Genomic DNA, 56,248 nt, shown 5'->3' with positions numbered 1-56,248 from the left:
AATTGCAGATTGAAGGTGCGCGGAAAGTCCGACTCGCTGCCGGGCAGACGGTTGCCCAGATAGTTGGCAATGGCGCCATCGTAGCCAGCAGTGTGTTCAAATGCCTTCACTGCGAGATCAAACCGGGTGGCTTGGCTGATGCCGCCGGCGCTGATTTCTTGCAGTACGCGGTCGTAGTCTGATGCGTTGACCACGATGCTGGTGTAGGCGTGATTCTTAGCGCAGGCACGCACCATGGTCGGTCCGCCGATGTCGATATTCTCGATGGCGTCTTCCAGGCTGCAGTCAGGGCGCGCCACGGTGGCGGCAAAGGGGTAGAGGTTGACCACCACCATGTCGATGGGCGCAATATTGTGGGCCGCCATCACCGCGTCGTCCTGACCGCGACGGCCAAGAATGCCGCCATGGATCTTGGGGTGCAGGGTCTTGACCCGGCCATCCATGATTTCGGGAAAACCGGTGTGCTCGGAGACCTCGGTGACGGCGATGTTGTTGTCCTGCAGCAGGCGGAAAGTACCGCCGGTGGACAGCAGCTCGATGCCCTGTTGCTGGAGTCCGCGGGCGAAGTCGACGATGCCAGTCTTGTCTGAAACGCTGATCAGGGCACGGCGCGGGACGATGGTGTTAGCCATGAAATTCACTCTGTTGGGGTGCACAGGGCTGCAGCTGACTGCACAGCCCGATAAAGAAAGACATACTCGCAGACAGATCGTCAGATCAGGCCGTAATGCTTGAGTTTCTTGCGCAGGGTGCCGCGATTCAGGCCCAGTACTTCGGCAGCGCGGGTCTGGTTGCCCTGCACGTACTCAAGCACGCTGGCCAGCAGTGGCGCCTCGACCTCGGCCATGACCATGGCATGGAGGTCGCTGACGTCGCCTCCGTCCAGGTGAGCGAAATAGCGCTTCATAGAGGCTTCTACGCTTTCGCGCAGCGGCACTGCTTGCGTAGCTTGCGGTTTGGCATCGCTACTCTGCGTGAGGGCTGGGCTGGTGTCGTTTTCGCCTGAGCCTGAGAGTAGCTGAGAGGTGTCCACAACGGGTCGACTCATCATGCGGCACGGTTTCCGTCGGCAGCCAAGGCCTGACAGACTTCCTGAGGAGTGGTGTCAGGGCCGTGGCGAAAAAGTTCATCAATAAACTGGTAGTGGCTGGCTGGTGTTTCCAAGCGATTGAAGGTGGCGCGTAGCTGACGACGACCATGATCGTCGAAGCGGTTGTCGCAAGCCAAATACCAGCCCACGTGTTTGCGTGCGATGCGAACGCCCATGTAGTCACCATAAAAAGCGTGCAGGGCGCTCAGGTGTTCCTTGAGCACTTGATGGCGTTCGCCACCATCAGGCGCAGGCAGCTCGCTGCCGTGGTCCAAAAAGTGATTGATTTCGTGGAAAATCCACGGATTTCCCTGGGCGCCCCGGCCAATCATTACCGCATCGGCTCCAGTGTAATCGATTATCTGCTTGGCTTTTGTGGCACTGGTCACATCGCCATTAGCAAAAACGGGTATCGAGACGTGTTGTTTGACCGCTGCAATGGTGTCGTACTCGGCCTCGCCATTGAAGCGCTGCTGGCGATGGCGGCCATGCACGGCCAGCGCCTGGATGCCGGAGTTCTCAGCCAGCCGAGCGATACGCACGGCGTTGTTGCTTGTCGCGCACCAGCCGGTGCGAATCTTCAGGGTTACCGGTATGTCCACGGCGGCAACTACGGCTTCCAGAATGCTGGCAACCAGGGCCTCATCACGCAGCAGGGCGGAGCCGGCTGCCTTGTTGCAGACCTTCTTTGCCGGACAGCCCATGTTGATGTCGATGATTTCGGCACCCATATCGGCATTCAGCCGCGCCGCGATGGCCAGCATTTCGGCGTCGCCACCGGCCACTTGAACGGCTCGAGGTCCCGGTTCGCCCTGGTGATCCATCCGCAGGCGGGATTTGCGTGTATGCCATAGGGCTGGATCTGCGGTCAGCATCTCGCCCACCACCAGGCCAGCTCCCAGTCGGCGGCACAGCGCACGAAAGGGGCGGTCGGTGACCCCGGCCATCGGTGCCAGCACTGTCCGGTTGGGCAGCGTGTGGGGGCCGATGCTGGGTAGTGGGAGAGGTAGGCTCATCAGGGATATCAGTGGCTCAAAGGGGCGACTATCATACGCTGCAAGACGCCATGGGTGAAGGTGACGATTGTCGCATTGGTTTACGCTGGGCGATGGCCGGTCAGCCTGATCCAGCCTTCCCGAACCTCGGGCTCATCCATGACCATCCCCTGTTCCTGATAGGCGTCAAGCACTTCATTAGCCTGGTTCTCGAGGATTCCCGACAGTGCCAGATGTCCGCCAGGAGCCACGCGGGAGGCGATCTCATCGGCCAGTTCAACCAGCGGTCCGGCCAGGATGTTGGCGATGACCAATGGGAACTGCCGTCTGGCATCCAACTGTTCGGGGTAGCACAGCTGCAGGCGGTGTTCAGCAATGGCGTTACGCTCAGCGTTGTCGCGACTGGCGCTGAGTGCCTGGGGGTCGATATCGGTACCGGTGGCGCGGTTCGCGCCCAGTTTGAGTGCAGCAATGGCCAGGATGCCGGAGCCGCACCCCACATCGAGCACCTCCAGGCCATCCAGATTGCCAGCGACAGCGAGCCCGTCCAGCCAGGCAAGGCACAGCGCCGTAGTGGCATGCGTGCCGGTGCCAAACGCCAGCCCCGGGTCGAGGCGCAGGTTAACTGCCTCAGGATTGGGCGGCTCGTGCCAGCTGGGGACGATCCATAGGCGCTCGCCCATCTGCAGCGGGGTGAAATCCTGCATCCACTCGCGCTCCCAGTCACGGTCTTCAAGCAGCTCATGTTCGATAACCGGGCAGCTCTCGCTGGGCTCGGATTCGGCCCAGGCAGCAGCCAGACGCTCAAGCATGTCCGGCAGGCCTTCCAGGTCATCATACAGCCCGGTTAGCACGGTCTCTTCCCATAGCGGCGTGGTACCGCGCTCGGGCTCGAAAACAGGGTCGTCTTGGGCATCCTGAAGAGTGATCGCTGTGGCACCCTCGGCCAGCAGGAGTTCTTCAAGCAGTTCGGCCTGTTCCGGCGCAATACGGGCCTTGAGTTGCAGCCAGGGCATGTCGGTCTCCAGGAGCTTTAAGAAATGCGGGGTAATAAAACACGAGGGCGGCTGTTGCCGCCCTCGGTTGCGCTGTTGTTGGAGTCTTGGTAGGAATCAGAGCCCGAGTTTTTTCTCGAGATAGTGGATGTTGACTCCACCCTGTTGGAAGTAGCCATCGCGGACCAGTTCCTTGTGCAGGTCCACGTTGGTATTGATGCCTTCCACCAGCAGTTCGTCCAGCGCATTGCGCATGCGGATAAGAGCCGTTTCGCGGTCGACTCCCCAGGTGATCAGCTTGCCGATCAGCGAGTCGTAGTGGGGCGGAACCGTGTAGCCGGTATAGATGTGCGAGTCCATGCGCACCCCCAGCCCACCGGGTGGGTGATAGAGGGAGACTTTGCCGGGTGACGGCATGAAAGTCCTGGCATCTTCGGCGTTGATGCGGCACTCGAAGGCGTGGCCGCTGACCATGATCTGTTCCTGACGCACCGACAATGGACGGCCAGAAGCGATCAACAGCTGTTCACGAACGATATCGACGCCGGTCACCATTTCGGTGATCGGGTGCTCAACCTGAACGCGGGTGTTCATCTCAATGAAAAAGAATTCGCCGTCCTCATAGAGGAATTCGAAGGTGCCGGCGCCACGGTAACCGATGGTGATACAGGCCTGACGGCAGGCTTCATGCACCGCCTCCCGGGCCTCCGGGTCCAGTCCCGGAGCCGGCGCCTCCTCGAGTACCTTCTGGTGGCGGCGCTGCAGTGAGCAGTCGCGGTCATACAGGTGAACGGCGTTGCCTTGGCCGTCGGCCAGTACCTGGATCTCGATATGACGCGGGTTCTCGAGAAACTTCTCCATGTACACGGTGCCGTCACCAAAGGCCGCGCTGGCTTCGGTACGGGTCACTGTGATGGCCGATAGCAGGTGAGCTTCGGTATGCACGACACGCATGCCGCGACCGCCACCGCCAGAGGACGCTTTAATGATGACCGGATAGCCAATGCGTCGGGCAGTGGCGAGGTTTTCCTGCTCATCATCGCCCAGCGGCCCGTCAGAGCCAGGCACGGTTGGTACGCCGGCCTTCTTCATGGCCTCGATAGCGCTGACTTTGTCGCCCATCAAACGGATGGTTTCTGCGGTTGGGCCAATGAACGTAAAGCCGGAGCGCTCCACCTGTTCGGCAAAGTCGGCATTCTCTGCAAGGAAGCCGTAGCCCGGGTGAATGGCCACAGAGTCGGTGACTTCGGCAGCGCTGATCAGCGCAGGAATGTTCAGGTATGACTGGGTCGAGGAAGCCGGCCCGATACACACGGCCTCGTCGGCCAGTCGTACATGCATCAGTTCGCGGTCAACTGATGAGTGGACAGCGACCGTGCGGATGCCCAGCTCTTTGCAGGCGCGCAGGATGCGCAGGGCGATTTCGCCACGATTGGCAATGAGTACCTTGTCCAGCATGATGGAGTCCGCCAGATGAGTGAATGGGTTAGGCGATGACGATCATCGGCTGATCGAACTCGACGGGCTCGCCATCATCGACAAGGATGGCTTCAATTACGCCATCACGGTCGGCCTCGATCTGGTTCATCATCTTCATGGCTTCGATGATGCATACGGGGTCACCTTTCTTGACTGCTTGGCCAACGTCGGCGAATGCCTTGGCCCCTGGTGCCGGCGAGCGGTAGAAAGTACCGACCATTGGTGACAGCAACGCGTGACCGCGGAAGCTGGGCTCCTGTTCGCCGGCAGGCTCCTGGGCAGAAGCGGGAGCCTGGGCAGCGGGCGGCTCAGCGACTGGAGCCGTTTGCCAGTTCATGGTTGGGGCCATCTGGGGGTAGGCAGCGCCATTGGGGTGACGGCTGATGCGGACGGATTCCTCTCCCTCCTGAATCTCGATCTCGCTGATGTTCGATTCTTCCAGGAGCTCGATCAGCTTCTTGACCTTGCGGATATCCATAACGTTATCTCGATCAGTTGGGTGCGGCTGGCAGCACGGTGCTGTCAACCTGAGCAGTTTTCTAATAGATCGCAGCAGATTGATACGTCTTGCTGCGTCTATATGCCTTAAAATAATAGTGCAGCGGATTTTGCCGAAAACTGCTGCGCTTGTCCAGAATACATCGAACAGCGTTCGAGATTGCCCTGGCGGTTTGGCTGAAGCTGGTGCACAGGGCGTGGGGACCTTCGTGCGGTCTGGCAAAGCGCTGGCGCAGATGACATGGTTGGAAACCCGCGCTAGGGTTGCATGATAGCGGCAGGGCTTGTGACGTTGTTTGACACCAAAGCTTGGTATCAAAGCAAGTCACGGCTGAACACTGGCCGATTGATACAGCGTAGCGCTGTTGGGCTACGATTTCCCGGATATCACCATCAGATCAGGAAGGGCACACCATGGCGTTGAACAGAAAACGCAACGAGCGGCGTCGCGATAAAGTCGAAGTGCTTGAGCGTCCCCGGTACGACTGGATCTGGAAGCCGCTGATGATACTGGTGGCCGTGTATTTGCTGGTCGTCATTGGTCTTGGCATCTGGTGGAGCCGTACGCCTGAGCCGCTGGTGATAGAGGAATCTGTGGTGGTGCATCGTGGCACGGGCGTGGCTGCAAGAGGGGCTGTCACAACTGTCGGCTTGATGGCGGTAGTTAATACGCTGCTTAACAAGCCCGGTGGCTATCTGCGCAATGATATGGCTCCACCGGGGGTATGGCTCGACAATATGCCGGCCTGGGAGCTGGGTGTGCTGCAACAGGCCCGGCAGCTGGCGCTTGCCATGCCGGGGATGAGTACCGAGCCGCTGCCTGATATCGAGCAGGCCAGCGAGGCGCTGTTAGGCAATAGTCGTGATTGGTTTTATCCCTCCACCGAGCATCGTTTGAATCAGGCAGGTGAAGCTTTTGGCAGCTATCTGCAGCGTCTTGAAGAGCCTGGGGCGCAAGGACTGGCGGCCGGCGGTCAGGGCCTGTCACCCTGGCTATACAGCGTGGCCGATAGCCTGGATAGCTTGAGCTATCGCTTGTCTGCCAGCTTGGGGAATCCTGAGGCATTGGCCGACCTGAATGTTGACGTGGAACGGGTTCCCGGCAAGACCCCATGGTACGAGATAGACAATGTGTTTTTCGAAGCCCGGGGGCAGGCTTGGGCACTTCTTAGCTTACTCAAAGCGGTGCGTCATGATCAGGCCGATGTATTGGCCGCTCATGAGTTGACTGATCACTGGGACGCCTTGATTGCAGAGCTGCAGGCCAGCCAGCGTCGTCTTTGGAGCCCAGTAGTACTCAACGGCAGTGGTTTTGGTATGTTCGCTAACCACTCACTGGTAATGGCCAACCATCTGCTGGGTGCGCGCGATCGTGCTCGGAAGCTGGCTGATACGCTGGGACGCGTTACTCAGGCCCAGGCGGTGGTTGGGGGAGAGCGAGTAACGTTACCGGTGGCGGCAGAGCCGGTACCCACTTCTGGAGCCTCAGTAGCAACTCCTGAAACCCCGGTATCCACTCCTGAAGGTAGTGATGACAGCGGGGAGGGCAACAGCGCAGCAGGTCAAGGGAAAGCACCTGATCCAGTGGCCTCTGAGACTAAGTCAGGGACAGACAAGACTGTTGGTGAAGCGGATAACGCAGCGTCTGATGAGGCGGCGCCTGAAAGCCAGTAGTCTGCTGGTAAGCCGTAAATGTTACCATCGGCCACAAACACATCGGGCCGCCCCTTAAGGGGCGGCCCGACTGTTTTCATTACCGATAAACCGTGGCTAATAAATTACGCCTTTGAGAAAGCTGTGATGCACTTCTCGATGGTTTTGTGCGCAACTTCCACGCCTTCCCAGGACTCCACCTTAACCCACTTGCCCTTTTCGAGATCTTTGTAGTTCTCGAAGAAGTGAGCGATTTGCTGACGCAGCAGCTCGGGCAGATCAGTCACTTCCTGAATGTCGTCATACAGGCTACTGAGTTTGGGGTGTGGAACGCAGATCAGCTTGGCATCTTCGCCAGCTTCGTCGGTCATGTTGAGCATGCCGACCGGGCGGGCACGGATGACGCTCCCCGGCTCGACGGGATACGGAGTGACAACAAGGGCGTCCAGAGCGTCGCCGTCGTCGGCCAGAGTGTGGGGAATGAAGCCGTAGTTGGCAGGGTAGAACATTGGCGTGGCCATGAAGCGATCGACCAGCAGCGCGTCCATTTCTTTATCGACCTCGTACTTGACCGGAGAATGGTTCGCTGGGATCTCGATGATGACGTAAATATCGTTGGGGAGATCCTTGCCGGCCGGAATGTTGTCGAAGTTCATGTTGAATCCTTGATTTACAATGAGCGATGTCTGGCATGCGAGAAAATTTGCTGAATTATACGGATACAGCGCATTGAATACCAATTAGACCATCGCAAATGGCTATCAGAGGCGCGACCTTTGGGGGACGGTCAGCGGCGGGCCGACAATGTATCATCGCTTTCATCAAGGGGACTTGCGCGAGTGGTCCTTTTTTCATGAATGGAGGTGAGCTGTGTCAGCCCCATCGACATTGCTGAGTTTTGGCCAGGCGTTTGTGGCGCCAGATCGCCGTTGCCACCGGAGCTCCATGTCAGTCACGGTGCCCGATGCCGAGCTGCTGGCAACTCGCGGCGCCTGCGCGCTGATCAGCGACTCCACGCGACGGAATGCGCCCACGCAGTCGGGGGATGTCACTGTGCGCGGTTTCCTGGCGGATTACTTTGCAACACCTGATCGTTGGGATATCCAGCAAGCGGCCAGCCGGGTGCTGCATGCACTCAATAACTGGTGTTTCTGGCAGCGCCGCCAGGTCGGTGATGGCGGTTATCTCAGCTCGGTATCGGCCATGATCTACTCTGGGCGTGAGGCGCATCTCTTCCATGTGGGAGACACCCGGGTGTTTCGGCTGCGGGGAGCCGAGTTCGAGCAGCTTACCGACGATCATGCACTGGATATTGGTGGCTATCGCTATCCCGCCAGAGCGCTGGGCATGAACAGCGAACTGGAAATTGACTATGCCTGTATCGCACTGAACCAAGGAGATATTTTTCTGTTTACCACTCAGGCTGTTGAGGGCACGCTGATGCCGTCGGATTATGTCAGCCTGATTCGTCAGGGCGCCAGCGACCTGGATGCCGCCTGTGAGCGGCTGGCTGAAACGGCGCGCCAGCGCGCTCAGGAGCGAGGCTACGGTGGCGATCAGTTCTGCTTTCAGCTGGTGCGCATCGATGGTATGTCAGAGCCTGCGGATACCCAGGGGCCAGCGCGGCTCGGTGATGAGCGGCCTGTGCCGCCGGAGCTTAATGTTGGCGATGTCATGGAAGGCTTGGAAGTCCGCGAAGTGCTCTCGCGAACCCAGTATTCCCGTGTTTACCGGGTGTGGGATTCGCTGGGCGAGCGTGAGCTGGTGATGAAGGCACCAAGTCCGGAGCGTCTGAGCACTAGCGCCCAGGTTGAAGACTTCCTGCTTCAGCAGTCGATTATCAGAGCCGTTCGTTCGCCTTTTGTGGTTGCTTCGGTGAAGCCGTCATCCCCCAGAAAACACCTGTACTATCTGATGAAATACGTGCGGGGTATGTCGCTGTCGCAATGGCGAGAGCACAACCCTGGCGCCAGCGTGGCACAGTGCCTGAGCATCGGCCATGCCTTAGGAAAAGGTTTGCAGGCGCTTGGCCGGCGCGACTTGGTGCACCAGCAGGTTTATCCGGAAAGCGTCATCGTCGAGCCGGAAGGTAGGGCAGTGCTGATTGACTTCAGCGCCTGCCATCCGCGTGAGCCTGAGCGCGAGCAGCAGCTGTCGGAACTACTGCGCCAGGTCGGCATGAACGAGCACAGCGCTCCTGAATACGCTTTGGGCGGCGAGGTGGGACGGCGCAGTGATCAGTACTCCTTGGCTTCAACATTGTACTGGCTGCTGACTGGTAGCCTGCCTTATGCACTGTCAGTGCGCGAGCTAGTCAGCCATACCGATCTTGAGCAGCTGACCTACCGAAGTGCCTGTCTGGCCAATGCCGAGGTGCCGGTGTGGCTTGATGAAGCCCTGCAGCGAGCGCTGTCACCCAGGCGCGAGCAGCGTTATCGTCGGCTGTCGGATTTCCTTGGCGCACTGAATGGTGATGGCCCGTCGCTGGGTAAGGCGCGGCGCTGGTATGGCGCGGGTTGGCTGTGGCAGGGCGTAACGGTCAGCCTGCTGGCGTTGAGCAGTGCTGTCTGGCTAATTCGCTAGGCTGTCTGCGTTGAGTCAGTAGCCCGCCCTCTGGTCTTCTGTCGTCAGGACATAGCCAGAGGGCGGGCATTGATTGCTGGCAGAGCGGCTCGGTATGCTGGGCTGAGTTACAGTTTGAATTCAGGCAGTTTGCGCGGTACCCGCTGCAGCTTCAGCTTGGCCACCATGGGCAGACCGTTTTCAAAAGGCGGGAAGTCTTCGCCCTGGATCAGCGGCGACAGGTAGCGGCGGCAGGCGTCGGTGATACCGAAGCCGTCTTCGCTGATGTAATCCCGAGGCATGAATTTTTCCTGGTTGGCGATTTCGGCCAGTGGTGCGGCTTCGATGGTCCAGGTATAGGGGTCGTTGCTGGTGCGGATGATTGCCGGCATGCGGGCGTTCTGCCCGTCCAGCGCCAGCTCGACGGCGCGCGCACCGACTGCGTAGGCTTGTTCAACATCGGTACGCGAGGCCAGGTGGCGGGCTGAGCGCTGTAAATAGTCGGCCACTGCCCAGTGGTATTTGTAGCCTAGGTCCTCCCTGACCATGCCGGCCAAGGTCGGCGCCACACCGCCCAGTTGGCGATGGCCGAAGGCATCGGTATTGCCAGAGTCGGCGAGGAAAGTGCCGTCCTCGTAGCGCGCGCCTTCGGAAACCACGATCACGCAGTAGCCGTATTTCTTGACGGCTTCATCAACCCGCGCCATCACCGCTTCGCGGTTGAAAGTAATCTCGGGGAAAATGATCATGTGCGGGGCTTCGCTCTCGTCCTTGCCCGCCAGGCCGCCGGCAGCAGCAATCCAGCCTGCATGGCGGCCCATCACTTCTAGCACGAATACCTTGGTTGAGGTAGCACACATGGAGGCCACGTCCAACGAGGCTTCAAGTGTAGAGGTGGCGATGTACTTGGCCACGCTGCCAAATCCTGGGGAGTTGTCGGAAATTGGCAGGTCGTTGTCGACGGTCTTCGGCACATGGATTGCGGTCAGCGGATAGCCCATGGTCTCGGACAGCTGCGAGACCTTGAGGCAGGTGTCGGCGCTGTCGCCTCCACCGTTATAGAAGAAGTAGCGGATATTATGGGCGCGGAACACCTCGATCAACCGCTCATACTGGGCGCGATGGGTCTCGATGTCCTTGAGTTTGTAGCGACAGGAGCCAAAGGCACCGCCGGGGGTGTGGCGAAGCGCGGCAACTGCCTCGTCGCTCTCGGCGTTGACGTCGATCAGGTCCTCAGTCAGCGCGCCGATGATGCCGTTGTGGCCGGCGTAGACCTTGCCGATACGGTCGGGGTGGCGACGGCAGGTCTCGATGACACCGCAGGCGCTGGTATTGATCACGGCGGTGACGCCGCCGGACTGGGCATAAAAGGCATTGTACTGAGCCATTGGCTTTCCTGTTGCTGGTCGCAGGGTAAGACAGCAAGCGTGCTTTGACGGCGCCGTCTTCCGGGAATCGGGTTGCTTGAGTGCGGGTTGCTTGAGTGCAGGACGGGGATTCTAGCGTATCGGCATGATAGCTGCATCTCACGGCCGGGCAGGGTTGTGTTCAGTGGTATGGGGTCGCAGCTGTTTTGCAGTAGGGCACAGCTGGAGGAGGGTGGCAGCAGCGTGCTAGGCTGCCGTTTTTGGCGGCATCGGGCCAGTTCCGGTCCCGGTAACGGACTCTTCAGTGGAGTAAACATGCACCTTCATATACTCGGTATCTGCGGTACCTTCATGGGTAGCCTTGCACTGCTGGCCACTGAGCTTGGTCATCGTGTCAGCGGCTCGGATGCCAATGTCTATCCGCCGATGAGCACCCAGCTGGCCGAGGCAGGCATTGTTTTAATGGATGGCTATCGCGCCGAGAACCTTGAGCCGCGCCCGGATCTGGTGGTCGTCGGCAATGCACTGAGCCGTGGCAACCCGGAAGTTGAGGCGCTGCTCGATTCAGGTATTTCCTATATTTCCGGGCCGCAGTGGCTGGCTGAGCACGTGCTGCCCGGACGGCAGGTCATCGCGGTAGCCGGCACCCATGGCAAGACCACCACCGCTAGCATGACGGCCTGGTTGCTGGAAGCCGCTGGTTTGTCCCCCGGATTTCTGATCGGCGGTGTGCCGCGTAACTTTGGCATTTCAGCACGTCTTGGTGCCGAAGGTGCTCCCTTCGTAGTGGAAGCCGACGAGTATGACACGGCATTTTTCGACAAGCGCTCCAAGTTTGTGCACTACCGGCCCGAGATCGCTGTGTTGGGCAACCTGGAGTTCGATCATGCGGATATTTTCGATGATCTAGCGGCGATTGAGCGGCAGTTCCACCATTTGGTGCGCATCGTGCCAGGCAAGGGTCGGCTGCTGGTAGCCGATGGCGAGCCGGCTCTTGACCGGGTGTTGGCGCAGGGCTGTTGGTCGCCGGTGGTGCGCTATGGCAACGCTGCTGACAGCGAATGGGGCTTTGCCCTTGAGCGCGATAACGGCAGCCGCTTCAGGGTTATCCAGCGGAATGTGAGCCAGCAGGCCGAGCAGCAGGCAGTCGTTGACTGGTCGCTGAGCGGGCTACACAACGTGCGCAACGGCCTCGCGGCCATTGCTGCTGCCCACGCCTGTGGCGTGGGGCTGGATCAGGCGGCAGAAGCGCTGGGCCGTTTCGAGACACCGCGTCGACGCCAGGAACTGCGCGGCGAGATCGGCGGTATTCAGGTTATTGACGACTTCGCCCATCACCCAACGGCAATTGCCATGACGCTATCCGGCCTGCGGACCGGGCTGGCCGATAGCAAGACTGGTGGCCGTCTGCTGGCAGTCATTGAGCCGCGTTCCAACACCATGCGCATGGGTACGCTGAGGGAGCGTCTGGCCGCTAGCGTCAGCGATGCCGATCTGGCCTGGTGGTATCAACCACCGGGCCTGGACTGGTCGCTGGCGCCGTTGGTTGAAGCAGCCGCAGTGTCGGGTCGCATCTTTAACGATATCGACGAGCTGGTCTCTGCGTTGGTAGAAGAATCCCGGATGGGTGACCGCATCGTGGTGATGTCCAATGGGGGCTTCGGCGGTATTCATGAGCGGCTGCTTGCGGCGCTGGAGAACGCTCATGGTGAATGACACAGACACATTTACAGCCACGGGCACAGGGTTCAAACCGCCGGTAACGGTCGCCATCACCGGGGCGTCCGGAGCTCAGTACGGGCTGAGGCTGATTGACGTGCTGGTAGAGGCCGGCCATGAAGTGTGGGTGATGATTTCCAAAGCGGCCCATCTGGTCATCGAGACAGAAACCGATGTGGCGCTGCCAGCGCGCCCCGAGCGTCTCGCCGAGGCACTGACGGCCAGCTGCGGTGCCCAGCCTGGGCAAATTCGCTGCTTTGGTCGCGAAGACTGGATGGCGCCGGTGGCCTCGGGCTCCGGTGCCCCTTCGACGATGGTGATCTGCCCGTGCTCCACCGGCACGTTGTCAGCGGTGGCCTGCGGCGCCAGCAATAACCTGATCGAGCGTGCCGCCGACGTGGCGCTCAAGGAGCGTCGCCGGCTGGTGCTGGTGCCCCGGGAAGCGCCGCTCTCGACGCTGCATCTAGAAAATATGCTGACGCTGAGTCGCATGGGTGCAGTGATTCTTCCCGCTGCCCCCGGTTTTTACCACCGCCCCGAAAGCATCAGTGAGCTGATCGACTTCATCGTGGCGCGCATACTCAACCAGCTGGGCATCGAGCATCAGCTGATGCCGCGTTGGGGAGAGTAGCGTCGTGTGCTGTGTAGGCCTCTCATGATTCAGCTATCGCTGCTCAGTGTGTTCATACCTACCTTTATGATGGTGTCACTGACTCCGGGGCTGTGCATGACGCTGGCCATGGTACTGGGCATGACCCAGGGTGTGCGCCGTGCGCTCTGGATGATGCTGGGTGAGCTTGCCGGCGTCGGCATAGTGGGTGTGGCTGCAGGCGCGGGTATGGCAGCAGTCATGCTGCGCTATCCGGAGTTCTTTACCGTCTTTAAGTGGGTGGGCGGCGCCTATCTCGCCTACCTTGGCATCATGATGTGGCGCTCCCGGGGGCGCATGGCCATTCCTGACATGAACACCAGTAGCGGGTTCGGCAGCGCGGTCAGCCGGCGTGCGTTGGCTGCCCAGGGGTTTGTCACTGCCATTGCCAACCCCAAGGGCTGGGCCTTTTTCATGGCTCTTCTGCCGCCATTTCTAGACACCTCGCGGCCGTTGCCCCTGCAGCTGGCGACGCTGATTGTCATCATCTTAGTCATCGAGTTTGGCGCCCTGCTGATCTACGCCACCGGTGGGCAGACATTGCGTCATCTGCTCGGTGAGAGTCGCAATGTGCGCCTGCTCAATCGAGTCGCTGGCAGCATGATGGTCGGTGTCGGCCTGTGGCTGGCGCTTGGCTGACGGAGTGCTAAATGCCTAGCGCTGCCCACAGCTGCTCGTGACTGCTAGACTGTGCGGCTTTGCTTCGACTGTGGAGACAGACATGCTGGCGCTATGGGTGGAACAGCTGCTGGAATTTGCCTCCGGCGCCCTAGCTGAAATTCGCGAAACGGAGCGTTATCCGGACCTGATGTCCTGGGCTCGAAAGCAGGGCACAGGCATGATGGGCGGCGATCTGCCAACTGCCCAGGCGCTGGCTCCGGAACTGTGGTCCCAAACGCCGTTGGAGCGTCTTGGCTTTGCCTGCGAACCTTTGGCGCGTCCCGGTCTCAATGAGCCCTGCTGGTGCGACTCGGGCCGTAGAACCCGGCATTGCTGCGCTGCCGTTGAGTTGGCTGGTGACGTGCCGGATCATCTGATGTGGATGCTGTCGCTGCGCGAATGGAAGGGCCTTACTCTCAAAGCCGCTCTGGGCAGCGGTCTGGCACCTGCTCAGGCGCTGCTCGAAGCCGGTTTGATTGAAGCCGAGACCGGTCAAAGTGGGCGCGCCCAGCAGATACTTGAGTCGCTGTTCGATACCGCGGACTGGTCAACGCTGCCTGCGCAGTGCGAGCCGGCCTTTGAGATGCTGGTTGATCTCTACCAGGAGCGCGGCTTCCACCGCAAACGTGAAGCGCTGCTGTCAGACGTACTGCAGTGCGGGCCCCTGTTCCTGCGTGGCGTTGCCCTTGAGCGGCTGTGTTTGCTGTATCTCGACAGTGATGACCTCGATAGCGCACGGGACGCCTTCGTACGTGCCCAGCAAACTCTGCCTGATTCACCGACTCTGGCCTATTTGGAAGCCATGCTGTTGCTGCATGAAGGCAACGAGCCGATGGCTGTCGAGCGTTCGCGCTTCTGGTTCCGGCGCCTTTCTCGTCAAGGTGAGCTGGAGCCAGGCCAGCTTCAGTTTCTTGCCGATCTGGCGGAAGACCCCGCAGCCACTCTGGCCGAGCAGTTGCTGCATGCTGAGGAAGAGCTTGCCGAACCACTGGAGGCATTCCAGGAGCTGCTGGAGCACCTGCCAGAGCCGCCGTTGCTGCACTTTGAACGCGGCGCGGGTGATGCGGTGATTTACCACGCCAGCCAGCGCGAGGCTGCGCTGTTCTCAGAGTTTCAGACGCTGTTCATGGCCCAGCTTGAGGACGATGGCCTGATGAACTTTGATCAGGACCCCTGGCTGCTGGCGGGTGACTGGTTGCCGGCGCTCTGTGCGCGTCCAGAGTGGTTTGCCGCGCCGCATGTGGTGCAGTCGTTGATCATGGCGCTAACCACTCGATTCGGCAGCCTGCCATGGATGGTGCCGGTTCTGCTGGAACCGTTGGCACACTACCTTGAAACCTGGCTGGATCAGGCCCGGGCAGCCTGCCAGCCACCTGATGATAAGCAACGCTGCCAGCTGGACTGGGAGCAAGGCGACAATGCGGTGTTACTGGGTACCGGGCTGACGCTGGTGGTGGGCATGGAGCGCGGCGCCCAACGGCGCTCCCGTCGTCTGGCTGAAACGCTGATGTCGCTGGATGAGCAGGATGCGCTGGGGCTACGTGAGCTGGTGCTTGATCAGCTGCTACGTGAAGGCCGCAATCAGGAGGCGTTGGCACTCAGTGAGCAGGCCCTGGCAAATGTTTCCGAGCAGGAGGCTGATGATGACGATTCTTCCCTGCTTGGCGTGCTGATGGGGCAGGTGTTGGCGCTCTATCGGCTGGGCCGCAAGGATGAAGCCAGCGAGACACTAGGTAGCGCACAGCGCCACAACCCGCATACGCTGGCAACATTATGTGCCGAGACCTTGCCGCCCATTACCCAGGCGATGGCAATACCTGGCTCCCGAGCCGAGGCCCACCAGTATCGTGCGCTGATGCGCGACCAGTGGCGTGCGACGCCCAACGCCCTTGAGTGGCTTGCCAGTCAGTCTTTCGACAGATAATGCTGGTCTTTTCTGGCTCTGGTCCCGGCTTGGTCCTTCACGCTGGTGCTTCAGCTTGGTTGCGGCATGCCAAGCAGCTCGCGGTCGCGGCGCAGCCAGATCGCCATCAGCACTGCTGGAATGCCCATGAGCGAGGCCACGATGAAAAAGCTGATGTAGCCGTGAGACGCCACCACCAGACCGCCAAAGCCGCTGAGAAACTTGCCAGGCAAGGTCATCAGTGAAGAAAATAGCGCATATTGGGTAGCGGTGTAGGCGCGTGATGTCAGGCTTGACAGGAAGGCGATAAACACTGCACTCGCCAGGCCGTTGCTCAGGTTATCGCCGGTGATGGTCATGATCAGCAGTAGTGTCTTGGGGGTTACACCTAGCAACGCCTCGCCCAGTGGCGGCCAGGCCGTCAGCTCAGGCACCAGTTGACCAAGGCTCAAGGCCGTCCAGTCTGCACCACCAACCTGAGCCAGAAATGCAAATGCCAGATTCGTTAGGGCCGTCGCGGCAGCACCAGCGATCAGCAAGGGGGCTATGCCATAGCGGGCCACCAGCACACCGCCGATCAGGCCGCCAGCCAGGGTCATCAGCAGGCCAAACACCTTGGTGATGCTGGCGATGGTATCCAGCGAATAGCCCAAATCGACATACAGCGGGTAGGCCATGGAGGCCATGGCCAGATCGCTGATGCGATAGATGGCAATAAAGACCAGAATCGCCAATGCCTTGGTCCCATAGCGGGTAAAGAAGTCAATGAACGGGCAGGCCACTGCCCCCAGGAACCATGCCCCAAGACGGCGACGCCAGCGCGGATGATGGCGGCTGGTGCGCAAGTAGTGACGCACCAGGGGCTCATTGAGAAGCCGGACTGCTTGACTAGCCCTGGTAGGCTCGGGGCGCAGCAGTACGGTGATAATACCGACGCCAACACAGGCGGCCATAGTCAGGTAGGCCAGCTGCCAGCCGCTGCTATCGGCAATGTAGAGCGCGCCGGCGCCGGCCATGATTAAACCGCCGCGATAACCGACAATGTAGATCGACGCCATGGCCGCCTGCAGGTTTTCATGGGCTGACTCGATGCGGAATGCATCGATGGCAATGTCCTGGGTAGCCGAGCCGAAGGCAACCATCAGAGCAAAGAGCGCGACGGTTGAGAGGTTGCCGGCTGGAGTCAGGGTCGAGAGGCCGAAGAGCCCGCCGGCAATCAGCAGTTGACCGGTCAGCATCCAACTGCGGCGCTGGCCGAGTAGACGTGTCAGCAGCGGCAGCTTGAGGTTGTCGATCACCGGCGCCCAGAAGAATTTGATCGAGTACAGCAATCCGATCCAGGAAAAGAAGCCGATGGCGGCGATGTCGACGCCACTGGTGCGCAGCCAGGTGGTCAGTGTCGAAAACACCAGCAGGAAAGGCAGGCCCGCCGAAAAGCCAAGAAACAGCATGGTGATAACGGGCGCTCTGAAGTACACCTTCAGCGCACTCCGCCAGCTTGGCCTGGTGGAAGAGGGCGGCATGTCAGCTCCTTAAAGTGCCAAACGCCCAAGACCGGCATCGAGTGTTCAGACATCGTGTTTTCAGACACAGTCGGTCACTGGTGGCCGCGTAGCGTGTGACAGGTGGTAAAGTAGGCGGTTGGACAGGGTCGCACCGCAACGCGATTGTTGCAGAGCAGGCCAGACGATACCAGCCAGACAGACCGTCAATTTAGACCGTCAAGCTAGACAGTCAAGGAGTCCCATGAGCGATCAGCCGATATGTTCTGGCGAGGATGGCCGCGAGAGTGATGACGTGCCTCGCTGGTATGTGATCCAGTGCAAGGGAGGCGAGTCGTTTCGCGCCGCTGAGCACTTGGGCAATCAAGCGTTTGAGGTTTTTCATCCGGTGTTGCAGGTGCAGAAGAAACGCCGCACCAAACTGGTGTGGGTCGACGAGCCCCTGTTTCCTTACTACGTGTTTATCCGCCTGAGCACCCTGGCCAGTAACTGGCGTCCAATACGCTCCACGCGCGGGGTGTTGAAACTGCTGACGTTTGGCGACGGCCTGCCGCTGCCAGTTAGTGATGAGCTGATCGTTACGCTGCGTAATATCGCTAGCCAGGGTGATGAGCAAGCGATACACGTCTATTTTCGGGCCGGTGAAAAGGTGGAAATTATGAATGGCCCGTTCAAGAATCTTCAGGCGGTGTTTGAGCGCCACAAAGGCGAAGAGCGCGCCATTGTCCTGCTCAACATGCTGCACAAGACACAGCGGCTTGAGGTACCCGTCGCTCAGCTGCGTCGTGAAAATTAAGATATCCACTTTCTGTTTGATTTGAAGAGGCGCTCAGATGAATATAGCCCCACAGCGAATTGCTACACTCCATTACGTGCTCAGCGACAAAGACGGACAGGTCCTGGACGATTCCCGTGAGCGCCAGCAGCCACTCGAGTACCTGCACGGCCACGATAACCTGATGAGTGGGCTCGAGCGGGCCCTGGAAGGTAAGGCCGCTGGTGACGAGTTGCGAGTGACCCTGATGCCCGCTGATGCCTATGGTCTGCGCAATGAATCGCTGGTTCGTCGCGTAGCCCGAAGCGCCTTCCCGGTAGGTGATCTGTCCCCGGGCATGCGTTTTCAGACCCCCGGTGACGCAGGGCCCGAAATTGTTTCGGTGCTTGAGGTTGATGATCAGGAAGTCGTGGTTGACACCAACCACCCGCTGGCAGGCCAGACGCTGAAGTATTCTCTGGAAGTGCTCAGTGTGCGCGAAGCAACGCGTGCCGAGCTGGCCAAAGGGCATCCTCTGGCTCCTGGTACGGAAGCTTCGGAAGTTGAAGACAAGAAAATGCTGTAGGCGGCGGTTTGCGAGATACTGGCCTTTTGTTTGATTCACCCCTCCCTGGTTTGATCTGAATCAGTTTTATGCTCTTTTATTCCGGCTTTTTTGCGTGAGCTGCCGGATTGTTGACCCAGGTCAGTACTGGTGGTTAGTCCTGCCGTTAATCTCTCTTTAACTTGAGATTTAGCGAAGGGAGTGACGACATGTATATGGACGATGCAGTAATTTTCGGATTGGTCACTGTCGGCTTGATGATTGCTTTTTTGGTCGGATGGGTCGGTTTTATCGTCTTTGACCATCGTAAGAATAAAACTGGCAAGTAAGCCGGAAAGAGAATACAGAGTTCAGCGATTCCCTTCGCTTTACCATCGTCAGGGGAGGGGGAGTTTTCCCCCGTTTCGCCGGCCCATTGGGCCGGCTTTTTTGTGCTTAGGCTTTTATTGACCTGGCTGTTTGGTTAGCAATGAACACTATCTAGCGTGTTGAGTAACGGGCTTGCTGTGAAGTTGATCCGGATCAAGAAAGAGGCGAACTTGATGAAGCCGGTTCTATCAACTTTGCTACAATGAATTATATGAAAATTAATAACATACTTGAATGAAAGGCGGATTTATTAATTTTTTAATAATAAAGTTCTGCAGCCAGGTGTTCTGCCAGAATTATCAAACGTCACATGAGGATATGAGAACATGATAAAACAGCTGAAAAAGCGCCCGCTAAACACTGCACTTCTCACTGCCCTGGTCATGGCGGCAGGCGCGGCATCTGCTAGTGAGCTGCAGGAGCGGGCCAAAAGTATGTTCGAGCCCATTCCTCAGTATCCTCCGGTTATCGATGGTAACGAAATGACGGAAGCCAAGATTGAGCTTGGCAAGATGCTGTTTTTTGAGCCGCGCCTGTCGGCCAGTCACCTTATCAGCTGTAACACCTGTCATAACGTGGGAATGGGGGGCCATGACTATTTGCCGGTGTCCATCGGTCACGGTTGGCAGAAAGGGCCGCGTAATTCGCCCACCGTGTTCAACGCTGTCTTCAATGCTGCCCAATTCTGGGACGGCCGCGCTGCGGATCTGGCAGAGCAGGCTAAGGGGCCGGTGCAGGCAGGCGTTGAAATGAGCAGCACGCCACAGCGGGTTGAAGACACCTTGAGCAGCATGCCCGACTACGTCGACCGTTTCCGCCAGGCTTTCCCTGGGCAGGATGATCCGGTGACATTTGACAATATGGCGACTGCCATCGAAGCCTATGAAGCGACGCTGATCACGCCGGATGCCCGCTTTGACCAGTTCCTGCGTGGCGATATCAGCGCATTGAACGAGCATGAGCAGGAGGGGCTGGCGCTCTTCATGGACAAGGGTTGTACTGCCTGTCATGCCGGCATCAACCTGGGTGGGCAGGGGTATTTCTCGTTTGGCCTAGTGGCTAAGCCTGGTGCAGAAATTTTACCGGAAGGCGACAAGGGGCGTTTTTCTGTTACGGAAACTGCATCGGACGAGTACGTATTCCGTGCTTCTCCCTTGCGTAACATTGAGCTGACGGCTCCCTATTTCCACTCCGGTGCTGTGTGGAGCCTGGAAGAGGCCGTGGCGGTGATGGGAACAGCTCAGCTGGGCGCAGAGCTCAATGACGAAGAAGTCACGGCGATCACTGCATTCCTGAAGACTCTGACTGGTAAGGTGCCATCGGTTGTGTATCCTGAGTTACCGCCAAGTACCAGCACGACGCCGCATCCGGACCCCATGGTTCCCTGAGCGGACTCAACGTGAGCTGCTGATAAGAGATCACGGTTGATACCTGAACGCCTGTGGCCTGCGCCGCGGGCGTTTTTTATATATAGCCGCTACCATGGTGCACGAGTGGAAGCGTTAGAATGCTGTGCGAAGGGAAAACGAAAACTGGCTATTGAAAACCGACTATAAAAGAGAGCGACGCGTGTCAGAACGTCATCACCTGGAAGGTTTAAAGCAGCACAGCGTCACGTCAGATACAGCCAATACACCCTTTACTGCGCTGGCCTGTCCGTTGGATGGCAGCCCCTTGCAGCGTAATGAGGGAAGCTGGCGCTGTGATGCTGGGCACAGCTTTGATATTGCTCGTCAGGGCTACGTGAACTTGTTGCCGGTGCAGCACAAGCGCTCAGGCGATCCGGGCGACAGCAAAGCCATGGTGGTGGCGCGTCAGCGCTTCCTGGCGTCAGATTATTACCGGCCAGTTGCCGAGGTAGTCAGTCGGCTGGTACTAGAGGGCGCCACGTCCCATAAGCCGTTGAGCTGTCTGGATGCCGGCTGTGGTGAGGGGTATTACCTGCGGGCACTGGTGAGTGCAGCGTCCGGGCGGCAAGTACTTGAGCTGATGGGGCTGGATATTTCCAAATGGGCGATTCTGGCTGCTGCGAAGCAACAAAAGCGCACCTCCTGGGTGGTTGGTAGCAATGCCAATCTGCCGGTGCAGGCGGGTACGCTTGACCGACTGTTGTGCATGTTCGGTTTCCCTGTCTATCACGAATTTGCCCGGGTGCTGAAACCGGGTGGTCTGTTGCTGAAAGTGGATGCTGGCAGTGACCATCTGCGTGAACTGCGCGAGATTATTTATCCCGAGCTCAAGCCCGAGTGTATGGCTGAGGCTCCGGTACCCGATGGCTTTACCCATCTGGCGACCGACAGGGTTCACTATCGGATCGAGCTGGCTGACGCACGGCAAATCGCCGACCTACTGGCCATGACACCGCATCTTTATCGCGCGAAGGCCGAAGGGCGAGAGCGGGCGGCTGCGCTTGAGTCGTTGAGCGTCAGCGTGGATGTGCGTCTGACGCGTCTGATACGGTCCGCTTAGTCTGGGAACAAACCATGCCAAGTGACATCTGAAACACCTCATCAGGATAAAATGCTTTGGTAACCGGTGAGTTGAGGTAGTAGCTATCAGGAGGTAGTTCATGAGTCAGAGTAATGAGTACATCCCACCTGCCGTCTGGACCTGGGATAAAGCCAACGGTGGTGCATTTGCCAGCACCAACCGACCGATCGCCGGGCCGACCCATGATAGACCGTTATCGGTGGGCAAGCATCCCTTTCAGCTTTACTCCATGGGCACGCCCAATGGTGTGAAGGTCACGGTGATGTTCGAGGAGCTGCTGGCGCTTGGCCACAGTGCTGCTGAGTACGATGCCTGGCTGATCCGCATCGGTGAAGGAGATCAGTTCGGCAGTGGTTTTGTGGAGGTCAATCCTAACTCTAAGATTCCGGCACTGGTGGATCACAGCACGCCTGAGCCCACTCGGATTTTCGAGTCGGGTGCGATTCTGCTGTATCTGGCCGAGAAGTTCGGCGAATTTCTACCGAACGAACACGCAGCGCGTACCGAAGTATTGAACTGGCTGTTCTGGCAGATGGGCAGCGCGCCCTATCTGGGTGGCGGTTTCGGTCATTTCTATACCTACGCGCCGATCAAGATTGAATATGCCATTGACCGCTTTGCTATGGAGGCCAAGCGGCAGCTTGATGTGCTTGACCGGCGGCTGGCCGAGACGCGCTACCTGGCTGGTGAGGACTATACTATTGCCGATATAGCGGTCTGGCCTTGGTACGGGCAGTTGGCACTGGACCGCATCTATGGCAGCGGAGAGTTTCTTCAGGTACAGGAGTACAAGCACCTGCAGCGCTGGGCCAAAGAGATCGACGTGCGTCCGGCGGTGCAACGGGGCCGAATGGTCAACCGCACCATGGGTGAGCCGGAAACCCAGCTGCATGAGCGCCACGATGCCAGCGACTTTGTGCTGAAGACACAGGACAAAATCGGTTGATAGCCAGGCGTTTTCCAAACGGCGGGCCGTGAAGGTCTTCCCCCCGAGCCTGAGTGCTGCTTTTTGCGGGCTCAGGCTTTTTCATGGATGGTGTAACGGCTTGTTCAGGTATTACAGCAGCTCTCGGCGGGCTGTGCCGGGACAGACTATTGGATAAGAGACAAGAGCCCTTTGGTATCTGCTATAGCACGGCCATACTGGTATAAAGTAAGAGGCAGAAGTGTCGATGCAAGAAAGGCTGGAAATGTAAGGAGAATTACAAAAAATCATAAAGCACAGGTACGTGCTGAGAAGCGTCCAGGAATGGGCGACAAGGGAGGGCTGGTGAGCAACATTCTGATCGGAAAGGGGGAGTTGCCCGTTCACTTGATGGGGCGTTACGGCAACCGTCATGGACTGATTGCCGGAGCTACGGGTACCGGCAAGACCATCTCACTGCTGGTGCTGGCAGAGGGTTTTTCGCGCATGGGTGTGCCGGTGTTTATGGCCGATGTAAAAGGCGATGCGGCAGGGTTGGCCCATCCTGGTGAAGGCAGCGACAAAATCACCGAGCGCATCAACGAGATAGGAATTGAAGGCTATGCCAGCGAGGCGAGCCCGGTGGTGTTCTGGGATATGTATGGCCAGCTGGGTCATCCGGTGCGTACCACTATCAGCGAGATGGGCCCCAGTCTGCTGGTGCATGTGCTGGAGCTGAACGATATCCAGGCGGGCGTGCTAGAAGTTGCTTTCAGTTTGGCTGATGACGAAGGCCTGCTACTGCTTGATCTTGATGATTTACGCGCTGTATTGGGCTTTGTGGCGGAAAATCGCAAGGAAATCTCTGCCCAGTACGGGTTAGTCAGCGTACAGTCTATCGCCGCCATTCAGCGTGCTCTGCTGCGTTTCGAGCGTGACGGCGGTGCGCAGCTGTTCGGCGAGCCAGCACTTGAGCTTGCCGAGCTAATGCGCACCGACATGACGGGTAGGGGCATCATCAATATCCTTGCCGCCCATCAGCTGATTCTTAAGCCTCGGCTCTACTCCGGCTTTCTGCTATGGCTGCTTTCAGAGCTGTTTGAAAGTCTGCCCGAAGTGGGAGATCTCGATAAGCCGCGTCTGGTGTTCTTTTTTGATGAGGCTCACCTGCTGTTTGATGATGCGCCACCTGCGCTGCGACAGCGGGTCGAGCAAGTGGTACGGCTGATCCGCTCCAAAGGTGTAGGCGTGTATTTCTGCTCGCAATTTCCCGATGATATGCCCGGCGAAATACTCGGACAGCTGGGTAATCGTATTCAGCATGCGCTGCGAGCCTTTACGCCCCGTGACCAAAAAGCTGTGAAGGCCGCAGCGGAGACCTTTGTTGCCAATCCGCGGCTCGATGTGGCCAGTGCGATATCACAGCTCGGCGTTGGTGAAGCGCTGGTATCAACAATGGCCGAGAAGGGCGTGCCGCAGCCTGTGGAGCGCACTTTGGTGTGTCCACCACGTTGTCGTATGGGCACGATCAGCGCTGAAGAGCGCGCGGCGGTACGAGCACTCAGCCCAGTCGGCGCCAAGTATGATATGCCGATCAACCGCGAATCAGCTCATGAGATCCTCACTCGGCGCGCAGAGCAGAAAGTTGAAGTGACATCAGCACCTACTTCAAATAAGACTGCGGAGTCGGCTCAGGAACCATCCACCGGCGACCGTTTGAGTGAGATGCTATGGGGTAACGGACGTCGCCAGGGCGTGGCGGAGGCCATGGTCAAGTCCGCAGCGCGTACAGCGGGCAACCGGCTCGGTCGGCAGATATTGCGTGGGCTGCTGGGGGGTATTCTAGGTTCGGGGCGACGCTGATTACTGGGGCGTTTCGGTGTCTTGACCGAGTAAAGAGGTCGGGCCGGTGACAGGTTAGGCAGGTATCATTTACCAAGTGATGTTGAAGCAATTGAAGAACAAAGGGGCGCGCTGAGCTTTATCTGAGACCGTACGTACGCTGTCAAGGCGCGGTTATGAAGAAAACAGGATGATGTGAGGCTGTATGCGGGAAAAAGGCAATGTGGTTCGCTGGGATGACGAAAGAGGATTTGGCTTCATCGAAGGCACTGACGGCGGTGAGCCGGTGTTCATGCGCATCAATGCTGTTACTCAGCGAGGCCGCCGACCGCAGGTCGGCGACAGGGTCTCCTATCGGCTTTCCCAGGACGCCAAAGGCAGGCTCAGGGCCGATAATATCAGGTATGCCGACCGGCAGGGAAAGCTGGCCTCGATCAAGGCGACAATCGGTGCACTGCCAGATATCTTTGGCGTACTGTTCGTCGTTTTGCTAGTGGGACTGGCAGCCTGGGGGCGAGTGCCATGGGTCGTTGTCATCGCCTACGCGGCGGTTAGCGTAATTGCCTTTTTCACCTACGGATTGGACAAGAGGTTTGCGCGTAAGGAAAAGCGGCGAATCGCTGAGTCGACCTTGCTGTTGTTGGGTCTGCTGTGTGGCTGGCCGGGGGCTCTGGTGGCTCAGCGCGTGTTCCGCCACAAGACCAGTAAACGCAGCTTTCAGATCAGCTTCTGGGTCATGGTGGTCGTCAACGTGGCCATATTTGGCTATTTTGCTGGGATCGGAAACTTCGGCTTCCTGAGCCAATAATAATTGATGCCCATCCCGTGGATTACCCTGCAATAACCAGCCGATCGCCGTCGATGCGCCCCTTGGCACCATAGCGCCAGGGTCTGTTGTGCAGACCGTGGCCGATGGGAAGGCCGCTGAATAGCGCTAAACCCAACGGGGTCAGCGTTTCGGCGACAATATCTTCCAGGCGGGTGTCGCGGTAGGGCGTGCAGCCTTCAAAGGTGCCCAGGCAGACCGCCGCGGCCTGGTCTAGCCCTCCGCTATGCACTAGTTGCCACAGCGCCCGCTCCAACCGGTAGTGTGGTTCGCCGACGTCTTCAAGGATGACTAAGGCGTTGAGCGGTGCATGAAAGGCCACCGGGGTTCCCACCATGCTGGCTAGCGTCATCAGATTGCCGCCAACCACCGGGCCCTGCAGTATTTGATCAGCGGGCGCTCCTGTGGAGGCGGATGACGGGCAGCGTGCCAGCGGATAATCACGGGATCCCGCGCCCTGAATCAGCGCCAGTGTCTCGCCGAGCTGGCGGTGAATGATTGCATGATCATTCGCTGGGGAGTCAAACAGCCCACCGGCGGCTTTTGCTACCGGACCGTGAATGGCCGGAATGCCGTGCAGATACCAGTGGTGTAGCAGCACGGTAACATCGGAAAAGCCGATCAGCGGCTTGGCATGCCGCTCCAGCAGCGCCCAGTCAATGCCGTCGATAAGCTGGGCGGCACCATAGCCGCCGCGTACCGCCCAGACAGCCTGGGTGTCGGGGTCCGCGTAGGCCACATGTAGCTGGGCCAAACGCTGTTCGCGGCTGCTCGCCAGGTAGCGCTGGGGAGATTGCAGCGGTTCGGTGTAGCGCACCTCGATACCCAGCGACTCCAGGCCGCGTATACCGGCATCCACGGTGTCTTGGGCGGTAAACGAAGAAGGGGCAATCAGGCTGACGGCGAGCGACATGGTGTAGGTTGTCCGTGATAGATGTGAGCGTTGAGCAGCTAAAGCCGCAAGGATGACACGGGCAGACGGCGTGTGCATCTGCTGCCAGTAAGTGCACCAAAGGACTTGATAGGGAAACGATGATGAAAACACTGACACAGCCCCACGAGCTTGCTGAGTTGGTCAGTACTGAGCCAGCGGCGCTAGTGCTGTTTGGCGGCCAGAGCTGTGGCGTCTGCCAAGCCATCAAGCCCCAGCTTGAGGCGATGTTGAACGAGCATTTTCCTCACATGGTGGCCTGTTATGTGGACTGCCAGAAGGAAGCCTCTTCGTTGTGTGCTCAACAGCGAGTGTTTTCACTGCCGGTGGTCAAGCTGTGGTTTGACGGCCAGCCGTTTGATGAGTTTGTGCGCGTCTTTTCACTGGGGGAAGTGCGGGCCGCAATCCAGCGGCCCTACTCCGCAATGGCTGCCATGTTTTCGGCCGAGGACTAACGGGCTATCCCTCCTTGGACGCTACCTTCGCCATTCATAGCCTATGACGCCCTTTAAGACTTGTCCCCGGCTTGCCGTTAGCTTATCTGTGTGCCAAGCGCAGCAGACGCAGTCCGTTAGCGACTACCAGCAGGCTGGCGCCCATGTCGGCAAACACCGCCATCCATAGGGTGGCCAGGCCGGCGAAGGCCAGCACCATGAAAATGGCCTTTAACCCGAGGGCGAAGACGATATTCTGGATCAACACCCGGCGAGTAGCGCGTGAAAAACGCAAGAATGTCGGGAGCTTACTAAGATCATCGTCCATCAGTGCTACATCGGCGGTCTCAATGGCCACGTCGCTGCCGGCCACGCCCATGGCAAAACCGATATCGGCTCTGGCCAGTGCCGGGGCGTCGTTGATGCCATCGCCGACCATGCCGGTCACGCCCTGGTGGGTGCGCTCTTCGATGGCGCTGAGCTTGTCTTCCGGCAGCAGCTCGCCGCGCGCTTCGTCGATGCCGGCTTCTCGGGCGATGGCGGCTACTGCGTTGCTGTTGTCGCCGCTGAGCATCAGGGTTTTTACACCTTCTTTATGCAGCGCTTTGATGGCGGCTACGCTGGTCTGACGCAGTGGGTCGCGCACCGCAAACAGTCCCAGCACTTGCTGTGTGTTGCCCAGCATGACAACGCTGGCGCCATCCTGCTGCATGCTGTCGATATGCGGCTGCACTTCTGTCATGTCGGCAGTCGGGCATTGCGCTTCGCGCAGGCGGCGATTCCCTAGCCACAAGGTTTCGCCGTTCAGCCGAGCGCTGATACCCATGCCGGGATGCTCACGGATGTCCTGAGGTTGTTCAGATTGTGCATTGCCCAGCGCCTGATGGATGGTCAGTGATACCGGATGGTTCGAGCCCCCGGCCAGTGCTGCGGCCTTGCGGGCAACGTTCAGGCGCGCATCGTCTTTTGCGGCATCAAGTGCTACCCAGTCTGTCAGTTCGGGCTCGCCGCGGGTGAGGGTGCCAGTCTTGTCCAGTGCCAGCCATTTGAGCCGGTGCCCCTGCTCCAGAAAGCGGCCGCCCTTTATCAGAATGCCGGCTCGGGCCGCAGCAGACAGGCCGCTGACTACGCTGACTGGTGTGGAAATCACCAGTGCGCAGGGGCAGGCGATCACCAGCAGCACCAGGGCACGATAGATGCCGTCTAGCCAGTCGCCAGTAAACAACAGGGGCCAGATAAGCGCGGTCAGTACCGCTACGCCGAATACCAGTGGGGTATAGACGGCGGCGAAACGGTCGATAAAGCGTTGGGTCGGTGCGCGGCTGGCTTGCGCCTGCTCCACTGAATGAATGATGCGCGCCAGAGTGGTGTCGTTGGCCGGACGGGTGGCGCGGTAGTCCATTTCGCCAAGCTGGTTGAGCGTACCGGCAAATACCGTATCGCCCGGGCCTTTGTCGCGGGGTAGGCTTTCGCCGGTGATCGGCGCTTCGTTGAGGGTTGTCTGACCGCGCACGATCTCGCCGTCCAATGCCAGGCGCTCACCGGCGCGAACGCGCAGCAGCTCGCCAACTGCGACGTCACTGGCGTCGACGTCTTCCCAGTCTCCCGCGGTGTTCTGACGGCGCGCCCGGGTTGGCGCTGTGCCAAGCAGGTCGCGAATGGCGTGACGGGCGCGGTCCAGCGAGCGCGCTTCGATGCGTTCGGCAAGGGTAAACAGCACCATTACCATGGCGGCTTCAGCCCAGTGGCCGATCAGCAGTGCACCGGTAACCGCCACACTCATCAGCGCATTGATGTTAAGCGTGCGGTGGCGAATAGCTAACCAGCCTTTGTACCAGGTGGGCAGGCCGACCATGATGATGGCAATCAGTGCGAAAACAGGGGCGAGTATCCAGGTGAATCCGCCCTCCGTAGCAGGCACAAAGGCATCGGCCAGCTCAGCGGCCAGCGCGATCAGTCCGGCCACGATGAGCTTGCTCCAGCCTTCGGCGGGCTTGGCCTGTGCTGTTTCTCCTCCCGGTGCATCCACCGGCTGAGGCGTCATGCCGGTGGCCTTGATGCGCCGTGTGATGTCATCTGTGTCGGCGTTGTGGTGATGTATGCTCAGCACCTGGCCCATCAGATCAAACTCCAACGCCGCCACACCGGGGGCATTGCCCAGTGCCTTGCGTAGCACGGTCTCCTCAGTGGGGCAGCACATTTCATCAATACGCAGGCGTAGCGTGTTACTGCCCTGTGGGATTGATGATGGCTGTGAGTCAGCAGGTGTCGGCTTGCTGGCCGAATGGCTTGAGCAGCAGTGATCATGCGCCATGATGAACTCCACAATGAAATATGTCTGGCAATGGCCCTATTTCACACCCTATAGTGAGTATAGAGTCAAGCCTTTGAGGAGTATGGCAGTGAAGATTGGCGAATTAGCCCAACGTAGTGACTGTCAGGTGGTGACCATTCGCTATTACGAGCGCGAAGGATTGCTGCCTGAGCCGGCGCGCAGTGAGGCAAACTACCGTATCTACAACGAAAGCCATGCCCAGCGACTGGCGTTTATCCGCCATTGCCGGGCACTGGACATGACTCTTGAGGAAATCCGTACGCTGTTGGCGCTGCAGGCGCACCCTGAACGTTCCTGTGGCGCGGTTAACGCGCTGATTGATGACCACCTTGCGCATGTGGCCACGCGGATTGCTCAGCTGGAAAAGCTTGAGCAGTCGCTGGTTGAACTGCGTGCGCGCTGTGTGGGTGATTTTGCGACCAGTGAGTGCGGTATTCTGGATGCGCTCAAGCAGCTGCCCAAAGAGGAGGTCAGCGAGGTGCAAGCCGCAGAGCAGGTTTCCGGTACTCAGTCATTGCATCGGTAACTTGCTGGTAGCAGGTGCACAAGCGTCGCGGCCCCGGACATTGCGTCCGGGGCCGCTCGGGTTTTAGATACCTTATCCGCCGAAGCTTTACTTCCGGCGAAGCCTTACTCGCCGAAGTACGTGGCGTGGATTTCGTCGTAGGTGCCGTTGTCTTTCAGCGTGGCCAGGGCTTCGTTGAAAGCGTTAGCCAAGTCTTCGTCACGCTGGCGGAAGGCCATGCCGAAGCCGTCACCGAAGTACTCCTTGGGCTCGGTGATCATTTCACCGATGACCTTGTAGTTACCGGCGTCGCTGTCCAGCAGTGTGGACTTGCCGATGGGGTAGTCAAGGAAGACGATATCCAGACGGCCGGAGTCCATGTCCAGCACCATGTCATCGGCGGTGGCGTAACGGTTGACGTCGGCCACGCTGCCGTAGAGGTCGGTGGCGTAGTTGTCCTGCAGGGTGCCACGCTGAACGCCGATGGTCATGCCTTTCAAGGCCTTGGTATCGGGCGTTTCGATGTCATTGTCGGCTGGGCCGAACCAGGCCGAAGGTGGGGTGATGTAGGGGTCAGAGAACAACACCTGCTCGCGGCGTTGGTCGTTGATGGTCATCGAGGACATGATGGCGTCGTACTTGCGGGCCATTAGGCCTGGGATGATGCCGTCCCAGCCCTGAACAACCCACTCGCACTGGATGCCGACCTCGGCGCACAGCGCATCGCCAAGATCGATATCAAAGCCGGTCAGCTCGCCATCCGGCGTACGGTATTCCATGGGCTCATAGGGGACATCCACAGCAATGCGGATATCGCGAACTTCGGCACTGGCGGTGGCAGCGACCATGGCGGTACCCAGCACACCCAGGCCCAGTATTTTCTTTAGCGTCATGAAATCTATCCTTTATTGTTGGTTCATGTTGTTAATTCAGGCCACCGATCCGGTGACGACTTACTCAGCATAGCCGATGCAGGAACTCGCTGAAAGCACTCAAACAAACGTTGGTTTCCATCCCTTGTGTATGTTTAGAAGTTGCTCATCCTGTGGCCGGCTTGAGATGAGCCAGCAGTTTTTTCTCCAGATAGCGGAAGAAAAACAGGATGGCAAAGGTGAGGCACAGATAGATCGCTGCGGCAAACAGAAACGCATCAAAGGGTGCATAGAAACGGGCGTAGACGAAGCGCGCTGCGCCAGTCAGGTCCATGATGGTGACAACGCTGGCGATCGCGCTGGCATGCAGCATGAAGATCACTTCGTTGCCGTAAGCCGGCAGGGCGCGGCGGAAGGCGCTGGGCATGACAATGCGGCGCATCATCAGCCGCTGGCTCATGCCGTAGGCGCGAGCGGCCTCGATCTCACCTTTTGGCGTTGACTTGATCGCACCACGGAAGATCTCAGTGGTATAGGCGGCCGTGTTCAGAGTAAAGGCCATGAGCGCCGGCATGAAAGGTTTTTCGAGAATTAGCCATAGCCAAGTGTCCTGAATGCCATCAACGAAAACCACACCGTAGTAGATCAGATACAGTTGGACCAGCAGTGGGGTACCGCGAAAGACGTAGCAGAAGAAAAAAATCGGCAGCCGGATCCAGGCTCGCTTGGATCCACGGCCAATGGACAGTGGCACGGCCAGCACCAGGCCGATGATCAGCGACAGGAATACCAGCTGCACGGTAGTCACCAAGCCTTCACCATAGTAGCCCAGCGTTTGCAGGGTAAAAATACTGTTACCTGCCAACAGCTGGTCAAGCCAGTTCATCAGGGCATCCATCAGTTCGCCTCCACATGGCCGGTATCGTAGCGCTTCTGCAGTCTCGCAAAGCCCCACTCAGAGACGCTGGCAATCAGCAGGTAGACGATGGCAACGATGATCATGAAGGTAAACGGCTCACGGGTAGCCTTGGACGCCTCAGACGCTACGCGCACCATGTCGGACAGGCCAATGACAGAGACCAGCGCGGTGGTCTTGAGCAGCACCATCCAGTTGTTGGACAGCCCCGGCAAGGCGTGCCGCATCATCAGCGGGAAACGGATGCGCCGGAAGACCAGCCACTGGGTCATGCCGTAAGCGCGCCCGGCTTCGATCTGGCCGCTGTCCACGGCGAGAAAGGCGCCACGGAAGGTTTCGCCCATGTAGGCGCCAAAAATTAGGCCAATGGTCAGCACGCCGGCGACGAACTCGTTGACGTTGATGAAGATGTCGACACCGAAGTGGTTGTAGAGGGCGTCGGTAACCTGGTTGATACCAATCTGGCCGCCGAAGAACAGCAGCATCATCAGCACCAGGTCAGGCACGCCGCGAATGATGGTGGTGTAAAGAGTACCAATGCGGTGCAGCAGCCAGTTGCGCGACATCTTGGCGCTGGCGGTGAGTAGGCCAAGTAAAATGGCCAAAACCAGCGAAAGCACCGCCAGCTCGATGGTGATCAGTGCGCCTTCCAGCAGGCGCGGGCCGTAACCGTGTAAATCGATCATGGAGTTTTCCTCGTCGGCAGGCTCAATGCTTGGGCGCCAGGAACTGCTTGAGCCGTTCGGAGCGCGGGTTGCCCAGTACCTGGACCGGCGGGCCGGCCTCTTCCACCTGGCCTTGGTGCAGGTAGACCACCTGGGTGGAAACATCCCGGGCAAAGGCCATTTCATGGGTGACCAGGATCATGGTGCGGCCTTCCTCGGCCAGGCCGCGGATGACTTTGAGTACGTCGCCGACCAGTTCGGGATCAAGTGCCGAGGTGGGCTCGTCGAACAGCATCACTTCTGGGTCCATGGCCAAGGCGCGGGCAATGGCACCGCGCTGCTGCTGTCCACCCGACAGCTGTGCCGGGTATTAGTCGGCACGCTCGCTAAGGCCGACCCGGTTGAGTAGCTCACGGGCGTGCTCGATGGCCTGTTTTTTCGACTTGCCAAGCACATGCACCGGCGCTTCGATGACGTTTTCCAGCAGCGTCATGTGGGCCCATAGATTGAAGCCCTGAAACACCATGGAAAGCTTGGCACGCATGGCAACCACCTGATTCCAATCTGCCGGTTCGCGCCCATGGCGTGTCTGTTTGAAGCGGATCGGCTCGCCATGAACGATGAGCTCGCCGGCGTCGGGCTGCTCCAGCAAGTTCATGCAGCGCAGAAAGGTGCTCTTGCCGGAACCGGAAGCGCCGATCAGCGTGATGACATCGCCTTTTTGCGCCTGTAGGGATAAACCCTTGAGGACTTCGGTATCGCCGAAGCGTTTGGTGATGTTGCGCACTTCCAGCGGAATCGGGGTGTCAGCCATGGGGCAGGGCTCCAGTACAAAGAATGGTCTGGTCGGCGGTGCAGGCGGCTGCTTGAGCGCCTTGGTTGAAAATGGTTGAACACCAAGCGTCACCCATGCTGACAAGGCCGACGGCAAGACATGACAGTTTGGTGATTCTATCAGGCCAGACAGTTGACAGCAGATGGAATCCGGCGGGATGGCATGACGGTGTGAACTGCCAACCGGGTGAAGGCGTCCGTGTCATTGCTATGTGCTCCATGATTGTTGTTGTATAGGTTTTTTGTCAGTTGTGTGTACTTACTTATAGGTGGCTAGCGGTGCATATCGGTGTTTAATCGTCCTGTGGGGGTACGGTTGAGGTCACCAACAGGGCTGCACGGGCACCCAGCTCTACGTTCGCATTGGGAAATACGACGCTCAGTGGGCGGTCGCCAACGGTGAAGGCACCGGCTTCGCCATCCTCGGCCAGGCGGGTACCTGGGGCAAACTCGCTGAAATTGGGCGTGTCGTCGGCAAAGCACAGGCGAAAATCCTCTGACTGGCGCATCAGCTCATGCTCAACTCGGAAAAAGTCCATAGCGCTTAGCGAGCCTCGCGCCGGCTCGCGGCCCTCAATCAGCGCATCCAGCAGTTCGCCCATCGGCAGCAGGGGAGCCAGGTTATTTTCGCCAAAGGGCAGAGCGCTGCCCAGTTCCAGGGTGAACGCTTGGGCGCCATGGTAGTGCTTCGTGTAATGGGAGAATGTCCAGCTGTGGGTATGCTGGTGCAGCACGGCCTGGATATCTGCGCCGGCCAGCCATTGCCATTGACGATGGTTCGTCTGCACGTCGGCAAATGGCTCTACTACGAAGCGCGGGTAACGGCTTTCGCGAATGGCGGTATGCAGGTCATAGTGCAGACGGGGATGAGTTGCGTGACGCTTGTAGAACCCATCAACGGTATCCATCAATGTGCGGGCACGATCGGCCTCATCACCAGTGCTATCGAGACCACGCTGGAACAGGCGGTTCAGGTTGGTTTCAACAAAGCGCGTGCCGGCACGGATGGCTGCGAGGTTGCCCAGTATCACCAGCACCGGCGCGCCAAGCTGTAGCAAACCAGCCTCCAGTCGCGCAAGGCTAGCGCCCATCAGCTCTATGGGTGCTGTCTCGTTGCCGTGGATGCCCACCGAGATCACGCAGGCTGGCGCCTGATGTTCAGCGTTCTGGCTGGTGTTGGCCGCTGACTGATTGGGGCGAAGCTCAAGCAACCCGGGCCCCAGTAGGCGGTAGTGACCGCCGGAGACCTGCCCGTGAAACACGTCTTGAGCAGAGCCCACGGCGCAATTACTTAAACCGTCTGCCAAACTACGCTCCAGCCACTCAGCCAGCATTGCTGTTATCTCCATCAAACTGACGCATCGGTTGATACCATTGGTTTACCTTCTCCGCTGAGCTCATTCTGCTCAAGCCCCGCTGTCGATTGGATATAACTGACGGGTGCGACGCTGTAACTTCTGTTTCAGCTACCCTGTGATTCAGGGCGTCGCCATTGACTGCAGCTTTCGCCTTGTTCGACGTCAAGCAGGCTGTTGGTATTGAAGCCCAGCTCGGCCGCACGGCTTGTCAGCTGCTGTTCGATATCAACAGGCAGTTCAGAAGTGCGCGACAGAATCCACAGGTAGTCGCGATCTGGGCCGGACACCAGTGACCACTGGTAGTCGTCGTCTAGCGCCAGGATGTTATAGCCGGCATAGAAAGGACCAAAAAAGCTGACCTTAAGGCGGCCAACGTTCTCATCGCCAATGAAGTAGGCTTTGCCTTCGGCCACGTCGGGCTCGCCGTCAGCAAGGTTGACGCCGCGGTTGATGACTTTGATACCACCGTCGTCGCGCACTGAATAGTCGGCAGTGACGCAGTCCAGACCTTCCTCGAACGAATGATTGAACCGGGAAATTTCATACCAGCGGCCCAGGTAACGCTGCAGCTCGAAGTTGTTGACCGCCTGGGTGCCTTCGGGGATGCCGGTACAGCCACCCAGGCTCAGTGTAAGCGCCAGAGGCGGCAGGCAGAGAAGATAGCGCGACATGAGTGCTCCTTGAAACAATAGGTGAGCAGGTTACGGATAAGGTCGGGATTTGGGTATCCTGATACTGAATACCTCGTGATACAGCCACGAAACAGCCATCAGGGGATTGCCATGAATGACCAGGTCGGACACGCCCATCGCCTTAATGCCCATTATGATGCACTTGCTGATACCCAGGGCGAAAGCTTGCGTCAGCGTTTGCGCAATGCGTTTCGACAGGCACTGCTCGATCCTGATCGGCTAACGCTGGATGATAGCGCCGGCATCGACCAGCTGCACCTTGGTGGGCGTCGTGCGAGCCGTTCTCTAGCGCGACTGGGCAAGTTCAGTGCCAGCATGTGCGTGCTGGACGTGGGCTGCGGTACTGGCGGGGCCAGTCGTCTTCTGGCTGACGAACATGGCGTTGACGTCTTTGGTGTGGATATCACCGCTGCCTTTATTAACGTTGCTAGCTGGCTCAGTCAGGCCACTGGCCTTGAGCATAAAACGCAGTTTTTATGCGCCGATGCGGCTGGTGTTCCGCTGGCCGACGGCTCGGTAGATGCCATCTGGTGCCAGCACGCGCTGATGAACATGCCGGATGTAACGGCGGTGCTGGCCGAGTGGCAACGGCTGCTGAATCCCGGCGGGCAGGTGCTGCTGCACGAGGTAGTGGCCGGCGATAATCTTGCACCGCTGCAGTTGCCAGTGCCCTGGGCAAGAAATGCAGACACTAGCCACTTGGTTTCGCTTAGCGAGCTGGAGTCCATGCTCGACGAGGCGGGCTTTGTGGCTGAGCATACCGAGGACGTTACTGCCACGGCGCTGGACTGGCGGCGTAAACATGCGTGGCGCGAGACGGCAGTTAATGACGGTGAGAAACCGCAACCGTCTGCTGTCAGCTTACCGGGGGCAGCAATGATTTTTGGTGATGATTTCGCGACCATGGGAAAAAACCTGGCTGCTAACCTGGCGGATGATCGGGTGCGAATCATTGAGGGTGTGTGGCGAAAACATTCACCTGTCAAGTAACGGTCAGGTAACATTCTGCGATTAGGTTTCTTGTCAGGTGGCAGAACTTGCTTCTGGAAACGGGGAGCACCACTTTTTTGAATGTGCTGATGTTTACCAATACCTATCTGCCGACTGTTGGCGGAGTCAGCGAGTCAGTACAGCGGCTCAAGCGGCAGCTACAGGCTGCTGGTCACCGTGTGTTGGTAGTAGCGCCGCGCCTGGCGGGTCAGCCAGAGCATGAAGACGACGTGGTGCGGGTGGCAGCAGTTCAGCACTTCAATGGCAGCGATTTTTCCTTGCCGGTGCCGATTGCCGGGCAGCTGTTTGAGGCTATCGAGGCATTCGAGCCTGATATTGTCCACTCTCATCACCCCTTTCTGCTGGGCGACACCGCAGCTAGGGCAGCAGAAACGTACGGTCTGCCACTGGTGTTTACTCATCACACCCTTTATGAGCATTACACCCACTATGTGCCGGGGGATTCGCCGCGCATGCAGCGTTTTGCGATTGCGCTGGCAACACAATATACCTGGCTGTGTGATCGGGTCATTGCTCCCAGCGAGAGTATTCGGCAGTTGCTAGTTCAGCGTGAGGCCAACCCGGAAATAGAAGTCGTGCCCAGCGGCGTGGACACCGCCCGTTTTGCTCGGGGCGATGGCCAGGCAGTGCGCGGGGAGTTCGCTATTGCCGACGAGGCCTGTGTGTTTGGCCACACGGGGCGACTGGCGCGGGAAAAAAATCTGCCGTTTTTAACTGAAGCTGTATGCACTGCGCTGGTTGAGCAGCCCCAGGCACATTTTCTGGTGGTCGGTGATGGCTTTGCCGTCGACGAGATGCGGCGTATTGCACAGGCCCACGCGGTCGAGAAACGCGTGCATTTCACCGGCGAGTTGCATGGCCAGACGCTGATCGATGCCTATCACGCCATGGATGTTTTCGCTTTTGCCTCACATAGCGAAACTCAGGGAATGGTTATTGTCGAAGCGATGGCTGCTGGTCTGCCTGTTGTTGCCATACGCGCTCCTGGGGTAACAGAGGTCCTCCATGATGGCCGCAATGGCAGGCTGCTGGAAGATGACGATGTTGAAGAAATGGCCGCGGTCCTGCTGAGGTTATGTAAGCCGGTTTGTCGTGAACCAATGAGTCAGTGGGCACGCTGTATGGCAGTTGACTATGACGAGCAGCGCTGCGCTGAACGTTGCCTGACGCTGTATCGCGGCGTGATTGCCCAGGGCGGCCCTTTTACTCACGCCGACGATGGTGGCTGGGACAGGGTGCGTAGCCGGCTGGAGGCTGAGTGGCAAATGTTGCGTTATCGCGGGCGTCTGTTGCGCCAGCTGGTGCAGGAGGAGTGGCAGCAGGAACGCCCGGACTGGTGGCCGGGTGCGTCGCGGGATGACGCTGATCGTCCACCCCAGGAGTAGCATTCAATTTTTGCGGTGAACGGCCCAGCGTTTGAGAAACCACAGCATCGCCATACCGGCTGCCAGCCCGAGGGTTGCTAGCACAATCTCCCGATGGCTTTGTGCCGTAGCCAGCTCGCCCAGCTGGCTGCCTAGCAGCGTCACCGCGGCAAGCCCCGGCGCGATGCCAAGCGTTGAGCCAATCATGTAGTCGCGAAAACGCAGGCGGAAAGCCCCGGCCATCATGTTTGTCAGCGTGAACGGAGCCAGTGGCAGCAGGTTGATGATCACCATGGTGCGGATGCCGCGTCCGGATAGGTAGCGTGCCAGCTCGCGTAGCCGTTGACCGCCGTGATGCATCAGCGCCTCACGGCCGATCAGGTGGCCCACCCACCAGTTAAGTACTGAGGCGCTCAGTGTACCAGCCAGCGCATAGCCAAACCCCCACCAGGGGCCGAACAGCAGGCCGGTCAGCGCGACCATCAGGCTTAGCGGAAACATTACCAGCGATGCCGCCGCATACAGGCCCATGACGACCAGCACCGCCCAGGGGCTGTCCGTCCAGCCCAGCGAGTGATGAGCCAGTGCCAGCAGATTTTCCACGTTCATGAGATCCTGCATGGCCAGCCACTGCCACAATAGCCCGAGGCCAAGCAGAAGGGTAAGGACGACGAGTATCAGTCCGAAAGGGCGAAACATGGACGTCCCAAGCTACCTGTATCGTTGAATGAAGCTGCTTTCTGTTCAAGCGCGGATAGCTGCTCAGCCACTGGCTTGCGCTGGAGCGGCTGGGCCATGGTTGAAGCGAGCAAGCGGATCTTGGCGAAAGTAACGCTTGAGCAGGTCGTACAGCTCTGGGTAGGCTGCATCCAGCTGCTCGGGTGCGCTGAAAAAGATCTCGCAGGTGACGGCAAAGCACTCGCCCGGCAGGCTGGCGGCGTAGGCGTCGATGGGTGGTGTCTCGCCCCGGGCAATGTGACTCTGAAGGTCATCCCACACGGCGGTGTATACCCGGTGCCATTCCTTCGGGCTCATGTCGTTAGACAGCGGTGGGTAGCCGTCGGCATTGACTGAATTGCGCATATCTATCTTGTGAGCGAACTCATGAATGAGCACGTTAAATCCATTGCGGCTACCGCTGGCTACCACGTCTGGCCAGGAGGCGACTACCGGCCCCTGGTAGGATGTTTCACCGGCGCGCCGATGCTCGTAGTCATGGGTGACGCCGAAAGCATCGGTCTGTTTGACCTGACGTTTAAAAGCCCCTGGCAGAACCTGCAGCTCGTGCACATTAGACTGCATATCGCGGTGGTCAGTGTCATTCCAGCCCAACGTGAGTAGGCAGATCTGTGCGGCAATGGCCAGGCGCTGGTCAGCGCCTAGCTCAATATTGTCTGCCAGGTCTGGGTGTAGGCTCAGGTGCTTGTCGTGCATGAAGCGCCAGGCACGCTGGCCCAGGCGCTGTGCATCTGGCTCATCGAGTCCCGTCAGTATCGGGAGGCGTGCCATGGCGCGCTGCCAGTCCTGCTCGGGAAACGGGTGGCGCGTTAGAAAAAGCCACTGACGTAAGCGTCTTATAAACCCGAACATGGCTTAGCTGTCCTCGGTGTCACGAGCGCCTGACTTCCATGACCAGTCGCGCAGGCGCAGATCAAATAGGTCTTTGCGACGGTCCTTTAGGTTGGTTACTGAGCCTTCGTTGCGCACCATGGTGAGGCGCGTCAGGTCCAGGTCTGAGAACATGATCATCTCGGTGTTGGGGGTGGTTTCCGAGAGTACCGCGTCGTGGGGAAAGGCGAAATCGGAAGGCGAAAATACCGATGACTGGGCGTATTGGATATCCAGGTTTTCGATGGATGGTACGTTGCCGACGCTGCCGCACAGCACCACGTAGCACTCGTTTTCAATGGCCCGGGCCTGGGCGCAGTGGCGTACGCGTAGATAACCGTTCTTGGTGTCTGTCCAGAAAGGCACGAACAAGATATCCATGTCCTGCTCGGCAAGCAGGCGGGACAGTTCGGGAAACTCCACGTCGTAACATATCTGGATGCCGACCCGACCGGCATCGGTATCAAAGACCTGCAGGTCGTCACCACCCTCGACCACCCAGTCGCGCCGCTCCTGGGGGGTGATGTGTAGCTTCGATTGCGCATCGATGGAGCCGTCACGGTGGCACAGGTAGGATACGTTATACAGACGGTCGTCTTCTCTTACTTCGACCATGGAACCAGCCACGATGTTGATGTTGTATGACACGGCCATGCGTGACAGTTCGGTCTTGAACCGTTCGGTGAAGCTGGCCAGAAAACGGATGGCGGCGTGCTGATCCTGCTGGGCGGCACGGTCCTGCAGGCCCATCAGCGGTGCGTTGAACAGCTCCGGAAATACGGCAAAGTCGCTTTTGTAGTCGGACAGGGCATCGACGAAGTACTCGATTTGCTGCAGTACCGCTTCTACCGAATCGAATTCGCGCATCTGCCACTGTACTGCGCCGACTCGTACCTGGGTTTTGCGTGATTCCAGCACCAGGTCTGCCGGTTCGTACAGGAAGTTGTTCCACTCCAGCAGGGTGGCATAGCCCTGGGATTTATCGTCTTCAGGCAGATAGTTGCGCAGTAGGCGCTTGACCTGGAAGTCGTTGGCCAACTGGAAGGACAGGATCGGGTCGTAAATTTCCTTGCGAGTGACCTCGTCGATGAATTGTGTGGGCGACATACTGTCTGCGTAAGCATGGTATTCGGGGATTCGCCCCCCAGCCAGAATGGCACGCAGGTTGAGGCTACGACACAGCTCCTTGCGTGCATCGTACAGACGCCGTCCCAACCGATAACCCCGATAGGAAGGATGGATCAGCACATCTAGTCCATACATGGCGTCGCCATCCGGGCTGTCAAGAATTACCTCACGCGTACCGATCAGGTCGTTGTAGCGGTGCGGGTTGGTAAACTCGTCATAGGACACCCGGACAGTCAGAGCGATGCCAACCAGCCTGTTGTCATCCTCAATGGCAATCTGGCCATCGGGGAAGGAGTCAATTAGGGTGTCCATGGTGTGTTTTGACCAGGCGCCGCCAATATCGTCGTAAACGGCGTCCATCAGCGTTTCGAGCTGTGGGTAGTCGTCGCTGGTCAGGTTGCGCAGCGTCAGCTGCAGGTCATCGAGGGCCATGGCAAAAAATTCCGGGGTAGTGCGAGTGTATGAGGGCGGTAGTCTAGCATCTGAGCTGACCTGATCGTCAGTGAGGCTGTGGGCAAGCCTGCAGCGCTAACGCAGCTGGCTGTCCTTGCTGCCGCGGCGGTTGAAGCCGCGTTGAACCTGTTGTTTATCGCGCTCGGCCTGGCACGCCAGGCACAGCTGTACACCAGGAACTGCCTGACGGCGGGCTTCCGGAATCGGCTCGTCGCACTCGCTGCAAAAGGCTGCGCTTTCGCCGTGAGGTAGCGCGCTGCGTGCCCGCTCAAGCTCGTCGCTGATACTGTCGTCAATTTGTTGCTGGACGTCGCCGTCTTTTGACCATCCTCCAGCCATATCAACACCTCGCCATAACGTCATATTTGCATCATGTCGGCTGATTTTGTGATCCAGCCTATGGTCAAGCATTTACCAGCACGACTCGGCTTGTCAAAACAGGGCTGCCACAAGAGCAGGCCAGTGAGCTGACTCAGCCGGTAATTTTCGACATGGGCAGCTTGAAACGGGGTGCTCTGATGAGCTGGCCTGATCGGTTAGTACGAACGGATAGGAAAAAGCCGCTTCTGGCTGGTGCAGAAGCGGCTGGCTATGATGGGATTGAAAACTGCCGTTGTTGTGTCGTCAACGCATGGCGGCAATACTGGCTCTGGCGACCTGGGCATCCTGGTCGGCCTTGACGCCGGAAACGCCAACGCCACCGATCACCTGACCTTCAATGACGACAGGTACTCCACCTTCCAGCAGGCCTTGCAGCGGCGCCGACAAAAATGCGCTGCGGCCGCCGTTGATCATTTCTTCAAAGAACTGGGTTTCCTTGTGGCTGAAAGCGGCGGTGCGAGCTTTCTGTGCGCTGATCATGGCGGTCATGGGCGCGGCACCGTCCAGTCGGCGTAAACCAATCAGTTCACCGCTGTCGTCAACCACCGAGACAGTGATGTTCCAGCCGTTATCAAGCGCTTCCTGTTGGGCGGCATTCAGTATGGCGTTGACCTCCTTGAGGCCAAGAATGGACTTCTGTTGCACGGGATTCTCCTTTTTATAATGAATTATTGAGAGAGGATGCTGGTGTTGCTAGGGACAAGTCACAAGCCGTCGAGCTTACTGCCAGGCAGCCAAGCTGACAACAAGAGTCATCCCCTGCTGCAAGTGGCGGGCCGGATCAGTCCGGCTGTTGTAGCGCTATTGTTGTATGGCTGCTGTCACAAGAGGAGGCAGGACCAAAGGCGTAGGAAAAAACTGGCATAAAATGTTGCGCCGCACAAAAATAGTGCCTATGCTGCATAGCAACATGGATGGTTACCGGATCAGGAACGGTTTCCGTTAGCACTAAAGTGGGGCAGGCCGATTGGTAGTGACGCCCGCCCAAGTCATCATACGATGCGAGGAGTTACCCAATGTCTAAAGATATTACCAACAAGTTTACCGAGCAGTTTGAAGAAATGATGGTTTCACCGCTGCGCGGTATCGGTGCGATGAACCTTGAGTTCACTGAGAAGATGGTTAATGCCCAGCTTGACTCAGCTCGCGCCATGGCCGACCTGGGCCTGGCCCAGGCACGTGTCTGGTTGGAAGTGAAAGATGCTGATGGCTTCAAGAAAGCAGTCGAGAGCCAGCAGAAAGCAGCCCAAGATGCCGGCGAGCGTCTCAAGAAAGATTCTGAAGCGCTGATGAGTCTGAGCCAGGACTACCTGCAGCAGGGTCAGAAGATGACTGAAGAACAGGGCAAGAAAGTACAGAAAGCCGCTGATGAGCAGGTCAAGTCTGCCGGTAAACGCTGATTGTTTAGTAGGTTGATGCAGTACTGGTAAATGGTTTTGGCAAGTGAATAGGCCTACGGGCCTTTTGAGGCCACCGCTCAGCGGTGGCCTTTTTTTGTTGTGTAACGCCTTCTGTGACGAAATTAATGCTGGGAGGGTCGGTGCTCTAGCTTTTTGTATCATTCTAAAGTCGATGATATAACAATGGAAATTAATTCCAGTATACAGTTTTAGCGTGTATTGTGGACATCAAGGCTGCAATACTACCCTGAAGCAAACGCGTGTTGCTGTCTTCTACGCGTCGTGGGCGCGAATCTCAAACAATTACAGAAAGCGGAGATTCTCTGATGACCATTGGCAAAGAAATGTCAAAAAAGGCTGCTCTTGCTACCTGTGTGGCGTGTACCACGCTGCTTTCCGGCAATCTGCAGGCTGCCACCTTCAGTGATACCCATATTGGCTATCGATACGGTACGCAGTTTGCTGAGCCCAATAACCCCAAGGATGTCACCAAGAACATACTCAGCCTGGGCCACGTCAGCGGTTATTCGCTGGGGCAGAATTTCTTTAACTTGGATGTTCTGCAGTCTGACCGTGCTGACCCATCAAGCGGCAGCGGTGACAACGGAGCGACGGAGGCGTATCTCACTTACCGCCATCAGTTCCACTATGGAAAGATATTTGGAGAGCCGCTGGCATTCGGGCCGGTGAAGGACATGGCACTGAGTGCTGGCTTTGATCTCAACACCAAGAACACCACCTTTGCTCCGCGCAAGCGCCAGCTGGTTATCGGCCCTACCTTCAAGTTTGACGTGCCAAGGGGCTTTGTTGACCTCAGTCTGTTCTATTCACGGGAATGGAACCACTGTGGACTGCCGCCCTGCGGTGCGCCGGGCAACAAAAATGACATCCTTTTTGATCCTTACTACCAGATCAACCTAGCCTGGGGCCTCCCGTTTGATGTCGGCGCTTTGCCCATGACGTTCAAAGGCTTCTACAACTATAACGGCAAGAAGGGCGATGATTACTTCGGTGTTGCCACCAAGCCTGAGCAGTTGATGCGCACCGCGCTGCTGGTCGACGTAGGTAAGCTCGCTTGGGGCGATGACAACACCCTGTGGGGTGGCGTTGGCTATGAATACTGGCGCAACAAGTTCGGGAACCACGGCAAGCCGGGTGTGGATACCGATGCGCTGACGTTCAACTTGGAATGGCACTTCTGATTGGCTGGCAAGGTTGCTGCTTCGCTAGTTAGTGGCAGCGACCTGAGGTGTTGCTAAGACTGAATTCTCAGGCCAGCTTATCTCCGGCTGTTTTACCTCTAATAACAACAGGCACTGTATACAACTTTGTGATGAATTGATGACAGTTTGTTGGTTATCAGTAAGCATTTGCTGTATTCAGTAGTGACTGACAACGAACCCTGGATAGCCCCATGCAGACAAACGTCAAGAATACTTCTCTGTTCGACTTTCATGGTAAGCCGTCTTTTCTGAAGGCGTTGCCTCTTTCCCTGCAACACGTGTTGGCAATGATTGCAGGGGTTATCACACCGCCCATCATCATTGCTGGGGTGGTGGGGAGTACACCACAGGAAAAACTGCTGCTGATCCAGATTGCTGTACTGGCGTCTGGTGTCTGCACGCTTTTTCATCTGTACGGCGTCTGGAAATTCGGCGCACGCCTGCCTGCCATCTTCGGTGTGGGCTTCGCCTATGTGCCGACCCTGATTGCGGTAGGTGCCCAGTACGGTATCGGCGGCATTCTTGGCGCGCAGCTGATCGGCGGCATCACCATGATGGTGGTTGGTTACTTTATACAGTACATTCGCCACCTCTTTCCGCCGGTTGTTGCGGGCACTGTGGTGCTGGTCATCGGCTTGTCGCTCTATGATATTGCCGTTAGGTACATGGCGGGCAGCGGCAACGTGAACGCACCAAACTTTGGCGATCCAATGAACTGGATGGTCGGCCTGGTGACGCTGCTGACGGTGCTACTTGCCTCTCAGTTTGGTAAAGGCGTGGTAAAGCTGGCGGCGATTATCGTCGGTATTCTGGTGGGCTATGCGTTGGCGCTGGTGTTGGGCATGGTGAACTTCGACCCGATTCTCAATGCGAAGTGGGTGGCCATTCCGGAACTCATGCCGTTTGAGCTTGAGTTTCACACCGGCGCTATCATCTCAATGGTGGTGATCTGCGTTATCAACTCGGTTCAGACTATCGGCGACCTGTCGGCCACCAGCGTAGGCGGCATGAACCGTGAGCTCAAGACATCAGAGCTGACTGGTGGTCTGTTGGGTAACGGCCTGACCACAGCGCTCAGCTCGTTCTTCGGCGCGCTGCCGACCTCTACTTTTAGTCAGAACGTTGGCATTGTCGCCATGACCAAGGTGATCAGCCGCTATGTGCTGGCAATTGCTGGGGTGTTCATGGTGTTTGCTGGCCTGAGCCCCAAATTTGGTGCGGTGATGACTACCATTCCTTACCCGGTGCTGGGTGGTGCCACTATCACTGTATTCGGCATGATTACCATGACCGGCATCCAGCTGTTGATTAAAGATGAACTGTCGGCACGTAACATGACCATCGTCGGCCTGTCGCTGGCGCTGAGCATGGGTATCGCACAGGTACCCGCAGCCATTGAGCAACTTCCTGACGGACTGATCAGCGTCATCGGCGGTGCTCCTATCGTTGTTGCTGCCATCACGGCCTTTGTGCTCAACATCGTCCTGCCTAAGCACAGCCTGGCCGATGAGCAGAAGGAGCGTGAAGAAATTGCCAGGGCGGATGCCGAAGCCAGTGCCAAGCACCATGAGCAGACATCTGGTAACGCTGAGTGATTACGCATGTGCGGTCACGTCTGAGCAAGCAAATGATGCCGCGCTGAAAACAACAGCTAAAAATACGCCCCGGCCATTCAAGGCTGGGGCGTATTTGTGTGCCGCTGAGTATCCGAGGAGGATCAGCTCTCGCTGGCAGCACGGGCTTCCAGGCGGAACAGGGCAATACGGTTGATCTGCTCGATCACGGTGTGGCGCTCCTGAACCGGGTCGTTTTTCAGGCGTGTTTCGAACGCCTCAAGAATGATGTGCCGGTTACTGCCTTTTACCGCCATTACAAAAGGGAAGTCGAAACGCTCTTTATAGGCATTGTTGAGGTGCTCAAAGCGTGCCATTTCTTCTGGTGTGCACTCGTCAAGGCCTGCGCCGGCCTGCTCGCGGGTCGAGTCGTCAGTGAGGTCGCCGGCAATCGCTGCTTTGCCGGCGAGGTCCGGGTGAGCACGAACCACTTCAAGTTGGCGTTCCGGTGAGGCGCTGGAAAGAACGTCGCCCATCAGCTGAGCCAGTTCAGCCGGCTGGTCGTGTTTTTCCTCCAAGCCACGCTCCCACGCCAGTTCGGCTACCCAGGGCGAATGCTCATAGATTTCACCAAAGTTGGCGACGAAGGTGGCCTTGTCCATCTGGCTGGGGCGAGGTGTCAGGATACTGGTTGTCATTATGCTGCTCCATGCTGGGAATCAGGTGTACGACTAACTGTATACATAAAATGATTTGAAATGTACTCCGAAACAGATAAAAATGTATTCATGGGTGGAGGTGGGTCTCATGACAAGCTATGCTTGCTTTGTGAATACTCCACCAACCAACACCAATGTCGAAACAAACATAATAAGGAGAGTATACATGGGACGCTTGACTACCCACGTACTTGATACCGCTCTTGGATGCCCAGGTGAGGGAATCCGTATTGAACTGTATCGCGTGAAAGATGAAAGTCGCCAGAAGCTTGCTGAGGTTGTCACCAATAGCGACGGGCGCTGTGACTCACCGATTCTGGAAGGTAGTGACTTCACAGTCGGCGAGTATGAGTTGGTGTTTCATGCCGGAGACTACTTGCGGGCTAATGGTTTCAAGGCTGATGAGCCGCGCTTTCTTGATGTGATCCCGCTGCGCTTTGGCGTGTCTGATGCTGGTGAGCACTATCATGTGCCGCTGTTGGTGTCGCCTTACAGTTATTCAACCTACCGCGGTAGCTGATTGAGCTGATGTCGCGACTAAGTAACGGCATGTCAGTCAGCTCATGCAGAGACTGAAGCAGAGCTGACTACTTACAAACAACAAGAGACCTGACCCATGCAAGCCTACCTGCTGGAATTTGCCAACCTCCTGTTGAGGTGGTTGCACGTGATCGCGGCTATCGCCTGGATTGGCGAGTCAATCTACTTCGTCATGCTGGATAACGGTCTTCGGCCCCCCAAAGCCGAAGAAGACAAGAAAAAAGGTGTTTTCGGAGAAATGTGGGCTGTTCATGGCGGTGGTTTTTACCACAATCAGAAATACGCCAGTGCACCTGAAAAACTGCCGGATGACCTTCATTGGTCGTTCTGGAAAGCCTACACCACCTGGTTATCAGGTTTCGGTCTGTTCCTGCTGCTGTATGTATCCAATTCGGGTATCTACCTGGTGAATCCTGGCAGTGACTGGGCCTGGGTGGCTGGCCTTACCTCTTGGCAAGCAAGTCTGGTGGCGTTGGCGTTTCTTGCGGCAGGCTGGGTTGTGTACAACGAGCTGTGTAAGCGTATCAGCCCCAACATGGAGCGTGACGGTATCCTGAGTATTGCTGTTGCCGTCATGATGGTGGTTTTTGCCTATCTCAGCACCCACATTTTCCCGGGACGTGCTGCCTTCCTGCTGACCGGTGCTGTCATGGCAACGGCCATGTCTGCCAACGTGTTCTTCTGGATTATTCCGGGTCAGCGCCGCATGGTGAAAGCCATGAAGGCGGGTGACAAGCCCAATCCGATCGACGGCAAACGCGGCAAGCAGCGCTCTGTTCACAACACCTACTTCACGCTGCCGGTCGTGCTGCTGATGCTCAGCACCCACTACTCGTTCATCTTCTCCCATGAGCTGTCCTGGGTGCTGATGGTGCTGTTCATCTTTGCTGGTGCCCTGATCCGTCAGTTCTTCGTGCTGATGCATGCCGGTTACATCAGGCCTGCCTATCCGGCCGCTGGTGTGGCATTGATTCTGGTGGCGGTCTGGATGGGTGCGCCCAGCAAGACGGCGCCTGAAGACACGGCGGCACTGGGCGGTGCAGGCGAGACTGCTGAAGTGGCTGGTGCGCCGGCTCTCAGTGCCAATGAAGGGATTATTCAAGAGCGCTGTGCCAGCTGCCATGCAGAAAAGCCGACACATGCAGCCTTTGCGGCTGCACCAGCGGGAATCGTCTTGGACAGCCACGAATCCATACAGCGCCAGATTCCCCAGATCAAGGATGTTGTGGGCAGTGGTTATATGCCGTTGGGTAACATTACCCAGATGACGGAGGAAGAGCGTAAAAGCATCGCGCAGTGGTAAATGTAACGTTAAGCTGATTTTTCAAGTATATCGCCCACCTTTTGGTGGGCGAATATCGTATATCTCCTCGCAATACGTATACAATAATCGTAATACAAGGTTTCAGGAGGCGACAGAATAATGAATCAGCGTCAGGTCGTGACCGAACGCAAGTCCCGCGCAGGCAGTGGCATGGGCAAAGATGGCGACGGCGCCAAGCGCCATGAGGCGATCTATCTCTCGATCAGCGACGCCATCATTGAACATCGCCTCAAGCCGGGTGCACGGCTGCGTGAAGATGCGCTGGCCGACGTGTTTGGGGTTAGCCGAACCGGCATCCGCAAGATTCTCCAGCGCCTGGCGTTAGAGCAGCTGGTCACATTGACACCGAGGCGAGGCGCCAGTGTGACCCGGCCCACCGCTGATGAGGCGCGGGATGTGTTCGAAGCCCGTCAGATGATTGAGTGCGGTTTGATGCTTAACGTTGCCCGGCGGGCGAGCAGAGATGACATCAAGGTGCTGCGTGATATTGCCCAGCGTGAGCGCGAAGCACTGCGCAGCGGAGAACGAAGCGCTGCCATCAAGCTGTCAGCCGAGTTCCATGGACGTTTGGCGAGTATCTCAGGAAATGCGGTGCTGAGTAATTTTGTCGAAGGGTTGTGCTCGCGCTCCTCCCTGATTCTGGCGGTATACGGCAATGCCGGCCACCTTGGTTGTGAGTCTCACGATCATGATGACCTAATTGGCCTGCTCGAGAACCGGGAGGGCGATAAGGCACAGATATTTATGGGAAACCATTTGAAGGCGATAGAGGCCTCACTATCGATTCGCGAAGATGAGGATGAGTTGCCGGACCTGTATCAGGTTTTTGCAGGCTAACGCTCGGGATGGCTTAATCGTGTTTGGGCTGTTGAAACGGGCCGGTAAGTAAATAGAACAACACCTCGTGTCGAATGACACGAGGTGTTGTTCGTTACGTTTCCAGAAAAAACCGCTCATTACAGCTGCCGTTAGGCTTAGTTGCTAAAGCGTTGGCAGGGTGCCCAGTGGCGCATCAGCAGCAGATAGACCAGGCCCGCGGGTATCAGACTTGCATACCAGGAGATCTGTGAGAACGATAGCGCGGCTGCTATGCCAATAACGGTTGCGATTAATGCGGCTGGATTGAAGCCACGATAGGGGCCGTTTTCATCATATAGCTGCTCCAGATTTAGGGTGCGGCGACGAATGAGAAAGTAATCAACCACCATTACTGCAAAGATTGGGCCCAAGAACGCTGAATAGGTCTGTACGAACAGCTGCAAACCGGCGGCGGACTCATCCTTGACTAGCTCCCACGGGAAGGTGGCAAAGGGCAGCAGGCAGACAATAGTGACCGACTTGCGGAAGCTCAGCTTAAACACATCCATCAACACATAGGTAGGTGGTACCACGTTATTTAATACGTTGGTGGTGACCTGAGCGAAAGCAATGAACAGCAGCGTGGTCATCAGCAGTGGTGTATTGTCCACGGCATTGGCAAATACCTTGATCGGATCGGCTACGCCAGTGGCCTCGGAAACCATGTAGCCGATCAGGCCCATGAACAAGGTGCAGGGCAGGATTGACATCGCGTAGATTGTCGTCAGAAGCCCCGGGCCAGTGCCTTTCTTGAGCTCGCGGCCATAGTCGCTGACGTTGAGGATCATCGTCGAATAAATTCCCAGGAACAGCATGGTGGCGCCCCAGAACGGCACCCCCCAGGAGCCTTCCATGGTGAACAGGTTAGTCGAGAGCACGTCGCCGTAACGCTGGACAGTGCTGTAAAACATATAGACCAGCGATAGCAGGATGAAGCCGCTACCGAAGTTTTCCAGCCATTTAATGCCCTGGAAGCCGAAGTATGACAGCGCGAGTTGCAAGAGTTGGAAGCCAATGAAAAATGCCACCAAATTGTCGTAACCAAATAGCGTTTCCGACACCATATTGAGCGCCCCAGCACCGATCCAGCTTTGAAAGCCAAACCACACAATAGCGGGGAGTGCGCGCACCAGCCCTGGTATCCGCGAGCCGCTGAAGCCGAAGGCGCTGCGCGCCTGTACCATGAACGGGATGCCGTATTTGTAGCCAGCCGCACCGTTCAGCGACAGTGCAATACCGATCACAAAACAGCCAATGGCGATTGCGACTGTGGCTTGGAGCAGGTTCAGGGTGCCTACGACGCTGGACCCCATGGTAAATGTGCCAATGGAAACACAGCCGCCAAACCAGGCCAACAGGTAGGAAAAGCGTCCCATGATACGGGTTTCTTGGGGAGCCAGGGATTCATCCCCGGCACTCTTGGTGGCTGGCGCCTGCTGATGCTGACCAGTATTGCTGGCCTCGGTGGGGTTTGAGGTTGGTGTGGTCATAGTGGCCTCTTGAGTTTGTGGTTGTTATGGCTGATCAAGGAACGTCACAACGCCGTTTGACGTCAGCGGCGGTCCAGATCGAGACCTGAGAGGTGGGAAAAGTTACCGGTGAAAGTTTTGGGGCGAGGGTAGGCCAGATCGCCCACTTTGCTGGTTTTTAGCCCCAGTCCGGCCAGTGCCTCGGCCAGTTTTACGGCGGCGGTGACTCCTTCGACGACGGGCAGGCCGACTTCATAGCTGATGGTTTCAGTCAGATCCGCCATTCCGCCACAGCCCAACACGATGGCGCCGATGCCGTCTTCGTCGCGGGCGAGACGGCACTCCGCGATGATCTTTTCAAGTGCACGGTCGCTGTCTTCCTCAAGGTCCAGCACCGGAATTTCGGCGGCACGTACTCGGCGGCAGTGATGGCGAAAGCCATACTGTTCGAGCAGGTGTTCAGCAATGATGCCGGTGCGAGAGAGGGTCGTGACCACCGAAAAACGTGTGGCGATCAGCGTTGCCATGTGGAAGGCCGCTTCAGCGATGCCGATCACTGGTGCGCTGGTGGCTTCGCGTGCTGCTAGCAGCCCCGGGTCACCGAAGCAGGCGATAACGTAGGCGTCTATTTGCGTTTCTCGATCCAGTCGCAGGATCTCTTCGACGACGCCGACGGCACTGATGGCTTCATCGAAGTGTCCTTCGATGGAAATCGGGCCGCTCGTCGGGTTCGAGGCGCTGATCTGGGTACCAGTAGCGGCAATCGCTTTGCCGGCTTCGCCAATGGTGTCGGTCATACTTTGGGTGGTGTTGGGATTGACCAGGTGAATGCGCATGGGTGATTGCTCTTGTGAACTAAGTGGTTATGCTTTGTACACAAGTTAATTGCTTCACGAAGCTGCTGCAACCTAGGAAGTACTGATCCAGGCGGCTTACCTCTGTAAAATAAAATAATTAATCATGGGTTGGCTGCCTGAAGGGCGGGTATTATTGCTTTTTCTGAAGTGCTGTTACGTGTTTTATCTCACGATATTGTATCGATTTTGATGTTTTCTTTGTATACAATTATGGTGTGTTTCCCAGGTGTTCACCCTGAAGGAGCCTTTGATAGCTAATACAGTTTTGCCCGGATTGGTTCGAGTCATTGGGAGTCATCGGGTGTTTTAGAGTGCGCTGGCGAATACCTCTGATAAATCGTCTGCTGGGAGAGTTTTTAAAAAAACCTGCTGATTGTGCTTTAGAAGATTCTGGAGACTCAGGGGCGCTTGATGAAACGCTGGATACACTCTATTTTGTCTTTGTATACATAGGCGGAGAGATGATAGGTACAGTCAACCACAAAAAAAGGGTGTTGTTCTTTAGTCGTATGACGCCGATTTGACACCACGTGGTTTGCTGCCTCTTGCGCCTTACCCAAAAAATATCGCTGGACCCGGCAAGCCGGGATCATCACGGCAATCCGTTCAGGAGTTCATTATGAGTGCATCACCCACTTCTCATTATCCCCGCGACCTGATTGGTTACGGACCTACGCCGCCGCATGCCAACTGGCCCGGCAAGGCCAAAATTGCTGTTCAGTTCGTGCTCAACTATGAAGAAGGCGGTGAGAACTGCGTATTGCATGGCGATGCAGGGTCTGAGCAGTTCCTTTCTGAGATCATTGGCGCAGACAGCTATCCGGATCGGCATCTGAGCCTGGAGTCTATCTACGAGTATGGTTCCCGAGCCGGCGTGTGGCGAATCCTACGCGAGTTCGAGCGTCGTGGTTTGCCGTTGACCGTGTTTGGCGTGGCCATGGCGCTCGAGCGCAACCCCGAAGTGGCCCAGGCATTCAAGGAGCTGGGCCACGAGATCGCCTGTCACGGCTATCGCTGGATCCACTATCAAAACGTGCCCGAGGCGGTCGAACGTGAGCACATGCGCAAGGGTATCGAAATCTTTGAGCGGCTCTACGGCGAGCGTCCGCAAGGCTGGTATACCGGCCGGGACAGTCCCAACACGCGCCGGTTGGTGCTGGACGAGGGGGGCTTCCTCTACGACAGCGACAACTATGGCGATGATCTGCCATTCTGGACCCAGGAAGCCGACAGTTCAGGCAAGCAGCACTCGCATCTGATTGTGCCTTATACCCTGGACAGCAACGACATGCGCTTTGCTGCTCCGCAAGGGTTCAATACCGCCGATCACTTCTTCACCTACTTGCGTGATGCCTTCGATGTGCTCTACGCCGAGGGTGAGGAGTCGCCCAAGATGCTCTCGGTCGGCATGCACTGCCGCCTGTTGGGTCGTCCAGGCCGGTTTCGGGGGCTGCAGCGTTTTCTCGATCATATCGAAGCGCATGATCGGGTGTGGATCACGCGCCGTGTCGATATCGCGCGTCACTGGGCCGAGCACCACCCGGCACCCTGAGCTTTGATATATGAGCTCTGATACATGAGCTCTGAGTAATGAGCCAATGTCTCGGGCCTTTATCGTACGGATCGTGTTTTTTTGAGGAAAGATCATGCTGGAACTTATCGCACAGCCCCTTACCGCCGAGGCCTTTGCGCCTTTTGGCGATGTCATTGATTCGCGCACGTCGGATCACTTTCCGATCAATGCTGGGCGCACCCAGCGTCATCACGACCTGGCGCGGGTCGAGACGCTGGGTGATAACGCCCGCACCCTGGTTAGCATCTTTGTCAGTCAGCCAGTGGAGGTGCCGCTGGTGCTGCCCCTGCTTGAGCGTCATCCGCTGGGCAGTCAGGCCTTTGTGCCGATGCATGAAGAGCGCTTCATTGTGGTGGTGGCGCCGCCCGGCGAAAGCATCGACCCTGACAGCGTGCGGGCTTTCGTGACCGATGGCCGTCAGGGCGTCAACTATCGCCCTGGCACCTGGCATGCCATCCAGTCGGTGCTGGAGCGCGAAGGCGAGTTTTTGGTGGTGGATCGCGGCGGTGACGGCAACAACTGCGAAGAATATCCCATTGATATCCGCGTGACCTTGGCTTGAGACGTCGTTGCGATATCGCATTGCCGCGAACGATTTATAGTGAATGGTTGATAGAAAACAACAGCGAACAAGAGGACATGTCATGACAAAGCATACTTACTACTCCCCTAAGGGCGGTCATCCGGGCCAGAAGGTCATGACCACTGACCGGGCCATGTTTACCGAAGCCTTTGCGGTCATTCCGAAAGGTGTGTTCGGCGATATCGTCACCAGTAATCTGCCGCACTGGGAAAACACCCGCTTGTGGGTTCTGTCGCGCCCGCTGTCCGGATTCGCCGAGACATTTTCACAATACATCATGGAGGTGTCGCCGGGTGGCGGCAGTGATCGTCCCGAATCTGATCCCGGTGCCGAAGGCGTGCTGTTCGTGGTGGAAGGGGAAATGCAGTTGACCCTGGCGGGCAAGGCCCACCACATGACCGCCGGCGGTTACGCTTTCATCCCGCCCGGCAGTGACTGGACATTGCGCAACGTCTCTGATGCGCCGGTGCGTTTCCATTGGGTGCGCAAGGCGTATGAGTACGTCGATGGCATTGATGTGCCTGAGGCCTTCGTCACCAATGAGAACGACATCGAGCCGGCGGTGATGCCAGACTGCAACGAAGTGTGGAAGACGACGCGTTTTGTAGACCCCAACGATGTGCGCCACGACATGCACGTCAATATCGTGACTTTCCAGCCCGGCGGCGTGATTCCTTTCGACGAGACACACGTGATGGAGCACGGCCTCTACGTGCTGGAAGGTAAAGCGGTCTATCACCTCAACCAGCAGTGGGTCGAGGTCGAAGCGGGTGACTACATGTGGCTGCGCGCATTCTGCCCCCAGGCCTGTTACGCCGGAGGCCCCGGGCCGTTCCGCTACCTGCTGTATAAGGACGTCAACCGCCATATGGCGCTGCCTTACAGTAACAGGGGGCGCTGATTGGAATCAGGATTAGCCTTGGCTGCACTCTAGTTTTTTTGCAGTTTTTTCCTGTCCGACCGGCATGAGCCGGTCGGCTTTTTTTTGCGCCGTAATTATTTTGGAATGATTTTCCAAATTCGCTTGACGGTGGTGGGTGACTTGGTTATGTTTTGTTCATGGAATTGATTTCCACAAAAACAAAACACCACAAGAGGATCTCGACATGGCTCGCATGACCGCTGCCCAAGCCGCCGTACACGTGCTCAAGAAAGAAGGTATTGACGTTGCCTTTGGGGTGCCCGGTGCTGCTATTAATCCGTTCTATTCCGCAATGCGCAGTGTTGGTGGTGTGGATCATGTGCTGGCTCGCCACGTGGAAGGAGCCTCGCACATGGCTGAGGGTTATACCCGCACCGAGCCTGGTAACATCGGAGTCTGCATCGGCACCTCCGGTCCTGCCGGTACCGACATGATTACCGGCCTTTACTCGGCGTCTGCCGACTCCATTCCGATCCTGTGCATCACTGGCCAAGCGCCGGTTGCCAAGCTGCACAAGGAAGACTTTCAGGCAGTTGATATCCAGGCGATTGCCGGTCCTGTCACCAAGTGGGCGATTACCGTGCTTGAGCCTGCCCAGGTGCCGCGCGCTTTCCAGAAAGCCTTCCAGCTGATGCGCAGCTCGCGCCCCGGCCCCGTGTTGATTGACCTGCCCATTGACGTGCAGATGACCGAGATCGAGTTCGATCCGGATACCTATGAGCCGCTGCCGGCCTATAAGCCGAGCGCCAGCCGTGCGCAGATCGAAAAAGCCATGAACCTGCTTAACGAATCTGACAGACCGTTGTTGGTGGCTGGCGGTGGCATCATTAACGCTGATGCCAGCGACCTGCTTACCGAGTTTGCCGAGCTGACCGGGGTGCCGGTCATCCCGACGCTGATGGGCTGGGGCACCATTCCGGACGATCACAAGCTAATGGCGGGCATGGTCGGTTTGCAAACGTCGCACCGTTACGGCAATGCGACCATGATGGCATCCGACTTTGTCATGGGTATCGGTAACCGCTGGGCCAATCGTCATACCGGCGATGTGGATAGTTACACCCAAGGCCGAAAGTTCGTTCACGTTGACATCGAGCCGACCCAGATCGGGCGCATCTTCGGTCCAGATTACGGCATCGTTTCCGACGCCAAGGCGGCACTGGGGCTGTTTATTGACGTCGCTAAAGAGTGGAAGGCTGAAGGTAAGCTGAAAGACCGCAGCGCTTGGGCAGAGGAATGTCATGAGCGTAAGCGCAACACCACCATGCTGCGTAAGACCGACTTTAACGAAACGCCGATCAAGCCCCAGCGTGTTTACCAGGAAATGAACAAGGCGTTTGGCAAGGACACTCGCTACGTCACGGCCATCGGTCTGTCACAAATTGCCGGCGCCCAGTTCCTGCACGTTTACAAGCCGCGCCACTGGATCAACTGCGGCCAAGCCGGGCCGCTGGGCTGGACGATTTCAGCGGCCTTGGGTGTGCGTCGCGCTGACCCGACCACTGAAATTGTCGCGCTGTCCGGCGACTACGATTTCCAGTTCATGATCGAGGAGCTGGCGGTGGGTGCACAGTTCAACCTGCCGTATATTCATGTGGTGGTGAACAACTCTTACCTGGGACTGATCCGTCAGGCCCAGCGTGGCTTCGACATGGATTACCAGGTTCAGCTGGCGTTTGAAAACGTCAATTGCCCGGAAATCAACGGCTATGGTGTTGATCACGTGTCGGTTGTTGAAGGCCTAGGCTGTAAGGCCATCCGCGTGACCGACCCGAGTGAAATCGGTCCGGCACTGGAAAAAGCCAAGCAGCTGAAAGACGAGTTCAAAGTGCCGGTAGTGGTTGAGGTTATCCTTGAGCGGGTGACCAACATCTCCATGAGCGGAAAGGATCTGACCACCGTCAATGAGTTCGAGGCACTGGCTGAGAATGAGACAGATGCCCCGACCTCGATCGCGAGCCTGACCTGATCCGGTTCGCGACGCTGACCCAGTAAAGGTGGCACTCTGTGTTTTTGAAAGTCAGCGCTGATTGCCGCTGCAGAGTGTCGCCAGTATTCAAGTCACATTTATTACAACAGGAGAGTTGATATGCCGAAGTTTGCTGCCAACCTCAGTATGCTGTTCAACGAGGTCGATTTCCTTGACCGTTTTGAGGCGGCTGCGAAAGCCGGCTTTCAGGGCGTCGAGTATCTTTTTCCCTACGATTTTGAGGCTGCCGAGATCAAGCAGCGCCTCAACAACAATGGCCTGGAGCAGGTGCTGTTTAACCTGCCAGCAGGCGATTGGGGCGCCGGCGAGCGCGGTATTGGCTGTCATCCGGATCGCGTTGACGAGTTTCGTGCCGGTGTCGACAAGGCCATCGAGTATGCCAAGGTGTTGGGCAACTCGCAGGTCAACTGCCTGGCTGGCATCAAGCCGAAAGGTGTTAGCGATGATGAAGCACGCAAAACGTTGGTCGAAAACCTGCGCTTTGCCGCTGACAAGCTCAAAGCGGCAGGCATTCTGCTGATCGCTGAGCCGATCAATACCCGGGATATTCCAGGCTTCTTCCTAAATCGTACCGAGCAGGCGCTGGAGGTTTTTGATGACGTCGGCAGCGACAACCTCAAGCTGCAGTACGACATCTATCACATGCAGATTATGGAAGGTGATCTGGCGCCGACCATTGAAAAGCATCTGGGTCGCATTGCTCACGTGCAGCTGGCCGACACCCCGGGGCGTCACGAGCCGGGCACTGGCGAGATCAACTATCCCTTCTTGTTTGCCCACCTCGATGGGCTGGGCTACGACGGCTGGATTGGCTGTGAATACAAGCCGGCAGCCAGCACCGAGGAAGGTCTGGGTTGGCTCAAGCAAGCTCGTTAAGTGCGCAACTGCTGATGGGTTATTTACGAAACGTACGAATAATCACGAATAA

The 56,248-nt window shown here is 57.7% G+C and carries 53 protein-coding genes and 1 pseudogene (1 of these 54 cut by a window edge); 29 read left to right on the top strand and 25 right to left on the bottom strand.

Going from position 1 to position 56,248, the window contains the following annotated elements; translation table 11 throughout:
• From purH to accB, 6 genes are all read right to left on the bottom strand, one after another.
• Positions 1–632 carry the beginning of a bifunctional phosphoribosylaminoimidazolecarboxamide formyltransferase/IMP cyclohydrolase gene (purH, locus tag ACTH3D_RS01050; protein WP_441664352.1) on the bottom strand. It extends 937 nt beyond the left edge of the window, so only the first 632 of its 1,569 coding nucleotides appear in the window; it begins with the start codon at positions 630–632; its stop codon lies beyond the left edge, outside the window.
• 80 nt (positions 633–712) lie between these two features.
• Positions 713–1,051, bottom strand: coding sequence for a DNA-binding transcriptional regulator Fis (gene fis, locus ACTH3D_RS01045; protein ID WP_441664350.1), 339 nt, complete (start codon positions 1,049–1,051; stop codon positions 713–715).
• Positions 1,048–2,106: a tRNA dihydrouridine synthase DusB gene (dusB, locus tag ACTH3D_RS01040; RefSeq protein WP_441664348.1), complete on the bottom strand. Its 1,059-nt coding sequence runs from the start codon at positions 2,104–2,106 to the stop codon at positions 1,048–1,050. Before dusB ends, fis begins: the two co-directional genes overlap by 4 nt.
• Positions 2,107–2,186: 80 nt before the next feature.
• The gene (prmA, locus tag ACTH3D_RS01035) at positions 2,187–3,101 is read right to left on the bottom strand and encodes a 50S ribosomal protein L11 methyltransferase (RefSeq protein ID WP_441664346.1); all 915 of its coding nucleotides are present in this window, start codon (positions 3,099–3,101) and stop codon (positions 2,187–2,189) included.
• A gap of 96 nt (positions 3,102–3,197) precedes the next feature.
• A complete protein-coding gene (gene accC / locus ACTH3D_RS01030) occupies positions 3,198–4,538 on the bottom strand; it encodes an acetyl-CoA carboxylase biotin carboxylase subunit (protein WP_441664344.1) in 1,341 nt (446 codons plus the stop codon).
• 28 nt (positions 4,539–4,566) lie between these two features.
• Complete coding sequence (gene accB, locus ACTH3D_RS01025; RefSeq protein WP_441664342.1) at positions 4,567–5,037, bottom strand: acetyl-CoA carboxylase biotin carboxyl carrier protein; 471 nt, start codon at positions 5,035–5,037, stop codon at positions 4,567–4,569.
• Between the two features lie 434 nt (positions 5,038–5,471).
• On the opposite strand from accB, the gene ACTH3D_RS01020 reads away from it, so the two are divergent.
• The gene (locus ACTH3D_RS01020; RefSeq protein WP_441664340.1) at positions 5,472–6,731 is read left to right on the top strand and encodes a DUF2333 family protein; all 1,260 of its coding nucleotides are present in this window, start codon (positions 5,472–5,474) and stop codon (positions 6,729–6,731) included.
• 104 nt (positions 6,732–6,835) lie between these two features.
• Here ACTH3D_RS01020 and ppa read toward each other — a convergent pair whose 3' ends face one another.
• Positions 6,836–7,366, bottom strand: coding sequence for an inorganic diphosphatase (ppa, locus tag ACTH3D_RS01015; protein ID WP_441664338.1), 531 nt, complete (start codon positions 7,364–7,366; stop codon positions 6,836–6,838).
• Positions 7,367–7,580: 214 nt separating this feature from the next.
• On the opposite strand from ppa, the gene ACTH3D_RS01010 reads away from it, so the two are divergent.
• The gene (locus ACTH3D_RS01010) at positions 7,581–9,293 is read left to right on the top strand and encodes a protein kinase domain-containing protein (RefSeq protein ID WP_441664336.1); all 1,713 of its coding nucleotides are present in this window, start codon (positions 7,581–7,583) and stop codon (positions 9,291–9,293) included.
• Positions 9,294–9,400: 107 nt separating this feature from the next.
• On the opposite strand, the gene ACTH3D_RS01005 is transcribed toward ACTH3D_RS01010, so the two are convergent.
• Complete coding sequence (locus ACTH3D_RS01005) at positions 9,401–10,660, bottom strand: 6-phosphofructokinase (RefSeq protein WP_441664334.1); 1,260 nt, start codon at positions 10,658–10,660, stop codon at positions 9,401–9,403.
• A gap of 294 nt (positions 10,661–10,954) precedes the next feature.
• Here ACTH3D_RS01005 and mpl point away from each other — a divergent pair, with 294 nt between their 5' ends.
• From mpl to ACTH3D_RS00985, 4 genes are all read left to right on the top strand, one after another.
• Positions 10,955–12,355, top strand: coding sequence for a UDP-N-acetylmuramate:L-alanyl-gamma-D-glutamyl-meso-diaminopimelate ligase (gene mpl / locus ACTH3D_RS01000; protein ID WP_441664332.1), 1,401 nt, complete (start codon positions 10,955–10,957; stop codon positions 12,353–12,355).
• Positions 12,345–12,989, top strand: a complete 645-nt coding sequence (locus tag ACTH3D_RS00995) for a flavin prenyltransferase UbiX (RefSeq protein ID WP_441664330.1) — start codon at positions 12,345–12,347, stop codon at positions 12,987–12,989. The genes mpl and ACTH3D_RS00995 overlap by 11 nt, the downstream gene beginning before the upstream one ends.
• A 24-nt stretch (positions 12,990–13,013) precedes the next feature.
• The gene (locus tag ACTH3D_RS00990; RefSeq protein ID WP_441664328.1) at positions 13,014–13,646 is read left to right on the top strand and encodes a LysE family translocator; all 633 of its coding nucleotides are present in this window, start codon (positions 13,014–13,016) and stop codon (positions 13,644–13,646) included.
• Between the two features lie 82 nt (positions 13,647–13,728).
• The gene (locus ACTH3D_RS00985) at positions 13,729–15,591 is read left to right on the top strand and encodes a zinc chelation protein SecC (protein WP_441664326.1); all 1,863 of its coding nucleotides are present in this window, start codon (positions 13,729–13,731) and stop codon (positions 15,589–15,591) included.
• A 50-nt stretch (positions 15,592–15,641) separates the two neighbouring features.
• Here ACTH3D_RS00985 and ACTH3D_RS00980 read toward each other — a convergent pair whose 3' ends face one another.
• On the bottom strand, positions 15,642–17,093 hold the full coding sequence (locus ACTH3D_RS00980) for an AmpG family muropeptide MFS transporter (RefSeq protein ID WP_441664324.1): 1,452 nt from the start codon (positions 17,091–17,093) through the stop codon (positions 15,642–15,644).
• Positions 17,094–17,316: 223 nt separating this feature from the next.
• Between ACTH3D_RS00980 and rfaH the strand changes: the two genes are divergently transcribed.
• The 8 genes from rfaH (at position 17,317) to ACTH3D_RS00940 (ending at position 24,804) form a co-directional block, all read left to right on the top strand.
• On the top strand, positions 17,317–17,868 hold the full coding sequence (gene rfaH, locus ACTH3D_RS00975; RefSeq protein WP_441664322.1) for a transcription/translation regulatory transformer protein RfaH: 552 nt from the start codon (positions 17,317–17,319) through the stop codon (positions 17,866–17,868).
• A gap of 37 nt (positions 17,869–17,905) precedes the next feature.
• Positions 17,906–18,412, top strand: coding sequence for an FKBP-type peptidyl-prolyl cis-trans isomerase (locus ACTH3D_RS00970; RefSeq protein WP_441664320.1), 507 nt, complete (start codon positions 17,906–17,908; stop codon positions 18,410–18,412).
• 188 nt (positions 18,413–18,600) lie between these two features.
• Positions 18,601–18,720: a cytochrome c oxidase subunit CcoM gene (gene ccoM / locus ACTH3D_RS00965; protein WP_441664318.1), complete on the top strand. Its 120-nt coding sequence runs from the start codon at positions 18,601–18,603 to the stop codon at positions 18,718–18,720.
• Between the two features lie 366 nt (positions 18,721–19,086).
• Entirely contained in the window at positions 19,087–20,148 is a 1,062-nt protein-coding gene (locus ACTH3D_RS00960; RefSeq protein WP_441664316.1) for a cytochrome-c peroxidase, read from the top strand.
• 181 nt (positions 20,149–20,329) lie between these two features.
• Positions 20,330–21,229 (top strand): putative RNA methyltransferase, encoded by a 900-nt coding sequence (locus ACTH3D_RS00955; RefSeq protein WP_441664314.1) that lies wholly within the window; start codon positions 20,330–20,332, stop codon positions 21,227–21,229.
• A gap of 100 nt (positions 21,230–21,329) precedes the next feature.
• Positions 21,330–22,196, top strand: a complete 867-nt coding sequence (yghU, locus tag ACTH3D_RS00950) for a glutathione-dependent disulfide-bond oxidoreductase (protein WP_441664312.1) — start codon at positions 21,330–21,332, stop codon at positions 22,194–22,196.
• Between the two features lie 324 nt (positions 22,197–22,520).
• Complete coding sequence (locus ACTH3D_RS00945; RefSeq protein WP_441664310.1) at positions 22,521–24,017, top strand: helicase HerA-like domain-containing protein; 1,497 nt, start codon at positions 22,521–22,523, stop codon at positions 24,015–24,017.
• 184 nt (positions 24,018–24,201) lie between these two features.
• Positions 24,202–24,804, top strand: coding sequence for a DUF1294 domain-containing protein (locus tag ACTH3D_RS00940; protein WP_441664308.1), 603 nt, complete (start codon positions 24,202–24,204; stop codon positions 24,802–24,804).
• 22 nt (positions 24,805–24,826) lie between these two features.
• Here the strand turns inward: ACTH3D_RS00940 and ACTH3D_RS00935 are convergent, their stop codons facing one another.
• A complete protein-coding gene (locus ACTH3D_RS00935; RefSeq protein ID WP_441664306.1) occupies positions 24,827–25,735 on the bottom strand; it encodes a S66 peptidase family protein in 909 nt (302 codons plus the stop codon).
• Between the two features lie 122 nt (positions 25,736–25,857).
• Here ACTH3D_RS00935 and ACTH3D_RS00930 point away from each other — a divergent pair, with 122 nt between their 5' ends.
• Positions 25,858–26,208 (top strand): thioredoxin family protein, encoded by a 351-nt coding sequence (locus ACTH3D_RS00930; RefSeq protein ID WP_441664304.1) that lies wholly within the window; start codon positions 25,858–25,860, stop codon positions 26,206–26,208.
• Positions 26,209–26,290: 82 nt separating this feature from the next.
• On the opposite strand, the gene ACTH3D_RS00925 is transcribed toward ACTH3D_RS00930, so the two are convergent.
• Positions 26,291–28,501 carry a heavy metal translocating P-type ATPase gene (locus tag ACTH3D_RS00925; RefSeq protein ID WP_441664302.1) on the bottom strand — a complete coding sequence of 737 codons (2,211 nt, stop codon included), beginning with the start codon at positions 28,499–28,501 and terminating at the stop codon, positions 26,291–26,293.
• An 88-nt stretch (positions 28,502–28,589) separates the two neighbouring features.
• Between ACTH3D_RS00925 and cadR the strand changes: the two genes are divergently transcribed.
• On the top strand, positions 28,590–29,048 hold the full coding sequence (gene cadR / locus ACTH3D_RS00920) for a Cd(II)/Pb(II)-responsive transcriptional regulator (RefSeq protein WP_441664384.1): 459 nt from the start codon (positions 28,590–28,592) through the stop codon (positions 29,046–29,048).
• A gap of 104 nt (positions 29,049–29,152) precedes the next feature.
• Here cadR and ACTH3D_RS00915 read toward each other — a convergent pair whose 3' ends face one another.
• From ACTH3D_RS00915 to ACTH3D_RS00890, 6 genes and pseudogenes are all read right to left on the bottom strand, one after another.
• The gene (locus ACTH3D_RS00915; protein WP_441664300.1) at positions 29,153–29,920 is read right to left on the bottom strand and encodes a transporter substrate-binding domain-containing protein; all 768 of its coding nucleotides are present in this window, start codon (positions 29,918–29,920) and stop codon (positions 29,153–29,155) included.
• Between the two features lie 145 nt (positions 29,921–30,065).
• Positions 30,066–30,797, bottom strand: a complete 732-nt coding sequence (locus ACTH3D_RS00910; RefSeq protein ID WP_441664298.1) for an ABC transporter permease — start codon at positions 30,795–30,797, stop codon at positions 30,066–30,068.
• Entirely contained in the window at positions 30,797–31,501 is a 705-nt protein-coding gene (locus tag ACTH3D_RS00905; protein WP_441664296.1) for an ABC transporter permease, read from the bottom strand. Before ACTH3D_RS00905 ends, ACTH3D_RS00910 begins: the two co-directional genes overlap by 1 nt.
• A 22-nt stretch (positions 31,502–31,523) precedes the next feature.
• Positions 31,524–32,294, bottom strand: a pseudogene (locus tag ACTH3D_RS00900) (ABC transporter ATP-binding protein).
• A gap of 313 nt (positions 32,295–32,607) precedes the next feature.
• The gene (locus ACTH3D_RS00895; RefSeq protein WP_441664294.1) at positions 32,608–33,648 is read right to left on the bottom strand and encodes a succinylglutamate desuccinylase; all 1,041 of its coding nucleotides are present in this window, start codon (positions 33,646–33,648) and stop codon (positions 32,608–32,610) included.
• 128 nt (positions 33,649–33,776) lie between these two features.
• The gene (locus tag ACTH3D_RS00890; RefSeq protein WP_441664292.1) at positions 33,777–34,343 is read right to left on the bottom strand and encodes a lipocalin family protein; all 567 of its coding nucleotides are present in this window, start codon (positions 34,341–34,343) and stop codon (positions 33,777–33,779) included.
• Between the two features lie 111 nt (positions 34,344–34,454).
• Here ACTH3D_RS00890 and ACTH3D_RS00885 point away from each other — a divergent pair, with 111 nt between their 5' ends.
• Both ACTH3D_RS00885 and ACTH3D_RS00880 read left to right on the top strand, forming a co-directional pair.
• Complete coding sequence (locus tag ACTH3D_RS00885) at positions 34,455–35,354, top strand: class I SAM-dependent methyltransferase (RefSeq protein WP_441664290.1); 900 nt, start codon at positions 34,455–34,457, stop codon at positions 35,352–35,354.
• 89 nt (positions 35,355–35,443) lie between these two features.
• Positions 35,444–36,760: a glycosyltransferase gene (locus ACTH3D_RS00880; protein ID WP_441664288.1), complete on the top strand. Its 1,317-nt coding sequence runs from the start codon at positions 35,444–35,446 to the stop codon at positions 36,758–36,760.
• Positions 36,761–36,763: 3 nt separating this feature from the next.
• Here the strand turns inward: ACTH3D_RS00880 and ACTH3D_RS00875 are convergent, their stop codons facing one another.
• From ACTH3D_RS00875 to ACTH3D_RS00855, 5 genes are all read right to left on the bottom strand, one after another.
• Positions 36,764–37,438, bottom strand: coding sequence for a TVP38/TMEM64 family protein (locus ACTH3D_RS00875; protein ID WP_441664286.1), 675 nt, complete (start codon positions 37,436–37,438; stop codon positions 36,764–36,766).
• A gap of 63 nt (positions 37,439–37,501) precedes the next feature.
• Complete coding sequence (locus ACTH3D_RS00870; protein ID WP_441664284.1) at positions 37,502–38,329, bottom strand: zinc-dependent peptidase; 828 nt, start codon at positions 38,327–38,329, stop codon at positions 37,502–37,504.
• 3 nt (positions 38,330–38,332) lie between these two features.
• A complete protein-coding gene (locus tag ACTH3D_RS00865; protein WP_441664282.1) occupies positions 38,333–39,907 on the bottom strand; it encodes a GNAT family N-acetyltransferase in 1,575 nt (524 codons plus the stop codon).
• 96 nt (positions 39,908–40,003) lie between these two features.
• Positions 40,004–40,267 carry a DksA/TraR family C4-type zinc finger protein gene (locus ACTH3D_RS00860; protein WP_441664382.1) on the bottom strand — a complete coding sequence of 88 codons (264 nt, stop codon included), beginning with the start codon at positions 40,265–40,267 and terminating at the stop codon, positions 40,004–40,006.
• Between the two features lie 285 nt (positions 40,268–40,552).
• Positions 40,553–40,954: a heme-binding protein gene (locus ACTH3D_RS00855; RefSeq protein ID WP_441664280.1), complete on the bottom strand. Its 402-nt coding sequence runs from the start codon at positions 40,952–40,954 to the stop codon at positions 40,553–40,555.
• Between the two features lie 371 nt (positions 40,955–41,325).
• Between ACTH3D_RS00855 and ACTH3D_RS00850 the strand changes: the two genes are divergently transcribed.
• From ACTH3D_RS00850 to ACTH3D_RS00840, 3 genes are all read left to right on the top strand, one after another.
• Positions 41,326–41,709 carry a phasin family protein gene (locus ACTH3D_RS00850; RefSeq protein ID WP_441664278.1) on the top strand — a complete coding sequence of 128 codons (384 nt, stop codon included), beginning with the start codon at positions 41,326–41,328 and terminating at the stop codon, positions 41,707–41,709.
• Positions 41,710–42,035: 326 nt separating this feature from the next.
• Positions 42,036–42,911: a hypothetical protein gene (locus tag ACTH3D_RS00845; protein ID WP_441664276.1), complete on the top strand. Its 876-nt coding sequence runs from the start codon at positions 42,036–42,038 to the stop codon at positions 42,909–42,911.
• 212 nt (positions 42,912–43,123) lie between these two features.
• Positions 43,124–44,527, top strand: a complete 1,404-nt coding sequence (locus ACTH3D_RS00840) for a uracil-xanthine permease family protein (RefSeq protein ID WP_441664274.1) — start codon at positions 43,124–43,126, stop codon at positions 44,525–44,527.
• 122 nt (positions 44,528–44,649) lie between these two features.
• Here ACTH3D_RS00840 and uraD read toward each other — a convergent pair whose 3' ends face one another.
• On the bottom strand, positions 44,650–45,183 hold the full coding sequence (gene uraD, locus ACTH3D_RS00835) for a 2-oxo-4-hydroxy-4-carboxy-5-ureidoimidazoline decarboxylase (protein WP_441664272.1): 534 nt from the start codon (positions 45,181–45,183) through the stop codon (positions 44,650–44,652).
• 187 nt (positions 45,184–45,370) lie between these two features.
• Here uraD and uraH point away from each other — a divergent pair, with 187 nt between their 5' ends.
• The 3 genes from uraH to ACTH3D_RS00820 all read left to right on the top strand — a co-directional run bounded on the left by uraH (position 45,371) and on the right by ACTH3D_RS00820 (position 47,905).
• On the top strand, positions 45,371–45,724 hold the full coding sequence (gene uraH, locus ACTH3D_RS00830; RefSeq protein WP_441664270.1) for a hydroxyisourate hydrolase: 354 nt from the start codon (positions 45,371–45,373) through the stop codon (positions 45,722–45,724).
• A gap of 96 nt (positions 45,725–45,820) precedes the next feature.
• Complete coding sequence (locus ACTH3D_RS00825) at positions 45,821–47,047, top strand: urate hydroxylase PuuD (RefSeq protein ID WP_441664268.1); 1,227 nt, start codon at positions 45,821–45,823, stop codon at positions 47,045–47,047.
• Positions 47,048–47,167: 120 nt separating this feature from the next.
• A complete protein-coding gene (locus tag ACTH3D_RS00820) occupies positions 47,168–47,905 on the top strand; it encodes a GntR family transcriptional regulator (protein ID WP_441664266.1) in 738 nt (245 codons plus the stop codon).
• A 137-nt stretch (positions 47,906–48,042) separates the two neighbouring features.
• Here ACTH3D_RS00820 and ACTH3D_RS00815 read toward each other — a convergent pair whose 3' ends face one another.
• Both ACTH3D_RS00815 and ACTH3D_RS00810 read right to left on the bottom strand, forming a co-directional pair.
• Positions 48,043–49,416 (bottom strand): NCS1 family transporter, encoded by a 1,374-nt coding sequence (locus ACTH3D_RS00815; protein WP_441664264.1) that lies wholly within the window; start codon positions 49,414–49,416, stop codon positions 48,043–48,045.
• 62 nt (positions 49,417–49,478) lie between these two features.
• Entirely contained in the window at positions 49,479–50,231 is a 753-nt protein-coding gene (locus ACTH3D_RS00810) for an aspartate/glutamate racemase family protein (protein ID WP_441664262.1), read from the bottom strand.
• A gap of 640 nt (positions 50,232–50,871) precedes the next feature.
• Between ACTH3D_RS00810 and puuE the strand changes: the two genes are divergently transcribed.
• The 5 genes from puuE to hyi all read left to right on the top strand — a co-directional run bounded on the left by puuE (position 50,872) and on the right by hyi (position 56,196).
• Positions 50,872–51,804, top strand: a complete 933-nt coding sequence (gene puuE / locus ACTH3D_RS00805) for an allantoinase PuuE (RefSeq protein WP_441664260.1) — start codon at positions 50,872–50,874, stop codon at positions 51,802–51,804.
• Between the two features lie 94 nt (positions 51,805–51,898).
• Complete coding sequence (locus ACTH3D_RS00800) at positions 51,899–52,387, top strand: ureidoglycolate lyase (RefSeq protein WP_441664258.1); 489 nt, start codon at positions 51,899–51,901, stop codon at positions 52,385–52,387.
• A gap of 82 nt (positions 52,388–52,469) precedes the next feature.
• A complete protein-coding gene (locus tag ACTH3D_RS00795) occupies positions 52,470–53,309 on the top strand; it encodes a bifunctional allantoicase/(S)-ureidoglycine aminohydrolase (RefSeq protein ID WP_441664256.1) in 840 nt (279 codons plus the stop codon).
• A 205-nt stretch (positions 53,310–53,514) separates the two neighbouring features.
• Positions 53,515–55,299, top strand: a complete 1,785-nt coding sequence (gcl, locus tag ACTH3D_RS00790) for a glyoxylate carboligase (protein ID WP_441664254.1) — start codon at positions 53,515–53,517, stop codon at positions 55,297–55,299.
• Between the two features lie 120 nt (positions 55,300–55,419).
• Positions 55,420–56,196 (top strand): hydroxypyruvate isomerase, encoded by a 777-nt coding sequence (gene hyi / locus ACTH3D_RS00785; protein WP_441664252.1) that lies wholly within the window; start codon positions 55,420–55,422, stop codon positions 56,194–56,196.
• Positions 56,197–56,248 lie beyond the last annotated feature (52 nt).

Origin of the sequence: Halomonas sp., from assembly GCF_052095765.1 — a bacterium.
GTDB lineage: Bacteria > Pseudomonadota > Gammaproteobacteria > Pseudomonadales > Halomonadaceae > Halomonas.
This window is presented reverse-complemented; position numbering and strand designations above follow the sequence as displayed.

Bases quoted from the DNA above. Each gene is read 5' to 3' on its own strand.
- ACTH3D_RS00905 (WP_441664296.1), bottom strand. From the start codon at position 31,501: ATGATCGATTTACACGGTTACGGCCCGCGCCTGCTGGAAGGCGCACTG.
- ACTH3D_RS00995 (WP_441664330.1), top strand. From the start codon at position 12,345: ATGGTGAATGACACAGACACATTTACAGCCACGGGCACAGGGTTCAAA.
- ACTH3D_RS00930 (WP_441664304.1), top strand. From the start codon at position 25,858: ATGAAAACACTGACACAGCCCCACGAGCTTGCTGAGTTGGTCAGTACT.
- ccoM (WP_441664318.1), top strand. From the start codon at position 18,601: ATGTATATGGACGATGCAGTAATTTTCGGATTGGTCACTGTCGGCTTG.
- dusB (WP_441664348.1), bottom strand. From the start codon at position 2,106: ATGAGCCTACCTCTCCCACTACCCAGCATCGGCCCCCACACGCTGCCC.
- yghU (WP_441664312.1), top strand. From the start codon at position 21,330: ATGAGTCAGAGTAATGAGTACATCCCACCTGCCGTCTGGACCTGGGAT.
- ACTH3D_RS00865 (WP_441664282.1), bottom strand. From the start codon at position 39,907: ATGGCCCTCGATGACCTGCAGCTGACGCTGCGCAACCTGACCAGCGAC.
- ACTH3D_RS00845 (WP_441664276.1), top strand. From the start codon at position 42,036: ATGACCATTGGCAAAGAAATGTCAAAAAAGGCTGCTCTTGCTACCTGT.
- puuE (WP_441664260.1), top strand. From the start codon at position 50,872: ATGAGTGCATCACCCACTTCTCATTATCCCCGCGACCTGATTGGTTAC.
- ACTH3D_RS00810 (WP_441664262.1), bottom strand. From the start codon at position 50,231: ATGCGCATTCACCTGGTCAATCCCAACACCACCCAAAGTATGACCGAC.
- ACTH3D_RS01005 (WP_441664334.1), bottom strand. From the start codon at position 10,660: ATGGCTCAGTACAATGCCTTTTATGCCCAGTCCGGCGGCGTCACCGCC.
- hyi (WP_441664252.1), top strand. From the start codon at position 55,420: ATGCCGAAGTTTGCTGCCAACCTCAGTATGCTGTTCAACGAGGTCGAT.
- ACTH3D_RS00910 (WP_441664298.1), bottom strand. From the start codon at position 30,797: ATGGATGCCCTGATGAACTGGCTTGACCAGCTGTTGGCAGGTAACAGT.
- ACTH3D_RS00820 (WP_441664266.1), top strand. From the start codon at position 47,168: ATGAATCAGCGTCAGGTCGTGACCGAACGCAAGTCCCGCGCAGGCAGT.
- ACTH3D_RS00840 (WP_441664274.1), top strand. From the start codon at position 43,124: ATGCAGACAAACGTCAAGAATACTTCTCTGTTCGACTTTCATGGTAAG.
- ACTH3D_RS00895 (WP_441664294.1), bottom strand. From the start codon at position 33,648: ATGCTGGCTGAGTGGCTGGAGCGTAGTTTGGCAGACGGTTTAAGTAAT.
- rfaH (WP_441664322.1), top strand. From the start codon at position 17,317: ATGAGCGATCAGCCGATATGTTCTGGCGAGGATGGCCGCGAGAGTGAT.
- ACTH3D_RS00990 (WP_441664328.1), top strand. From the start codon at position 13,014: ATGATTCAGCTATCGCTGCTCAGTGTGTTCATACCTACCTTTATGATG.
- ACTH3D_RS01020 (WP_441664340.1), top strand. From the start codon at position 5,472: ATGGCGTTGAACAGAAAACGCAACGAGCGGCGTCGCGATAAAGTCGAA.
- ACTH3D_RS00985 (WP_441664326.1), top strand. From the start codon at position 13,729: ATGCTGGCGCTATGGGTGGAACAGCTGCTGGAATTTGCCTCCGGCGCC.
- prmA (WP_441664346.1), bottom strand. From the start codon at position 3,101: ATGCCCTGGCTGCAACTCAAGGCCCGTATTGCGCCGGAACAGGCCGAA.
- ACTH3D_RS00880 (WP_441664288.1), top strand. From the start codon at position 35,444: ATGTTTACCAATACCTATCTGCCGACTGTTGGCGGAGTCAGCGAGTCA.
- ACTH3D_RS00970 (WP_441664320.1), top strand. From the start codon at position 17,906: ATGAATATAGCCCCACAGCGAATTGCTACACTCCATTACGTGCTCAGC.
- uraH (WP_441664270.1), top strand. From the start codon at position 45,371: ATGGGACGCTTGACTACCCACGTACTTGATACCGCTCTTGGATGCCCA.
- ACTH3D_RS00850 (WP_441664278.1), top strand. From the start codon at position 41,326: ATGTCTAAAGATATTACCAACAAGTTTACCGAGCAGTTTGAAGAAATG.
- ACTH3D_RS00980 (WP_441664324.1), bottom strand. From the start codon at position 17,093: ATGCCGCCCTCTTCCACCAGGCCAAGCTGGCGGAGTGCGCTGAAGGTG.
- fis (WP_441664350.1), bottom strand. From the start codon at position 1,051: ATGATGAGTCGACCCGTTGTGGACACCTCTCAGCTACTCTCAGGCTCA.
- uraD (WP_441664272.1), bottom strand. From the start codon at position 45,183: ATGACAACCAGTATCCTGACACCTCGCCCCAGCCAGATGGACAAGGCC.
- ACTH3D_RS00925 (WP_441664302.1), bottom strand. From the start codon at position 28,501: ATGGCGCATGATCACTGCTGCTCAAGCCATTCGGCCAGCAAGCCGACA.
- ACTH3D_RS00825 (WP_441664268.1), top strand. From the start codon at position 45,821: ATGCAAGCCTACCTGCTGGAATTTGCCAACCTCCTGTTGAGGTGGTTG.
- ppa (WP_441664338.1), bottom strand. From the start codon at position 7,366: ATGAACTTCGACAACATTCCGGCCGGCAAGGATCTCCCCAACGATATT.
- ACTH3D_RS00915 (WP_441664300.1), bottom strand. From the start codon at position 29,920: ATGACGCTAAAGAAAATACTGGGCCTGGGTGTGCTGGGTACCGCCATG.
- ACTH3D_RS00800 (WP_441664258.1), top strand. From the start codon at position 51,899: ATGCTGGAACTTATCGCACAGCCCCTTACCGCCGAGGCCTTTGCGCCT.
- ACTH3D_RS00795 (WP_441664256.1), top strand. From the start codon at position 52,470: ATGACAAAGCATACTTACTACTCCCCTAAGGGCGGTCATCCGGGCCAG.
- ACTH3D_RS00815 (WP_441664264.1), bottom strand. From the start codon at position 49,416: ATGACCACACCAACCTCAAACCCCACCGAGGCCAGCAATACTGGTCAG.
- ACTH3D_RS00860 (WP_441664382.1), bottom strand. From the start codon at position 40,267: ATGGCTGGAGGATGGTCAAAAGACGGCGACGTCCAGCAACAAATTGAC.
- ACTH3D_RS00885 (WP_441664290.1), top strand. From the start codon at position 34,455: ATGAATGACCAGGTCGGACACGCCCATCGCCTTAATGCCCATTATGAT.
- ACTH3D_RS00870 (WP_441664284.1), bottom strand. From the start codon at position 38,329: ATGTTCGGGTTTATAAGACGCTTACGTCAGTGGCTTTTTCTAACGCGC.
- accB (WP_441664342.1), bottom strand. From the start codon at position 5,037: ATGGATATCCGCAAGGTCAAGAAGCTGATCGAGCTCCTGGAAGAATCG.
- ACTH3D_RS00875 (WP_441664286.1), bottom strand. From the start codon at position 37,438: ATGTTTCGCCCTTTCGGACTGATACTCGTCGTCCTTACCCTTCTGCTT.
- accC (WP_441664344.1), bottom strand. From the start codon at position 4,538: ATGCTGGACAAGGTACTCATTGCCAATCGTGGCGAAATCGCCCTGCGC.
- gcl (WP_441664254.1), top strand. From the start codon at position 53,515: ATGGCTCGCATGACCGCTGCCCAAGCCGCCGTACACGTGCTCAAGAAA.
- ACTH3D_RS00935 (WP_441664306.1), bottom strand. From the start codon at position 25,735: ATGTCGCTCGCCGTCAGCCTGATTGCCCCTTCTTCGTTTACCGCCCAA.
- ACTH3D_RS00960 (WP_441664316.1), top strand. From the start codon at position 19,087: ATGATAAAACAGCTGAAAAAGCGCCCGCTAAACACTGCACTTCTCACT.
- ACTH3D_RS00890 (WP_441664292.1), bottom strand. From the start codon at position 34,343: ATGTCGCGCTATCTTCTCTGCCTGCCGCCTCTGGCGCTTACACTGAGC.
- mpl (WP_441664332.1), top strand. From the start codon at position 10,955: ATGCACCTTCATATACTCGGTATCTGCGGTACCTTCATGGGTAGCCTT.
- ACTH3D_RS00940 (WP_441664308.1), top strand. From the start codon at position 24,202: ATGCGGGAAAAAGGCAATGTGGTTCGCTGGGATGACGAAAGAGGATTT.